Origin of the sequence: Actinomadura sp. NPDC000600 (genome assembly GCF_040492135.1) — a bacterium.
Classification (GTDB): Bacteria; Actinomycetota; Actinomycetes; order Streptosporangiales; family Streptosporangiaceae; genus Spirillospora.
This window is the reverse complement of record NZ_JBEUPD010000044.1, coordinates 1-55,155: the sequence shown is the minus strand read 5'-3', so window position 1 is coordinate 55,155 and position 55,155 is coordinate 1. Positions and strand designations below refer to the sequence as shown.

Genomic DNA, 55,155 nt, shown 5'->3' with positions numbered 1-55,155 from the left:
CGCGGTGCGCATCAGGTCGGCGACGCTGGTGACGCCCTGGTCGGTGTGGAGGGTGAGGTCAGGGGCGAAGGCGCCGGCCAGCGGATGGTCGGCGCCCGGCATCGGGTAGCGGATGTCGGCGCCGGACAGAAGCGCACTCATGCGGCGCAGCGGCTGCTCGTCGGTGAGCAGTTCCTGGAAGAGCTCCCGGAGCGCTTCGGCGGCGGGGTCGTGATCGCGCCGCAGCGCCACCTGGGCGCGGGTGTGCAGCATGGTGCGGGCGCCGGCGAAGTGGCGTTCGCGGTGGTAGGTGTCCAGCAGGCCGGACGGCGCCCAGCCCTCGACGGCGGCGGCCAGTTTCCAGGCCAGGTCGACCGCGTCCATCATGCCCGCGTTGATCGCCACGCCGGTGGCGGGGAACAGGTGCGCCGCGTCCCCGGCCAGCATGATCCGCCCGCGGCGGTAGTGCTCGGCCTGCCGGGCCTGGAAGGTGAACCGCGACAGGCGGAGCGCCTCCCCCACCGGCAGCTCCGCGCCGAGCACCCGGCGGATGCTGCCCTGGAGTTCGGCCACCGTCATCGGCGCGTCGTCGTCGTACTCGGTGGTCTCGTCCTCGGTGGTGAAGACGGAGACGGCCTCGGCGCCCGGGGACGAGCCGAGCCCGAACAGGCCGCGGTCGGTCCGGGTGAACCCCGGGCGGATCGCGCCGAAGCCGGGGACGTCGAGGCCGCCGTCGTCGAGCACGGTCACCGTGTCGGGCAGGGTGACCTGGGCCAGCCGGTTGACCTCCGGATAGGTGGTGCCGGGGAAGCCGACGCCGGCCAGGTCGCGGACGCGGCTGCGCGCGCCGTCGCACCCCACCAGGTAGCGGGCGCTCACCCGGTAGGGCCCGTCCGGGCCGTGCACCTCCGCCGTGACCGCGGCATCGTCCTGGCTCACCCCGACCACCTGGTGTCCGCGGCGGATCTCGGTCCCGAGGCCGTTAGCGCGCTCTTCGAGCAGGCGCTCCAGCCGCTGCTGCGGCAGCGGCAATGCGTGCATCGGGTTGTCCGGCAGGTGGGTGAAGTCCATATGCACCCCGCCGAACGGGAACCGGGGGGCCGGAACGGGGTCGGTGCAGGCCGCTTCGAAGCGTTCCAGCAGGCCCCGGTAGCGAAGCAGCTCCAGGATCTGCCCGCCCAGTCCCCCGGCCTTCGGAACGTCGCGGCGCCGCGGCCGGCGCTCCAGCACCAGCGGCCGTGCACCGGCCGACCGCAACTCGACGGCCAGCATCAGGCCGACCGGACCGGCGCCCACGATGATCACATCGGCGTCCATGCACTCTCCTCAGGTGAACGGCACGCTGCCGTTTCGGATATGAATCGCGGTCACGACGCGGACCGCGCTGAAGCCGGGCCGGTGGATCGGCTACGGCAGGAGCACGAGAGGGCTCCGGGACGGGTCAGCCGGAAGGCGCCCGGGAACGGGACCGGCGGGGGTCGCTACGCCTGCGATGCCGCGGCCCGCCGTTCGGTGAGCGCGGTCTCGCCGGCGGCGCTCTCGGCGCGGCGGAAGGTGCGGCGGTAGGTGTCGGGCGGGACGCCGACCGTGCGGTTGAAGTGCCGGCGCAGCGTCGTGCCGGTGCCCATGCCGGTGGCCGCCGCGATCGCCTCGATGCTCTCGCCGGTGGTCTCCAGCAGTTCCTGGGCGCGGCGGATCCGCTGGGTCAGCAGCCACTGCAAGGGGGTGGTGCCGGTCACCGACCTGAACTGGCGGCCCAGGTTGCGCGAGCTCATGGACGCCCGGCGGGCCAGGTCCTCCACGGTCAGCGGCTGGTCCAGCCGTTCGATCGCCCAGGGCAGCAGGTCGGCGAGCGGGTGGTCCTCCTGGGCGGGCATCGGGGAGGCGATGAACTGGGACTGGCCGCCCGCCCGGTGCGGCGGCACGACCAGGCGGCGCGCGACCGCGTTCGCGACCACCGAACCCCGGTCGAGGCGGACGAGGTGCAGGCACAGGTCCATCGCGGCGGCCTTGCCGGCCGAGGTGAGCACGGTGCCGTTGTCCACGTAGAGGACGTCCGGATCGACCTCGACCCGGGGGTGGCGCTCGGCCAGGACCCCGGTGTGCGCCCAGTGCGTGGTCGCGCGGCGTCCGTCCAGCAGGCCGGCGGCGGCGAGCACGAACGCGCCCGTGCAGAGGGAGGCCACGCGCGCACCGGCCTGATGGGCGGCGCGCACCGCGTCGACGAGGTCGCGGGGCGGCTCGGCGTCGACGTCGGCCCACCCCGGGACGATCACGGTGTCGGCACTCGCCAGGCGGTCGAGCCCGTGGTCGGGCTCCAGCCGGAAGCCGCCCGCCTCGACGGGGCCCGGCCCGCAGCGCAGGAGGCGGTACCAGGGCCCGGTCACGCCGGCCGGCGCGGTGCCGAACACCTCGAAGGCCACCGCCAGCTCGAAGTGCAGCATCCCGTCGGTGACGGCGACCGCGACAGTCCTCATGTCCGAAATTGTATGAGGCATGGCGTTCCAGACGCTCGTGCGGGGCGGCCGCCGCCGCCATGATCCATCCAGTGGTTCGGACGAGGACAGCGGGAGAGACGATGGGTTCGGGTCAGGCGGTCGTGGTGTTCGGCGCGTACGGGCACACCGGGCGGTTCGTGGTGGCGGAGCTGCGGGACCGCGGGTTCGTCCCGGTCCTGTCCGGCCGCGACGCCGGGAAGCTGGAAGCACTGGCGGAGTCCTTTCCGGGGCTGGAGGTGCGGACCGCGTCGGCCGGCGATCCGGCGTCGCTGGACCGCGCGCTGGCCGGCGCGGCGGCGGTGGTCAACTGCGCGGGGCCCTTCGCCGCGACGGCCGCCCCGGTGATCGAGGCGGCGCTGCGCGCCGGCGTCCCGTACGTGGACGTCGCGGCCGAGATCGAGGCGAACGCCGACACGTTCGCGCACTTCGCCGAGCGCGCCCGCGACGCCGGGGCCGTGGTCGTGCCCGCGATGGCGTTCTTCGGCGGCCTCGGCGACCTGCTGGCGACCGCGGCGATGGGCGACTGGACGGCCGCCGACGAGGTGCACGTCGCCTACGGGTTGAGCGGTTGGCGGCCCACCACGGGGACGCGCGCCTCGGGCGCGGTCTCCCACGAGCGGCGGGACGGCCGCAGGGTCCGCTTCACCGGCGGGCAGCTGGAGTACCACCACGATGCCCTCCCGTCCGTGAAGTGGGCCTTTCCCGAGCCGATGGGCGTGCGGCCCGTCATCGGGGAGTTCAGCATGGCCGACGTCGTCACGATCCCCAGCCACCTGGCCGTCCCCGAGGTGCGCTCGTACATGACGGTGGAGGCGGTCGAGGACCTGTCGGCTCCGGGCACCCCGGCGCCGGCGGCCGCCGACGAGCGCGGGCGCTCCGACCAGACGTTCCTGGTCGAGGTCGTCGTGCGCTCCGGCGGCGAGGAGCGGCGCGCGACGGCGAGCGGCCGGGACATCTACGCCGTGAGCGCGCCGCTCGCGGTGGAGGCGGTCGACCGCGTCCTCACCGGCCGGACCAGGACGACCGGGGTCGCCTCCGCCGGGCAGATCTTCGACTCCGCCGACTTCCTGCACGCGCTGTCCGCACACCTCTCGTTCGAACTGCGCCGGTGACCGGGGCTCTCCGGGCCGATCCGAGCGGACGCCTTCCGGGCGTCGGCTCGGATCGGCCCGGCGCCCGTCAGATCTCGTCGACGTTCATCGCGCCCTCGTTCGGACGGCGGGAGAGGTCGATGCCGAGCTCCTCCGCGGCGCGGAAGACGTCCTCGTCGGTGTCGCGCATCTCGATGGACATGCCGTCGCTGGAGAGCACCTCGACGTTGAGGCACAGCGACTGCATCTCCTTGATGAGCACCTTGAAGGACTCGGGAATGCCGGGCTCGGGGATGTTCTCGCCCTTGACGATGGCCTCGTAGACCTTGACGCGGCCGAGGACGTCGTCGGACTTGATGGTCAGCAGCTCCTGGAGGGCGTAGGCGGCGCCGTAGGCCTCCAGTGCCCAGACCTCCATCTCACCGAAGCGCTGGCCGCCGAACTGGGCCTTACCGCCGAGCGGCTGCTGGGTGATCATGGAGTACGGGCCGGTCGAGCGGGCGTGGATCTTGTCGTCGACCAGGTGGTGGAGCTTGAGGATGTAGATGTAGCCGACCGAGATCGGGTCCTTGTAGGGCTCGCCGGTGCGGCCGTCGAACAGCCGCGCCTTGCCGGTCGACCGGACCATGCGGTCCCCGTCGCGGTTGACCAGCGTGCTGCCCAGCAGGCCGATGATCTCCTGCTCGCCGGCGCCGTCGAAGACGGGGGTGGCGACGTTGGTGCGCGGCTCGACGCGGTCGAGGCCCTTGTCCCGCAGCCGTCCGGCCCACTCGTCCTCCACCCCGGCGATGTCCCAGCCGCGGGAGGCGATCCAGCCGAGGTGGGTCTCCAGGACCTGGCCGACGTTCATGCGGCCGGGGACGCCCAGGGGGTTCAGGACGATGTCGACGGGGGTGCCGTCCTCCAGGAACGGCATGTCCTCCACCGGCAGCACCTTGGAGATGACGCCCTTGTTGCCGTGCCGGCCCGCGAGCTTGTCCCCGTCGGTGATCTTGCGCTTCTGCGCCACATAGACCCGGACCAGCTCGTTGACGCCGGGGGGCAGCTCGTCGCCGTCGTCGCGGGAGAACACCCGCACCCCGATGACCTTGCCCTGCTCGCCGTGCGGCACCTTCAGCGAGGTGTCGCGCACCTCGCGCGCCTTCTCACCGAAGATCGCCCGCAGCAGCCGCTCCTCCGGCGTCAGCTCGGTCTCGCCCTTCGGGGTGACCTTGCCGACCAGGATGTCGCCGGGGACGACGTCGGCGCCGATCCGGATGATCCCGCGCTCGTCGAGGTCGGCCAGGACCTCCTCGGAGACGTTGGGGATGTCGCGGGTGATCTCCTCGGGGCCCAGCTTGGTGTCGCGGGCGTCGACCTCGTGCTCCTCGATGTGGATCGAGGACAGCACGTCGTCCTGCACCAGCCGCTGCGACAGGATGATGGCGTCCTCGTAGTTGTGCCCCTCCCAGGGCATGAACGCCACCAGCAGGTTCTTGCCCAGCGCCATCTCACCGTCGTCGGTGCAGGGCCCGTCGGCGATCACCTGGCCCAGCTCCACCCGCTGGCCCTCGTCCACGATCGGCTTCTGGTTGAAGCAGGTGCCCTGGTTGGACCGCTTGAACTTCGACACCCGGTACGTGGTCCGGGTCCCGTCGTCGTTCATCACGGTCACGTAGTCGGCCGAGACCTCCTCGACCACACCCGCCTTCTCCGCCGTGATCACATCACCCGCGTCGGTCGCGGCACGGTACTCCATACCGGTCCCGACCAGCGGCGCCTCACTGCGCAGCAGCGGCACCGACTGACGCTGCATGTTCGAACCCATCAGCGCACGGTTGGCGTCGTCGTGCTCCAGGAACGGGATCATCGCGGTCGCGACGGACACCATCTGGCGCGGGGAGACGTCCATGAAGTCGACCTCGTCCGGCCGGATCGCCTCGACCTCGCCACCCTTGCGGCGGACGAGCACGCGGTTCTCGGCGAAGGCGCCGTCGGGGTCGATCGGCGTGTTGGCCTGCGCGATGACGTAGCGGTCCTCGACGTCGGCCGTCAGGTACTCGATCTCGTCGGTCACGCGGCCTTCGACGACCTTGCGGTAGGGCGTCTCGATGAAGCCGAAGGGGTTGACGCGGGCGAAGGACGACAGGGACCCCATGAGGCCGATGTTCGGGCCTTCGGGCGTCTCGATCGGGCACATGCGGCCGTAGTGCGACGGGTGGACGTCGCGGACCTCCATACTCGCCCGCTCACGCGACAGGCCGCCCGGCCCCAGCGCGTTCAGGCGGCGCTTGTGGGTGAGGCCGGCCAGGGGGTTGGTCTGGTCCATGAACTGCGACAGCTGGCTGGTGCCGAAGAACTCCTTGATGGAGGCCACCACCGGCCGGATGTTGATCAGCGTCTGCGGCGTGATCGCCTCCACGTCCTGCGTGGTCATCCGCTCACGCACCACCCGCTCCATGCGGGCCAGCCCCAGACGCACCTGGTTCTGGATCAGCTCACCCACCGTGCGCAGCCGCCGGTTGCCGAAGTGGTCGATGTCATCGACCTCGATCGGCACCGCCACACTCCCGAGGGTGGCCTCCTCCTCGCCCGCGTGCAGCCGCACCAGGTACTCGATCGTGGCGACGATGTCGTCCTCGGTCAGCGTCCCCTGGTTCATGTCCAGGTCCAGACCGAGCTTCTTGTTGATCTTGTAACGGCCGACCTTCGCCACGTCGTACCGCTTGGGATTGAAGTACAGGTTCTCCAGCAGCGTCTGCGCCGACTCCCGCGTCGGCGGCTCACCCGGCCGCAGCTTGCGGTAGATGTCCAGCAGCGCGTCATCCTGACCCGAAGTGTGGTCCTTCTCCAGGGTCACATTGATCGACTCATACGAGCCGAACCGCTCCCGGATCCGCGCCTCGTCCCACCCCAGCGCCTTCAGCAGCACCGTCACCGGCTGCTTGCGCTTGCGGTCGATGCGCACACCCACGTTGTCGCGCTTGTCGACCTCGAACTCCAGCCAGGCACCCCGGCTCGGGATCACCCGGCAGCCGTAGATGTCCTTGTCCGACGCCTTGTCCAGCGCACGGTCGAAGTACACCCCGGGCGAACGCGTCAATTGCGACGTCACCACCCGCTCGGTGCCGTTGACGATGAACGTCCCCTTCGGGGTCATGAGCGGGAAGTCGCCCATGAAGACCGTCTGGCTCTTGATCTCACCGGTGGTGTTGTTGATGAACTCCGCCGTGACGAACATCGGGGCGGAGTAGGTCATGTCCTTGTCCTTGCACTCCTCCACGGAGTACTTGGGCGGCTCGAACCGGTGGTCCCGGAACGACAGGGACATGGTCCCGGAGAAGTCCTCGATCGGACTGATCTCTTCGAAGATCTCCTCCAGCCCCGACTGCATCGGGACGTCCCGGCGTCCGGCCTGGCGAGCCGCCTCGACCCGGGCCTTCCAGCGCTCGTTGCCGACCAGCCAGTCGAACGAGTTGGTCTGCAGGGCGAGCAGGTCGGGAACCTCGAGAGGCTCGCGGATGCGTGCGAAAGAGACGCGGCGGGGACCGGCGGGTACGGCGGAAGCGGTGCGCGAGGCTGCCAACAGGGTGTCCTTCCGAGGGCTCGCGGCGGACTGACGGCGCGCACGCCGGACGACATCACGGCCGATACGGAAGGAGGGGATGCCGAAGGACGAGCGCGAGAAGGCAGCATAGAGCAAAATGCAGACAGCTGTCCACGCCTATAAGAATTGTCAACCTTCGATCCCGGATCCAGGATGACATGCCCGTGTCTCCCTCGTCAACCTGGGCACCGAAAAGGCCCCAGAAGAGACATCCATCCATTTCCGAAGGAAGAAGCCGCCCCGGTCAACCCAGAGAGGAGGCATAGCCGAGAACCACCGCCCCGAGAGCGCCGACGCCGAACCAGGCCACCGACCGGCGGGCGGGACGGGGACCGTCGAGAAGGGTCGCGAGTCCGAGCGGCACGAGCGCGACGCACAGGCCCGCCGCGCCGACGATCGACAACGGCGTCGTCCCCTTCAACACTCCCAGCGGCAGAAGCGCCATGAGCGCCAGGGCGAGACAGCGGACCGGGCCGAGCACGCGGGAGCGCCAGGCCCCGGCCGCCAGGACCAGCCAGCCGGCCATGACCGCGAACGAGGCGTACTGGAAGATGTGGAACGACTGATAGGAGGCGGCGACGGCGGCGACGGCCGACCTCCGCCCCTGGGCGTCGACGAGCCCGAAGGCCAGATGGTCCACGCCTGCATGGAACGTGCGGGCGAACAGCCCCACCATGACGAGACCGCCGCCCAACGCCCCCGGCGTCGGCCGGACGGCGCCGATGCGCAGCGCCAAGGCGCTGACAGCCGGCCACAGGGCCACGGTCCCTGCCGCGAAGCAGCTTTAGGACGTCGTCATCAGCACCGGGTACTGGTCGTAGGCGGCCAGTTGGTCGGGGAAGAAGAAGTGGAACCTCGCTCTGAGGAGCACCCCGGACAGCAGGAGGACCGGTCCGAGGAGCAGGGATGTCCCGGCGAGCCACCGTCCCGGGAACGCGAAGCCGACATGTGCCGAAGGCTGGGGTGAAGACATGCCCCACAGGCTGCCCGCGCGGCCCTTTCCAGCGGATCGGCCCGCAACCGACATTCCTCGTTCAGCCCTCTAGGGACTGCGCCCACCGGAATGCCGGCGAAGTCCTCCTCAGGGATGATCCATCCTGGTCCGATGCGGCGGGTGAACTGCGCCGATAACGTGCGTTCCGTGGACGAAGCCGACTTCGAGTCCCGTCAGGCACGCCTGCTGCGCCGGGGCCACCTGCTCGCCCTCGACGTGCTCCTGGCGGTCGCCCTGGTCGCGGTGGACGTGGCGGTCGCGGGGAACATGCTCAAGGACCGGCCGGACTTCACCCCGCTCTTCCAGGTCTCCTGCCTGGTGGCGGTCGCGCTGGGCTCGGTCGTGGCCGTCCGGCGGCTGTGGCCGTTGCGCGCGTTGGCGACCGCGGTGGCCGTGTCGTCGGTCGCCGCCGCGGCCGGCGTCCTGTGGGATCCGTTCGCGGCGACCGCACTCGCGCTTGGCGCCGTCGCGTCCGTCGCGCCCCCGCAGCGGTCGGCGCGCGCGCTGGGCTGGTGCGCGGCAACCGCGACCGCCGCCGCGACGATCGCGCAGGTCGTCCACCCCCGGTACGGCCTGGCGGCCGCCGCCGGCTGGACGGTGGCCGCTTGGCTGCTGTCCGCCGGTGCCTGGCTGCTCGGCCATCTGCTGCGGCGTCGCAGGTGGAACGCCGTGTGCGCGCAGGAGCAGCGGGCGCGCCGGATCCAGACGGACGAGCGGCTGCGCATCGCCCGCGAACTGCACGACGTGGTCACGCACGGCATGGGCCTGATCGCCGTCAAGGCGGGGGTCGCCAACCACATCGCCGAGGCGCGTCCCGAGCAGGCCCGCCAGGCGCTGCAGGTCATCGAGGCGACCAGCCGCGAGTCCCTGGCCGAGATGCGGCGCCTGCTCCAGATGCTGCGCCGTGACGAAGCGCCGGGAACCGATCTCACCCGGCCGGACGTCGACGGCCTGGAGGATCTGGCCGAGCGGGTCCGGGCCGCCGGGGTGGAGGTCGAGCTGGTGGTGTCCGGTGAATACGATCTTCCCGAAGCGCTGCGGCTCACCGTCTACCGGATCGTGCAGGAGGCCCTCACCAACGTGGTCAAGCATGCGGCGCCGACCCGTTGCCGGGCCACCGTGGACGTCTCGTCCCACCAGGTGCGGATCCTGGTGGTGGACGACGGCCCTGTCCGCCCGGGCCCCGAGCCGGGCCCCGGTGGGCACGGACTGGTCGGGATGCGGGAACGCGCCGCGATGTACGGCGGCTCCTTCAGCGCCCAGCCCCGTCCCGAGGGCGGCTTCGCGGTCGCGGCCACGCTTCCGCGCTCCCAGGGCGGCGGCGGGTGACCGAACCGATCCGCGTCCTGGTCGCCGACGACCAGGCCCTGCTGCGCGGCAGCTTCCGCGCCCTCATCGAGACCACCCCCGACCTGACCGCGGTCGGCGAGGCCGCCACCGGGGCCGAGGCCGTCGAACTCGCCCGCGCCCTGCGGCCCGACGTCGTCCTGATGGACGTGCGCATGCCCCACCTGGACGGCATCGAGGCCACCCGCCGGATCCACCGGGCCGCCGGCACCGAGGAAGTCCGGGTCCTCATGCTGACGATGTTCGACCTGGACGCCCACGTCTTCGCGGCCCTGCGCGCGGGCGCCGCCGGCTTCCTGCTCAAGGACACCCCGCCCGCCGACCTGCTCAACGCCATCCGCGTCGTCGCCGGCGGCGAGGCCCTCCTGGCCCCCGCGGTGACCCGCCGCCTCATCGCCGAGTTCACCCGCCAGGCCCTGCCCGCGCACCCGCTCCCCCGCGCCCTCGACGGCGTCACCGACCGGGAGCGCGAGGTCCTCACCCTGGTCGCCCGCGGCTTGTCCAACACCGAGATCGCCGACCACCTGCACCTGAGCCTGGCCACCGTGAAGACCTACATCGGCCGCCTGCTCGCCAAGCTCCAGGCCCGCGACCGCGCCCAACTGGTGATCATCGCCTACGAGACCGGCCTGGTCGCCCCCGCGCCCTAGCCGGGGCGAACGGACTCGGGGGGCGTTCAGGCGGGGATCGAGGTCTCGCGGCGGGGTGCGGGGCGGGCGGAGCGGCCGAGGCCGGGGATCAGGACCGCGGCGACGACCAGGTGCATCCCCGCCAGGACCGCCATGGAGGCGCCGTCGGCGGCGCCGCCGAGCGGTCCGATCATCGACAGGACGAGAACGGCCGCGGCGACCGTGGTCCATGCGCGTCCCGGGCGGGCGGTCGCCCGCTCCAGCACCGCGAGCAGGCCCCAGGCCGCCAGACCCACGATCAGGCTGGCCCCGACGACCGGGCCCGCGCCGACCGGCCGCACCTCCCCGCCCGTCTCGGCGGCCAGGTCGAGCCCGGCCACCGGGCCGGCCGCCGCCCACAGCGCGAGCGCGGCGGCCGCCCCTCCCGCGACGGTCAGCGCTCGCCGTGCGGTGTTCCCTCCGGACATGTGTTTCTCCCTTCGTAGCGGCTGGTGCATGTCCGGCAGCGTCGCCGCGACGGCGGTCCCGGCGCATCGGCCGCGCGGCGAGGGCCGGTCCGCCCGCGGTACGGGCGGGCACCGACTTTGGTAGGTGTCGGCGCCGGGAGCACGCGGTTAGCCTCGGTCCGGTGAACGAGACGTTCGACCGGGCGGGGCTCGACGCACGGCGCCTGCTGCGCGGTGCGGCGATCCTCGCCGTGGTGGCGGGCGCCCTGACCGCGCTGACGGTCTGGGGCCGTGTCAGCGCGCAGGCGGCGGGCGCCGCCCTGGCCCTCGACATCGCGGTCGCCCTGGCGAGCTGGCTGCTGACGCCGCTGCTGATGTGGCGCCCGGTCGGCGCCGCTGTGGCGCTGACCGCGCTGGCGGCACTGTCCCCCACCGCCACTCCGGCGGCGAGCATGGGCGCGTTGCAGGTCGCGCACCGGCGTCCGTTCCGGACCGCGGCGCTGGTCGGCGCGGCGGGCGTCGCGGCGCACGTCGTACAGGGGCTCTGGCGGCCGAACCGGGGGATCTCCTTCAGCTGGTGGCTGCTGCTCGTCGCCGTCGGCTACGGCGCGGTGATCGGGTGGGGCGCGCTGGCGCGGGCGCGCCGGGAGCTGCTGGAGTCGCTGCGCGAGCGGGCCCGCCGCGCCGAGGCCGAGCAGGGCCGCCGGGTGGCCGAGGCCCGCATGGCGGAGCGGACCCGGATCGCCCGGGAGATGCACGACGTGCTCGCCCACCGGCTGTCGCTGCTGGCGACCTACGCGGGCGCGCTGGAGTACCGGCCGGACGCCCCGCCGGAGAAGCTGTCGCAGGCGGCGGGAGTGATCCGCGCCGGGGTGCACCAGGCGCTCGAGGAGCTGCGCGAGGTGATCCTGCTGCTGCGCGCCGAGGACGACGCGGTCGCGGAGGGCCGGCCCCAGCCCGTCCTGGGGGACGTGGTCCGGCTGGTGGAGGAGTCGCGCGACGCGGGCGGGCAGGTGGAGCTGCGGGACGAGACGGTCGAGGCGTCCGCGCTGCCGGCGGCGGCCGGGCGCACCGCGTACCGGGTCGTGCAGGAGGGGCTGACCAACGCCCGCAAGCACGCGGGGGGACGTCCCGTCCGGGTGGTGCTGGAGGGGCGGCCGGGCTCCCGGCTCGTGGTCGACATCCGCAACCCGCTGCCCGAGGACGGCGCGGAGCCGCTCGCGCCCGGCAGCGGCACGGGACTGGTCGGGCTGACCGAGCGCGTCCGGCTGGCCGGCGGGCGGCTCGACCACCAGGCCGCGGAGGGCGAGTTCCGGCTGCGCGCCTGGCTACCATGGCCCGCGTGAGCCGCCCCCTGCGCGTCCTGATCGTGGACGACGACGCACTCGTCCGCGCCGGGCTGTCGATGATGCTGGACGGGGCGGGCGGGATCACCGTCGCCGGCGAGGCGGCCGACGGCGACGAGGTGCCCGCGGCCGCCGACGCGCACGCCCCCGACGTCGTGCTGATGGACCTGCGGATGCCGCGCGTGGACGGCATCACCGCGACCCGCAGGCTGCGGGCCCGGCCGAACCCGCCGGAGGTCATCGTGCTGACGACCTTCGACTCCGACGAGAACATCCTGCACGCGCTGCGCGCGGGCGCCAGCGGGTTCCTGCTGAAGGACACCCCGCCGGACCGGATCGTCCACGCCGTCCGGCAGGTCGCCGGCGGCGACCCGATCCTGTCGCCGGGCATCACCCGCCGCCTCATGGACCGCGCGGCGGTGGAGGCCGGCGCCTACCAGCGCGCCCGCGAGGCGCTCGCCCGGCTGAGCCCCCGCGAGAACGAGGTGGTCCTCGCCGTCGCCCGCGGGCGCTCCAACGCCGACATCGCGGCGGAGCTGTTCATGAGCGTGGCCACGGTCAAGGCGCACGTCTCCAGCGTGCTGACCAAGCTCGACCTGGACAACCGCACCCAGATCGCGCTGCTGGCCCACGACGCGGGCCTCGCCTGACCCTCCCGCGCGCCCCTGCTCTTGCGCGCCGCCGCGTCCCGTGCCAATCTTGGAACGACCATTCCAAGATTGGAGGTGCGGGCGATGCCGGACGTCAGGCATTTCGATCCCGACGCCGTCCTGGACCAGGCGGTGCGGCTGTTCTGGCGGCGCGGCGCGGCCGCGACGGGCATCGCCGAGGTGGTGTCCGAGACCGGGGTCAGCCGTTCCAGCCTGTACGGGACGTTCGGCGGCAAGCGGGACCTGTACCTGGCGGCGCTGCGCCGCTACGTCGACCGGCAGTCGCGTCCGGTGTTCGACCGGCTCGCCGCCGACGGGCGGGGCCTGCCGGGCATCGCCGCGTTCTTCGACGGGCTCATCACCGCGCGGTGCTCCGGCGAGTACGCGCGCTGGGGCTGCATGGTGTCCAACGCCCACGCCGCGCAGGACGCGGGCGACGCCGACGAACGCGAGGTGCTGGACGCCCACCACGAGGCCCTATGCGACGCCATGCGCGCCGCCCTCCTCGCTGCACGCGACCACGGGCAGCTGCGCGGCGACCTGGACGTGCCCTCCACCGCGCGGATGCTGGCGCTGCTCGCCTACGGGGTGAACGTGCGCTCGCGCGCCGGCGCCGACCCCGGCGAGCTGTCGGCCACGGTCGACGCCGCCCTCCGCCCCCTCTCGCCCGCTCCCCCGCCCCTCTGAGGAGATGACCATGGCCGAGTTCACCGTCTACGACGAGACCGACGCCCCCGCCGAGGCCCGCCCGCAGCTGGAGGCCGCCAAGAAGCGCATGGGGTTCGTCACCACGCTGAACGGCGTGATGGCCGAGTCGCCGGAGCTGCTCGCCGGATACAACGCCCTGTCGGAGCAGTTCACCCGGTCCTCGCTGCCGCGGAACGCCAAGCACGTCGTGCTGATCACCGCCAGCGTGCTGAACGGCTGCGAGTACTGCGTGGCCGCCCATTCCACGATGGCGCTGCGGACCCGCGTCCCCGCCGAGGTCGTGGACGCGCTGCGCGCCGGCCAGGCGTTGGACGACCCCGCGCTGGAGGCCGTCCGCCGCCTCACCAGCGCCGTGGTCGTGCGGCGCGGCTGGGTGGACGAGGCGGAGGTGGAGGCGTTCCTGGCCGCCGGCCACACCCGCCGCCACGTCCTGGACATCGTCCTCGGCGTCGGCATGAAGACCCTGTCCAACTACACCAACCACCTCGCCCACACGCCGCTCGACCCGGCCTGGAAGGAGCAGGAGTGGACGGCTCCCTCCTGACCCCTCACACCGCGGCGTGCCGGGGCTCCGCTTCCCCGGCAGCCGCGGGCGCGGCCGTCCGGGCCGTGCCGCGCGCCGAGGCCGCCACCAGGACGGCGAGCCCGGCGAAGATCGCGGCGGCGATGGCACCGGTGACGTGCAGGCCCGCGGTGAACGCGGCGTGGGCGGAGCGCAGCAGCTCCTCCGCCGGACCGGACGGCAGGTCGCCGGCGGCGGCGACCGCGCCGGCCAGGGTCTTGGCCGCGGGCCCCGCGACGCTGTCCATCCGGGCCTGGTAGACGCTTGCGCCGACCACGCCGATGACCGCCAGGCCCAGCGATCCGCCGAGGTAGTTGCCCGTCTCCGACATCGACGCCGCCGAGCCCGCGCGCTCGGGCGGGACGGACCCGACCACCAGGCCGGTCCCCAGCGCGAACAGCGGACCGGTGCCGAGGGCCAGGACGGTGACGCCGGTGATGACGGCCGCGAGCCCGTCCGACACCGCCAGCGGGACGCAGCCCGCGGCCGACAACGCCAGCCCGGAGGCGATCGCGGTGGCGGGCCGGAGCCTCTTGGCCAGCGCGGGCGCCGCCATCGTCCCGGCCGCGACGCCCAGGCCCATCGGCGCGAACAGCACGGCCGAGGCCAGCGGCGAGTACCCCAGCACGCCCTGGAGGTACTGGGTCGCCATCAGGCCCGTCCCCGCCATGGCGACGCCCGCGAGAACCAGGGACACCAGGACGGCGCTGAAGGCGCGGCCGCGCAGCAGCCGCAGGTCCAGCAGCGGGTGGTCGAGCCTGAGCTGGCGCCGGACGAACACGGCCCCGACGGCCGCCCCGGCGGCGATCGCCGCGACCGGGACGACCCCGCCGCCGCCGTCGGCCAGCGCCAGCTGCTTCATCCCGTACACCATCGGCAGCACGGCGCCCAGGGAGAGCCCGACGCTGAGCTTGTCGACACGTCCGGCCGTCCGGTCCCGGAACTCCGGCAGCAGGAACGGGCCGGCCACCAGCACCAGCGCCATGACCGGCACCGCGGCCAGGAACACCGACCCCCACCAGAAGCGCTGGAGCAGCAGCCCGGCCAGCACCGGGCCGAACGCGCCGCCCGCGAACTGGCAGGTGGCCCAGATCGCGATGGCCTTCCCGCGCTCGCGCTCGTCGCGGAAGATGTTGGTGATCAGCGCCAGCGTCGAGGGCACCAGCGTCGCGCCCGCCACGCCCAGCAGCGCCCGGGCGGCGATCAGCGTGCCCGGGTCGGGGGCGTAGGCGGCGACGACCGACAGGACGGCGAACGCGCCGGCCCCGGCGAACAGCAGGCGGCGCCGGCCGATCCGGTCCCCCAGCGTCCCCATGGCGATCACGAATCCGGCGACCATGAACCCGTAGGCGTCGCTGATCCACAGCTGCTCGGTGCCGCTCGCGCCCAGGTCGGCGCTCAGCCGCGGCAGCGCCAGCAGCAGCGCCGTGATGTCCATGGCCAGCAGCAGCGACGGCAGCACCAGCACGGCCAGCGCGAGCCACCCGCGCTTCCCTGCGGGCTCTGCCACGGCGTCCTGCCCCTCGTGCTCCATATCCTTCCACCCCTCCAGTGAGACCCGATGTCACGGATGGGTCGGAGCGGGTGCGAGGTTCTCTACATCGGCCCCCGAGAAAGAATGGGAACGTGTGTCGAAAGCGGCCGAGCGGCTCCGACGTCTCCTGCACGAGGCGCCGCGGAGGCGCCGGACCGAAGGGGAGACCATCGTGAAGTACATGCTCATGCTGTACGCGTCGCAGCGGGACTACGACGAGATGGCGGGCAAGGTGCCCCAGGAGGAGGCCGTCTGGTCCGCCGAGGACCTCGCCGCGATGCACGCGTTCATGGAGAAGTTCAACCAGGACCTGGTCGAGTCCGGGGAGTTCGTGGACGCCCAGGGCCTGGACGCGCCCGTCCACGCCCGCCGGTTCCACAGCGGGGAGGAAGGGGGAGCGCCGACCGTGACCGACGGGCCCTTCCCCGAGACCGCGGAGGTGCTCGCCGGGTACACCGTCATCGAGTGCGACGGCTTCGACCGCGCCTCGGAGATCGCCGCCCGGCTCGCGCGCTGCCCGGTCCCGGAGGCGGCGCGGGCCCGGTCGTACGCGGACCTGCGGCCGATCGTCGACGGGCGCGCCGACCTGGAGCCGTGACCGCGCCGCCGGAGGGGGCCTGGGACCTGCTGCGCCCGCTGGCGCCGCAGGTCCTCGGCGCGCTGGTCCGCCGGTACGGGCACTTCGACACCGCTGAGGACGCCGTCCAGGAGGCGTTGATGGCCGCGGCGTCGCAGTGGCCGGAGCAGGGGGTCCCGGCCGATCCGCGCGCCTGGCTGATCACGGTGGCGGCCCGCCGCCTGACCGACCTGCTGCGCGCCGAGCAGGCGCGCCGCCGCCGTGAGGACGCCCTGGCCGCCTGGACGCCGCCGGACGCCTGGCTCGCCCCCGCCGCCGACCGCCCGCCGCCGGGCGGCGACGACACCCTGATCCTGCTGTTCATGTGCTGCCACCCGGTCCTGTCGCCGGACCTGCGGATCGCGCTCACCCTCCGCTCGGTCGGCGGCCTGACCACGGCCGAGATCGCCCGCGCGTTCTTCGTCCCCGAGTCGACCATGGGGCAGCGCGTCAGCCGCGCGAAGCGGCGCGTGCGCGACAGCGGCGTCCCGTTCCGGATGCCCGCCGCGGACGAGCGTCCCGGACGGGTCGCCGCAGTCCTGCGCGTCCTCTACCTGATCTTCACCGAGGGGTACGCGAGCACGGCCGGGCGGCACCTGTACCGGGGCGAACTGGCGACCGAGGCGATCCGGCTGGCCAGGATCGCGCACCGGCTGCTGCCCGGCGACGCCGAGGCGGCGGGGCTGCTCGCGCTCATGCTGCTCACCGACGCGCGCCGGCCCGCCCGCACGGACCCGGCCGGCGACCTCGTCCCGCTCGCCGAGCAGGACCGGAACCTGTGGAACGCCGGGTACATCGCCGAGGGCACCGCGCTGCTCGCGGAGACGCTGCCGCGCGGGCCCGCCGGCCCCTACCAGGTGCAGGCCGCGATCGCCGCACTGCACGACGAGGCCCCGACCGCGCGGGAGACCGACTGGCCGCAGATCGCCGCCCTCTACGAGGTGCTGCTGGAGCTGGAGCCCAACCCGATGGCGGCGCTCAACCACGCCGTGGCCGTGGCGATGGCCCGCGGGCCGGCCGCCGGGCTCGCCCTGCTGGAGGACCTGCGGGCCGACAAGCGGATCGCCGGGCATCACCGCCTGCACGCCGTCCGCGCCCATCTGCTGGAGATGTCGGGCGACACCGCCGCCGCGCGTGCGTGCTACCTCGCGGCGGCCGAGGCCACCCGCAGCCTCACCGAGCGCCGCTACCTCAACGCCCGCGCCGCCCGCCTGACGGACACACCCGGCTGACGGGCGCGGTGCGGGTCCTGCCGAGCGCGGCGCGGGAGAGGCCCTCGACGCAGCGCGTGATCGGCGTCCCGGGGCTTCAGGCAGGTGACGAGCCCCGAAGGCGGGTCACCACCTGCGGGGGCAGGTGCCGCGCGAGCTCTTCGAGGAGGCTCACGGTCTCGGCGACCCGCTGCGGGTCGTCGGTGTCCAGGGCCACCGCGAGCGCCGCGGCGATGGAGCCGGCCCTGACCTCCTCCACCCTGGCGGAGGGCCGGGACGCGGGGTGGATGCGGACCCGCCGCCGGTCGTCGGGATCGGGCTCGGTGTCGACGGCGCCCACGCCGCGAAGCCGGGCGACCGCCGCCGACACCGCGCTCTGCGGAAGACCGGTACGCGCGGCGATCTCTCCGACGGCGCTGCCGGGGTGTGCGCGCACGTCGCTCGCGACGATCAGGACGGTGCGGACGCTGGTGGAGTGCCGGCCGATGCCCTCGGTGGGCAGGGCCTCCTCGCCGATCTTCATCAGGGTCCGCCCCAGCAGGAAAAGCTCGACTCCGTCCATGCGGCCAACTTACATCGAACCTGATACATCAATCTTGATGTATCAAGTTTGATGCTTTATGGTTGGCCTCACCCGGGCGGAGACGCCCGCCCGACCGAGAGGACTCCCGATGGCCACCGCCACGACACCGCCCGCCGCGACGGGCATGCTCCGGACCGACGGCGCCCGGATCCACTACGAGGTGCGCGGCACCGGCCCGATGCTGCTGATCTCCCAGAGCGGCGAGGGGGACGCCGGGCGCAGCGCGGACCTGGTCGACCGGCTCGTCGCCGACTACACCGTGGTGACCTACGACCGCCGCGGCCTGTCGCGCAGCGTGCTGGACGACCCGTCCCGGGGAGCGAGCCTGGCCGACCACGCCGACGACGTCCACCGCCTGCTGGCCGGACTGACGGACGAACCGGCGCTCATGCTGGGGTGCAGCCTGGGCGCATCCATCGGGTTCCACGTGGCCGTGGACCACCCCGGCCAGATCGGCACGCTCGTCGCCCACGAACCCGTCACCCCGCGGCTGCTGCCCGCCGACCAGCGGGCATGCCATGAGCGGGAACTGGCGCACATCCAGGAGGTCCACCGCCGCGACGGGCTGGCCGCCACGTTCGAGCTGATCGCCGGTGTGCTGGGCATCGACCCCGCCGCGCCCGACGCCGAGCCCGGCGTCACCCGCGCGCCCATGACGCCCCAGCGGGCGCGCAACTTCGACTTCTTCGTCGAGCACGACTTCACCGCGGTCATCGACGACACCCTCGACGTCGCCGCGCTGGCCGGCGTCTCGACCCGGATCGTCCCGGCCGTGGGGCGCACGACTCCGCGCACCGTCTTCGACAACGAGTGCGCCTTCGCGCTGGCCGCCCTGCTCGGCACGGAGCCGCACGAGTTCCCCGGCGGCCACAACGGCAACACCACCCACCCCCGCGCTTATGCCGCGGCCCTGCGTGCGGCCCTCAACGTCCGCTGATGGGCGGGACGGGGTCAGGGTGCCGGTGCGGCCGTCAGGGCGCCTGCTCGGGCGGCGGCGCAGGCGGCCGCGGCGGCACGGTCGGCGGCCTGCCCGCCGATCGGCTCGCCGGTGATGAACAGCCGGTAGTACAGCGGCGCGACGGCCGACCGGACGACCTCGACCGGGTCCGTGGCCGCGGGGACCTCGCCGCGCTCGACGGCCCGCCGGACGATGACGGCGGCCTGCTCGTGGCGGTGCGCGAAGAACGCGTGCAGGGAGCGGGCGGCGTCGCCGCTCTGCGCGGCGGCCAGCACGAACGCGCGGGCGATCGGACCCTCGACGGGGTCGGCGAAGTTCTCCGCGACGAGCCGGACGAGGCCCCGCAGATCACCCGCGAGGGACCCGGTGTCGGGGATCGGCCAGGGCTCGGCGGCGGCGAGGTCGAGGGCGTCGGCGATGAGGCCGTCGGCGCTCCCCCAGCGCCGGTAGACGGTGGTCTTGTGCACGCCGGAGCGGGCCGCCACCCCTTCGACGGTGAGCCCCTGGTAGCCGCGCTCGGACAGCTCGGCGAGCGTCGCCCCGCGGACGGCGTCGCGCACCCGCGCGGTGCGTCCGCCGGGGCGGACGGTCCCGGGTCCGGGCGCGGTCACCGCGCGGTCCGGCGGTCCCGGCTGGTCTCCATGATCCCGATCGTAACGCAACTCATGTTGCGTTAACTTCGTCTCCGGACGGAAACAGCAGTGGAGGGACGAGGGGGGACCATTCATGTCAGAGGGTTCACACACCACGATGAAGCAGTTCACGGTGTCCGGCCCGGACGCGGGACCGTACGGCGTCACCGCGGGACCGGACGGCGCGCTGTGGTGCACGCTCGTCCACGAGGGCCGGATCGCCCGGATGACGCCGGACGGGGACCTCACCGTCCACGGGCCCGTCCCCGCCGGACCGATGATCATCACGGCGGGCCCGGACGGCGCGCTGTGGTTCACCGCGTTCCACGGCCACGCGATCGGCCGGATCACCACCGCGGGCGAGGTCACGCGGTTCGCCGTGCCCGAGGGTTGGGGGCCGTGCGGCATCGCGGCCGGGCCGGACGGCGCGCTGTGGTTCACCCGCATGCACGCCGGCGGCATCGGCCGGATCACCGTGGACGGCCAGGTCAGTGCCTTTCCGGTGCCGGGAGAGGGCACGATGCCCTCGATGATCGCGGCGGGCCCGGACGAGGCCCTGTGGTTCACCCTCAACCAGGGCAACGCCATCGGACGGATCACACTGGACGGGGAGGTCGCCGTCCACCCGCTGCCCACCGAGGGCTCCGCACCGGTCGGCATCACCGCCGGGCCGGACGGCGCGCTCTGGTTCACCGGCATCGGCGCCGGGCACATCGGGCAGATCACCACGGACGGGAAGGTGACCGAGTACCCGCTGCCCGACCGGGCCGCACGCCCGCACGCCATCGTCGCCGGGCCGGACGACGCCCTGTGGTTCACCGAGTGGGGCACCGCCCACGTCGGCCGCATCGGCTCCGACGGCCGCGTCGACGAGCACCCGCTGCCGACGCCCGGATCCGAGCCGCACGGCATCGCGGTCGGCCCCGACGGCGCCCTGTGGGTGGCGCTGGAGACCGGCGCGCTCGCCCGCGTCGCCGTCGCCTGACGCGCCCCTCGGGAACGGCACGGTTCGAGCCGCGCCGAAACGTCCGGGGGCGACCGTGGCGGTATGGATTCCACCACGCAAGCGACCGGGGTCCCCTGCGCCGCGGAGGCCGGCCCCGAGCCCCGGCGCGGCGCGATGCTCGCGATCCTGTGCGCCGGGATGTTCCTGGTGCTGCTGGACGTGACGATCGTCAACGTCGCGCTCCCCGGCATCGGCCGGGCGCTCGGCACCGGGCTGCCCGGGCTGCAGGGGGTCGTGGACGGGTACGCGGTCGCGATCGCCGGGCTGCTGCTGGGCGGCGGCGCCCTCGGCGACCGGATCGGGCACCGCCGGCTGACGCTCACCGGATTCGCGCTGTTCGGGCTGGCCTCGCTGGCCTGCGGGGCCGCGCCCGCCGCCGGCCCGCTCATCGCCGCACGCGTCGCGCAGGGAGCGGGCGCCGCGCTGCTGCTGCCCGGCAGCCTCGCCCTGATCACCGCGCTCTACCCGGGACGCGCCGAGCAGGCGCGCGCCCTCGGGGTGTGGGCGGGCATCTCGTCCACGGCGCTGCCGGCGGGGCCGCTGCTGGGCGGGCTGCTGGTCGACACGATCGGCTGGCGGTGGATCTTCCTGCTGAACGTGCCGATCACCGCGGCCGCGATCACCGGCGTCCTGGCGCTGGTCCGCGAGCCCGGGCGGCGGCGGGCGGCGGCCGCGCTGGACCGCGCCGGGATGGCGCTCGCACCGCTCACCCTGGGCGGACTGGTCTGGACGGTCATCGCCGCGGGCCACGGCCACCGGGACGGCGCCGCCGTCGCCGCCGTCCTCACCCTGGCCGCGGGAGCGGCGTTCGTCCTGGCCGAGCGGCGCGCGGCGGCGCCGATGGTGCCGGGCGGGCTGCTGCGGGCCCCGGCGTTCCTGGGCGCCGGCGGGATCGCGCTCATCATGAACCTGGTCACCAACGGGGTGCTGTTCGTGGCGACGCTGCGGCTGCAGCAGGCCGGGCACCGCTCCGCGCTGCTGGCCGGGGCGATGCTGCTGCCGATGGCCGCGCCGCTGGCGGTCCTGGCGCCGGTGAGCGGGCGCCTCACCGCCCGGTTCGGGACGCGGGTGCCGCTCGCCGCGGGCGCCGCCGTCGCGGCGGCCGGGTGCCTGTCCCTGGTCGGCGCCGGCCCCGGCGGCGGCTACGCGGCGCTGCTCCCGGCGCTGCTCGGCATCGGGATCGGGGACGGCCTGGTCGTCACCGCCGTGGTCGCCGCCGCGATGCGCGCCGTCCCCCCGGCGCACGCCGGGCTGGCGGGCGGGTTCAACAACACCGCCCGGCAGGTCGGGACGGCGCTCGGCGTCGCGGTGTACGGGGCGGTCGCGGGGCCCGCGACCCATCCGGCGTTCGCCTCCGGCCTGCACGTCCTGGCCTGGGCGAGCGTGGCGCTGTGGCTCGCCGCGCTGGCCCTCACCCGCGTCGTCCCGGCCCGCTGACGGACCGAAAACCGGTTGGCAGGACCGGCCGCCCGGCCCTAGAACGGTCGGCATGCTTCGCAAGTACCCCCGGACCCGGCACATCGCGGGATCCCGGCTCCAACCGGGCGACCACGATCTGGCCGCCGTGCCGTTCGAGTCGATCGCCGGGCGGTACCTGGTGGTGGAGGAGAAGCTCGACGGCGCCAACGCCGGCATCAGCTTCACCTCCGCCGGCGAGCTGCGGTTGCAGAGCCGCGGCCACTACCTGACCGGCGGGCCGCGCGAGCGCCAGTTCGGGCCGCTGAAGGCGTGGGCGGCGTCGGTCCAGCACGTCCTGCGCGAGCGCCTGCGGGACCGCTACGTCCTGTACGGCGAGTGGCTGTACGCCAAGCACACCGTCTTCTACGACGCGCTCCCCCACTACTTCTGCGAGTTCGACGTCCTCGACCAGGAGGACGGGACGTTCCTGTCGACCGAGGCGCGCCGCGAGCTGCTCGCCGGGACGCCGGTGGTGTCGGTGCCCGTCCTGCACGAGGGCCCGCTGCCGGATCTGGCCGCGCTGACGAGCCTCACCGGCCCCTCCACCTGCCGCACCCCGCGGTGGCGGGACGCGCTGCGCGCGGCGGCCGAGGCCGGCGGCGCCGACCCCGACCGCGTCGCCGCGGAGACCGACGCCTCTGAGGAGATGGAGGGCCTGTACATCAAGGTGGAGGAGGACGGGAGGACCGTCGACCGCTACAAGTGGGTCCGGCCGAGCTTCCTGAACGCGATCCTCGACTCCGGCACCCACTGGCAGGACCGCCCCATCGTCGCCAACGGCCTGGCCGACCCGGAGGTGCTGTATGCAGGTGTTTGAGGAGCTCTGCCCGGCGCCGCCGCACTGGACCGTCCCGTGGGACCGGATCCGGGAGGCCTTCTCCTGGGTGCGCGACATGGCGGACGTCCCGCAGGACGCCGTCTACCACGGCGAAGGCGACGTCGAGACCCACACCCGGATGGCGTGCGAGGCGCTGGCTTCGCTGCCGCAGTGGCGCGCACGCCCGCCGCAGGAGCGGGTCCGGCTGTTCACCGCCGTGTTGATGCACGACATCGCCAAGCCGCACTGCACCGCCCTCGACGACGACGGCCGCATCACCGCGCGCGGCCACTCCCGCCGCGGCGACCTCATGGTGCGGCGCATCCTGTGGGAGCTGGGCGCGCCGGTCGCCTGGCGCGAGCACGTCGCGGCGCTGATCCGCCACCACCAGGTCCCGTTCTGGGCGCTGGAGCGCCCCGACCTGCGGCAGATCGCGTTCCGCGTCAGCCTGCTGGCCCGCAACGACGACCTGGTGCTGCTGGCCTGCGCCGACATCCTCGGCCGGATCTGCCCCGACACCGAGGAGCTGCTGGACAACGTCGCCCTGTACGGGGAGTACTGCGCCGAGCAGGGCTGCCTGGACGGACCGCGCGCGTTCCCCTCAGACCACGCGCGGTTCTGGTACTTCCGCAAGCCCGACCGCGATCCCGCCTACGCCGCCTACGACGACACGCGCTGCACCGTGACCGTCCTGTCCGGGCTGCCGGGCGCCGGAAAAGACCACTGGATCGCCGCCCACCGCCCGGACGTGCCCGTCGTCAGCCTCGACCGGCTCCGCGCCGAGATGGGCGTCGACCCGGCCGGCGACCAGCGCGCCGTGGCGGCCGCCGCGCACGAGCTGGCCCGCGGGCACCTGCGCGCCGGGCGGTCGTTCGTGTGGAACGCCACCAACGTGTCCCGGCAGCAGCGCGAGCTGTGCACCGGCCTCATCGCCGGCTACCGGGGGCGGGTCGAGGTCGTCGCGCTGGAGGCGCCGCCGCGGGTGCTGCGGGACCGCAACCGGGCCCGCACCTCCCCCGTCCCGGACCCGGTCATCGACCGGCTCGTGCGCCGGTGGGAGACCCCCGATCCGACCGAGGCGCACCGCGTCGACTGGCTCACCACGGCGTGAGCCGCTGACCGGGCACGTCGGTCAGGCCCGGACCCCGCCCGCTCACCGCGTGTCGGGACGCGGCCACGTTTAGCCCATGCGCACAGGGAACGCCCATTTCCAGGGTTCGAACACGTGGAGGGGGCCTGGAGGCATGAGCATCGTGCGGCAGCAACACGACGGCGACGGCCAGGCCGGGACGATGGGCGCGCACCGGCAGGACATGGGACGCGCCCCGGAGTTCCGCGCCGAGCGCCACGAGGCGGGAACGGGCGAGCTGGTCCGGCAGGCCGCACAGCAGGTCTCGGATCTGATGCGGGCCGAGCTGCGCCTGGCCGTGGCCGAGCTGAAGGACAAGGGCCGGCACGCCGGCACCGGCGCCGGGCTGTTCGGCGGCGCCGCGCTTGTCGCGCTCTACGGCGTGGCCGTGCTGCTGGCGGCGGCGGTGGCCGCGATCGCGCTGGCGCTGCCGGTGTGGGCGGCCGCGCTGATCATCGGCGGTTTCCTGCTGGTGGTGGCGGGCGTGCTGGCGCTGATGGGCCGGGCGCAGGCGAGGCGGGCCACACCGGCCAAGCCCGAGCAGGCCATGAACGAGGCCAAGCAGGCCGTGGCCGAACTGAAGGAGAGGGCGACGCACCGATGACGATGCAGGGCAAGCACGGCGCCGCGGCAGGCACCGAGGAACTGCGTCAGGAGGTCGACCGGGCTCGGCACGAGCTCGGGGAGACGGTGGAGCAGCTCGCCGCCAAGGCCGACGTGAAGGCCATGGCGCGGGAGAAGGTCGAGCAGGCGCGCGACCGGGCCCGCGACGCCGCGGCGTCGGCGTGGGAGGCCGCGGGCTCGGAGAAGAACAAGGCCAGGGCGCGCCAGGGCGGCGTGATCGTGGTGTCGGCCGGGGCGCTCGCCCTCGGCGCGGTGTGGATGCGCCGCCGCCGCGGGTCGTCGCAGGCGCGGCTGGGACGCGGCCGGAAAACGTCGATGCTGATGAAGGCCCCGACGCGGAGGAAAAGCCCGGTACGGATGAAGGCCCCGGTGCGGGTGCGGATGCGCGCCGGGCAGAAGCACGCCGTCATGGTGCGCCGGCACGGTCGGCGCTGAGTGGCCGGGAAGAAGGGAGTCATGCGCAGACGACCCGGCGCCCCCACCGATCTGCCCGCGCGGTCGTGGTGGGAGACGCTCAAGCGCACCCTCAAGGAGTTCCAGAACGACAACCTGGGCGACCTGGCCGCCGCGCTCACCTACTACTCCATCCTGTCGATCTTCCCGGCGATCCTGGTGGTGGTGTCGCTGGTGGGGCTGGCCGGGCAGTCGGCCACCGAGTCCCTCGTCCAGAACGTCGGGAGCCTGGCGCCGGGCGCCGTCCGCGACCTGCTCGTCAGCTCGATCAGGCAGCTCGAGGGCAACGCCGGAGGCGCGAGCATCGCGGCGGTGCTCGGCCTCGCGGCCGCGGTGTGGTCGTCGTCGGGCTACGTCGGGGCGTTCATGCGCGCCTCCAACGTCGTCTACGACATCCCCGAGGGGCGCCCGTTCTGGAAGACCGTGCCGCTCCGGATCGCGGTCACGCTGGTGACGCTGGTGCTGCTGTCGGGGTCGGTGATCGCGGTGGTGGTGTCCGGGCCGCTGGCGCGCAAGGTCGGGGACATGCTCGGCTTCGGCTCCCAGGCGGTGACCATCTGGGGCATCGTCAAGTGGCCGGTGCTGGTGGTGGTGGTCGGCTTCCTGATCTCGCTGCTGTACTGGGCGTCCCCCAACGCCAAGCGGGGCTTCCGCTGGGTCACGCCGGGGGGCGGGCTGGCGATCGTGCTGTGGCTGGCGGCGTCCGGGCTGTTCGCGCTGTACGTGGCGAACTTCGCCTCGTACAACAAGACCTACGGCAGCCTCGCCGCGATCATCATCTTCCTGGTGTGGCTCTGGATCACCAATCTGGCGATCCTGCTGGGCGCCGAGCTGGACGCCGAGCTCGAACGCAGCCGCGCGATCGCCGCCGGTCAGCAGCCCGAGGAGGAGCCGTACGTGGAGTTCCGCGACACCCGCGCCTTCGACGAGGAGGAGCGCCGCGAGACGGGCGTCGCGGACGACCGCGGCGGCGGAGCGTCGACCCCCAAGGCCCGGCGGAGGTAGCGGGGTCGCCGGGCGGCCCCGCCACCGGGGAATTACGGGTCGCACAAGACCTGACCCCCTGAATAGGATCTTTCGCATGCTCCAACCCGCCTATCCCATCGAGACCGAGCGGCTGACCCTGCGGCCGTTCCGCGAGACCGACCTGGAGGGTCTGTACGCCTACCAGTCCCTGCCCGAGGTGGCGCGCTTCCTGTACTGGGAACCCCGCTCCCTTGAGGAGTCGCGCTCCTTCCTGAAGCAGAAGATGAGCGCCTCCGTCGTGGAGAAGGAGGGCGACTGGCTGGTCCTGGCGGTGGAATGGCGCGAGACCGGCGAGCTGATCGGCGAGGTCAACCTCCAGTGGCGCAGCCGCGAGCACCGGCAGGGCGAGATCGGCTACATCTTCAACCCCGCCTACCACGGCAAGGGCTTCGCCACCGAGGCCGCCGAGGTGGTGCTGCGGCTGGGCTTCGAGGGACTGGACCTGCACCGCGTCTGCGGGCGGCTGGACGGGCGCAACGCCGCGTCCGCCCGCGTCCTGGAGCGCCTCGGGATGCGCCGCGAGGCGCACCTGGTGCAGAACGAGATGGTCAAGGGCGAGTGGAGCGACGAGGTCATCTACGCGATGCTCCGCCAGGAGTGGGACGCCCGCTCCGGGTCCTGACGCGAGCGTGGTCGGGGCGGTGGCCGGGGTCCCGGTCACCGCCCCGCCTGCTCCTCCAGGCTGCGCGCCAGGTCGCGGACGTGGCCGCGCAGCTCCTCGGGCCGCCGGATGGCGAAGGGGAAGCCCAGGCCGGCCAGCATCTGCGCCATCCCGTCCAGCCGCTCGGCGCGCGTGGTCATCACCACTCCCCCCGGGGCCTCGGCCAGCGTCGCCGTCGTGGCGGGGATCCGGCGCCGCGCCTCGGCGAGGGTCGTCTCCAGCAGCACCTCGACCTCGTGGGCGTAGGGCACCCGGGCCAGCGACCGGGTGACGTGCTGGACCGGGTCGACGTCGCCGGGGGGCTCGAAGCGGGCGCTGCCGGGCTCGGCGGCGGCGACGCGGTCGACGCGGAACGTGCGGATCTCCCCGCTGCGGTGGTCGTGGCCCGTGACGTACCAGCGTCCCGAGTGGAAGACGAGGCCGTAGGGGTCCAGGTCGCGCTCGGTCTCGGCGCCCTGCCAGGACCGGTAGCGCAGGCGGACGCGGCGCCGCTCCCTCGCCGCCGCCGCGAGGGTCAGCACGGCGCCGGTGTCGGGCGCGGCGGAGTCCCGGGCGGCGAGGGTGAACCCGAGCGTCTCGCGCAGCGCCTGGACGCGGTCGCGCAGGGCGGCGGGCAGGACGCGCTGCACCTTGGCCAGCGCGCTCTCGGTCGCCTGCCCGGGCAGCCCCACCCGCCGGCCGGCCAGCAGCCCCAGCACCACGGCGGCGGCCTCGTCGTCGGTGAGCATGAGCGGCGGCAGCTTGTAGCCGGGCATGAGCCGGTAGCCGCCGTACCGGCCGCGCTCGGCGACGACGGGGACGCCCAGGTCCTCCAGCCGGGAGGCGTAGCGGCGGACGGTCCGCTCGTCCACGCCGAGCCGCCGCGCCAGCTCCGGGCCGCCCATGCGGGGGTTGGCCTGGAGCAGTTCGAGCATGGCCAGTACGCGGGTCGTCGGATGGGACGACGCAGGTTGTGACACGGGTCACTCGCTTAATCCGGGCGGTTTCTGTCCTGTATTGACCCTAGCGTGGGGTCACACCCACCGAGAGAGGACGGCCCACCATGGCAGATGGCAAGACGGCGACCGGCAAGACAGGGACCGGCAAGGCGACGTTCGTACTGGTCCCCGGGTACTGGCTCGGCGCGTGGGCGTGGGACGAGGTGGCGGCCGACCTGCGGGCCGCGGGCCACGAGGTGCACGCGGTGACGCCGGCCGGGCAGGCCGAGCGGGCCGCCGAGACCCCGCCCGGCGCCGACGTCGAGGCCCAGATCGCCGACCTGCTGCGTCTCGTCGAGGGCCGCGACCTGACGGGGGTCGTGCTCGTCGCGCACAGCGGCGCGAACATGGCCGTCACCGGCGCCGCCGACCGGGCGCCCGAGCGGATCGCCCGGGTCGTCTACGTCGACAGCGGCCCGATGCCGTCCGGGCTGGCCGGCATCGACTTCCGCGACCCCGCCTCGCGCGCGGAGCTGGAGAAGGCCGTCGCCGAGCACGGCGACGGCTGGCGGATCCCGGTGCCGGCGTTCGACCCGCAGGACGACCCGGTCAACCTCGCCGGCCTGAGCGGCGAGGCGCTGGCCGCCATGCGCGAGCGCGGCACGCCGCAGCCGTTCGGCACCGCGACGCAGGCGCTCACCCGGCCCGACCCGCTGCCGGCCGTTCCCCGCACGCTCATCGCGACCACGATCCCGCTGGCCGCGGTGAGGGAGATGGGCGAGAGCGGGCACCCGGTCTTCTCGATGATGACCGGGCCCGGCTGGACCTACCACGAGCTGCCGACCGGGCACTGGCCGATGTTCTCCAGGCCCCGCGATCTCGCCGCGCTGCTGGCCGGGACCGCCTCCGGCGGCGCCTGAAGGACTCACTTCTCCACAGCCACTCGAAGAAATCTTGTAACCCGGCCATGTAGATCATTTCGGCGGAGGCGAGGACACTCTGCGGAAGTCGCGCGGCCACGGGGGTCGGGCCTATCGGCGAGGTGAGCCTTGCACACGACACCGACCGTCCGCCGCCGACCGCACCGGGTGACCTGGCGGCGCTCGCTGGCGTCCGGGGCGATCACGGCCGTCCTGGCGGCCGGCCTCGGCGCGGTCGGCACCGGCCCGGCGCAGGCGCTCGCGGGACCGGCCAGGGCGGACGACGGGGCCCGCATCACCGCGGAGAAGAAGATCGCCTCGAACGAGGTCGACATCGCCATCGCTTCGCCGGCCCTGGGCAAGACGGTCAAGACCCGCATCCTGCTGCCGAAGAACTGGACGCGGAACGCGACCGCGACGTGGCCGGTGCTGTACGCCTACCACGGCGGCCAGGACGACTACACGTCCTGGACGCGCAACACCGACATCGAGGCGTGGGCGGCCAAGTACAACGTCATCGTCGTCATGCCGGAGGGCGACAACGGCTCCTACACGGACTGGTACAACTACGGCAAGGGCGGGACTCCCAAGTGGGAGACCTTCCACACCGCCGAGGTCCGCCAGCTGATGGAGCGCAACTACCACGCGGGGGCGGTGCGCGCGGCGATCGGCAACTCCTCCGGCGGCGCGGGGGCGATGTCCTACGCCGCCCGGCACCCGGGGATGTTCAAGTACGCGGCGTCGCTGAGCGGGATCCTGTCGATGCGCTCGATCGGGATCCCGGCGCTGCTGATGTTCACCAACGCGGGCAACGGGCAGGACCCGTTCGCGATCTGGGGCGTCCCGTGGTCCGACGACGCCAACTGGGCCGCGCACGACCCGTACTCCCTGGCCTCCAAGCTGCGCGGCACCGGCCTGTTCTTCTCCGCCGGCACGACCGGGCGGCCCGGCCCCGGCGACCCCGACGTGGCGCCGTGGGACATCGGCCTGCTCAGCGAGATCGCGGTCGGCGCGAACAACAAGGACTTCCAGCGGCGGCTGGACGAGCTGAAGATCCCCTACACCGCGCACATCTACGGCGACGGCCGGCACAACTGGCCGGCGTGGGTGCGCGAGGCGAGCGGGGTGTGGCCGACGCTGATGAAGTCGATCGGCGCGCGGAGGGTGTGACGCGCGGGGCCGGTCCCTGAGCGGAACCCGGCCCGGTTCCGGTGCGGCGGCGGCTGCCGTGCCGGGACCGGGCCGCCGCGTGTGCGGCCCGGTCCGGCGGGTCAGTAGCCCAGGCCGTGCCCGAACGGGTACAGGACGGTGCCCGGCTGGTCGCGGGCGGGGATCGCGACGGGCAGCCGACCCCGCGGGTCCAGCTCTCCGAACAGGACCTTGGCGGCCGACCGCAGCGCCTCGGCGGTGTAGGAGTAGGTGGCCACGTAGGTGGTCGCCTCGGGGAACCAGGCGATGTCGTAGGGGTCGCGGACGGCGATGACGACGACGGGCTTGCCGGTGGCGACGAGTGCCTTGACCAGGTTCATCTGCCCGGGCCCGTTGTGGTTGGGCTCCTCCTTGATGTCCCAGGCGCGGTTGGTGACGGCGACGACGAGGTCCTGGTCCCGCGCGGCGGCCACCGCCTCGTCGATCTGGGCCTGGCCGGGGCTGATGCCGGTCTGCTTGATCGTGGTGACGGCGCCGCGCCGGGCGATCTCGGTTCCCAGGGTCGCGGTGGTGGACACGCCCCATCCGGTGACCAGGACCTTGCGCGCGCCGGGGCGCAGCGGCAGGATCCCGGCGCCGTTCTTGACCAGGGTGGTGGTGCGGTCGGCGGCGCGCTGGGCGGCGGCCAGGTGCGCGGGTGTCCCGACGACCTGGTCGATCTTCGACTCGTCGGCGTAGGGGTCGCGGAACAGGCCGCGCCGCTGCTTGAGCTCCAGGATCCGGTAGACGGACTCGTCGATGCGCTTCTCGGTCAGCTCGCCGGACTTCACGGCGTTGACGACGGCCGCGAGCTGGCGGGGGAACACGCCGTTGCCCTGGGCGTCCGCGGGCGGTTTCAGCAGGACGTCCACGCCGGCCTTGAGGGCGAGGACGGGGATGTTCTCGTCGCCGTACTTGTCGCGGACGCCCTGCATGTCGAGGGCGTCGGTGACGACGACGCCCCGGTAGTGGAGCCGGTCGCGCAGGATGCCGGTGAGGATGGGCCGCGACAGGGTCGCGGGGTCGCCGGACGGGTCCAGCGACGGCACGACGATGTGCGCGGTCATGATGGAGTCGACGCCGTGCCTGATCGCGGCGCGGAACGGGGGCAGGTCGAGCCGCTCCCATTCGGCGCGGGTGTGGTCGATGCGCGGGACCCCGGTGTGGCTGTCGGTGGTGGTGTCGCCGTGCCCGGGGAAGTGCTTGGCGGTCGGGGTCACTCCCCCGTCCCGGTACCCGCCGATCTGCGCGGTCACCATGTCCGACACCAGCCGGGGGTCGGACCCGAAGGACCGGACGCCGATGACGGGGTTGGCCGGGTTGACGTTGACGTCGGCGTCGGGCGCGTAGTCCTGGTTGACGCCGATGGCGCGCAGCTCGGTCCCGGTGATGCGGGCGAGCGCGCGGGCGTCGCCGGTGCGGCGCCCGGCGGCCAGGGCCATGCTGCCCGGCGACTGCGTCGCGGGCGGCTGGACGCGGGCGACGATGCCGCCCTCCTGGTCGATGGCGATCGTGGCGGGGACGCGCAGCGGCTGCGCCGCGGCGGCGCGCTGGATGCCGTTGGAGAACGCGGCGAGCTGCTTCGGGTCGGCGACGTTGTCGCCGTAGTAGATGAAGCCGCCGGGGTGGTAGCGGGCGACGACCTGCGCGGCGTTGTCGACCCCGTACAGCCTGCGGTTGGCGGCGACGTCGGCCGGCTCGGCGGTGGTCGCGCTCTTGCCGTAGATCTGCAGGACGAACAGCTGCGCGGCCTTGTCCTGCAGCGACATCGACCGCAGGATCCGCATCAGCCGGGGGTCCCTGCCGGCGTCCGGCGCGGTCTGCGCGGACGCGTCCACGCCGCTGAGGCCGGTCACCGCGAGCGCTCCCGCCGCGAGGCCGGCGAGCCACCGGCGGCGGCGCGTTCGAGGACGGTGCATGACGGCCCCCTCCCTCCCCCGAGCTGCCTGATGATCAAGGTTCTTCCGGCACGTTAACCGCGGCGGTCGGCGCCCGTCCACGGCAATGGTCGACGATCCGGCCCGGAACCGTCCCCGATCCGGTAAAGCCCCGGCGCGGCGGCGTCAGCGGCGCAGCCACCGCCACCAGCGGCCCGGGGGCACGTCGGGCTTGGTCAGCGGGTGCTCCTCGACCTCGTAGCGGCGCACGTAGGCGGCGGCGAACGCCTGGAGGCTGGCGCCGAGCGGGATCGCCAGCAGCACCCCGATGGGCCCGGCGACGGCGGCGCCGGCCAGGATCAGCCCGAACGCGACCGCGGGGTGCATGTCCAGGGTCCGCGCGGTGATGCGCGGTTGCAGCAGGTAGTTCTCGAACTGCTGGTAGGCGACGATGAACAGCAGGATCCACAGCGCCGTGCTCGGCGACTTGGTCAGCGCGATGAGCACGGGCACGGCGCCGGCGAGGTAGGTGCCGACGGCCGGGATGAACTGCGACACCACCCCCACCCACAGTGCCAGGGCGGCCGCGTACGGGACGCCGAGCAAGGCCATGGCGGCGAAGTGGGCGATGCCGGAGATGAGGGCGAGCAGCCCTCGCGAGTAGATGTAGCCGCCGGTCTTGTCGACGGCGATCTCCCAGGCGCGCAGGACCTCGCGCTGGCGTCGCGGCGGCAGCAGGGAGCAGACCGTACGGCGGAACCGGGGGCCCTCGGCGGACAGGTAGAAGGTGAACAGCAGGACGCCGAGGGCGTTGAAGACCACGCCGAAGGCGGTGGTGCCGAAGCCCCACACGTTCGCGGCGAGGCTCGACAGGTGCCGTGACAGGGTGTCGGTGATGGTGGGGAGCCGCTGGAAGATCGTCCGCTGGGACAGGTGCGTCCCGAACGTGGAGTTCACCCATCCGACGAACTGGCGGACGTAGCCGGGGAACCCGCCGATCAGGTTGGTGGCCTGGGCGGCCAGCAGCGAACCGATGCCGCCGAGGAACGCGGCCAGGAGCAGCCCCACGACCACGAACATCGCCGCGGTGGCCGCGCCGCGCCGCCAGCCGCGCGCGGCCAGCCAGTTCACCGCCGGCTCGATCGCGAAGGCCAGGAACAGCGAGATCAGCAGGAGCAGCAGCAGGTCGCGCAGCCGCTCCAGCAGCCAGACGCCCGCCAGGAACGCCAGCACGCTCGCGCCCGCGAGCGCGAACGCCTTGGGCAGCCACGGGGGCATCCGCTGCGCACGCTCGGGGGCCCGCTCGGCGGCGGGGGCCTCGGGCGGGACGTCGGCGGGACCCTCGGCGCGTTCGCCGGCGGGACCCTCGGGGCGTTCGCCGGCGGGACCCTCGGCGGGTTCGTCGACAGGCCCCTCGGCGGGTTCGTCGGCGGGCGTGTCGCCGGGCTTGTCGCCGGGGGTCGGGCCGGGCGGCTGCGGCATTCCCGCACGTTAACGGCGCCCGGACCGGCATTCCGGGCGTCCCGCACCGCGGCAGGGGCAAGCTTTGCCGGGATTTCAGCCCCGCCGCGGCCGGCGCCGCCTCACGGTCAGTCCTCGGTCGCGGCGGTCAGTTCGGCGAGCAGTTCGCTGGCGTGGACCGCGTCGAGCTCGCCGGTCACGTGGACGCCGCCGATCGTGAAGATCTCGGCGGGGTCGCGATCGCCGATCGCGACGCCCGGCCCGAAGCCGAGCCCGACGGTGGCGCCGCCGGGGAGCCGGCGCGACATGCCGGAGACGATGCCGGCGTCGGCGGGCGCATCGTGCTCCCAGCCGTCGCGTTCCAGGCGCAGCAGCCGCCGGAGCGGGACCTGCGCGCCCTCGAAGCGGGCGAGGACGCCGGTCCGGCGCTCCTCGTCGGTGAGGGCGTGGACGGGCCGGTCCAGCTGCGGGAACGGCTGGGCGATCTCGTAGTCGGCGAACACCCGGGCCCAGGCGGCCAGGTCCTCCTCGGTGAGGTTGAGGCGGTGCGCGACCCGGACCCGGACCGCGCCGTCCAGGACGAGGGCGTCGTCGGCGAGGTCGGCGAGGGTGCCGTCCTCGGCGACCCGGAAGGTGGTGCCGTCGCCGGTGACCCACACCAGCCGCCGGACGATGTGGCGCAGCAGGGGGTGGCCGGCGAGGAGCCGCTGGAAGTCGGTCAAGGGCCAGGAGCGCCGCCCGACCATGGCGGTCTCCAGCCTGCGCACCTGGCCGGCGGCCACGGCGCGGGCGTCCTTGCGCAGCGCCGCGAACCGCTTGTGTGCGGCGGGGGCCAGGTCGGGGTCGTCCTTGGCACCCGGTTTGGGCAGCGCCTTGCGCGGTTTGCCGGCCTGGTCCCGGACGTAGGGGGTGAGCCGCTCGTCGAAGCCGACGGTGAAGCGGCGGGGCCCGTAGTCCAGGACGAGGGTGCCGGCGGCGTCGAGGCCGAGGTCGGGCACGAGGCGGTCGGCGAGTTCGTCCTGGGTGAGCCCGAGTCCTTCCGCGATCTCGTCGATCTTGCGGCGGGCCAAGTCCTTGAGTGTCTTGAACCGCAGCTTCTGGGAGATGCCGTGCAGGTGCATGAGCGCGACGTCGGTGCCGATCGCGGCGAGGACGTCCAGGCCCGCGGCGGCGTTCTTGTGGCGGCTCTGGCCGGGCCACGCCCGGATCAGCGGGGTGAGGCGGCGGGCGGCCTCGTCGCCGCCGAGCAGGCCGAGCTGGGTGAGGGCCCAGCCGTCCCTGGCCGGGTGCCCGGCCGCCTCCCACCGTTCGAACACCGCCCAGGAGAACGCGGCGAGCGACTCGGGGTCGCAGGCCCGCCTGACGTCGGAGAGGTCGGGGCGGGCGCCGCCGGGCCGCTCCAGCGCGAGCGTCAGCAGCAGGTCGCGCGTCGCGGCGGGCGGCAGGGCCCGGTCGCGCCCGGTCGTGAGGATCTGCGGCAGCAGCGCCGGGTCGGCCCAGTCGCCGATCGCCGGGGCGCGGACCGGGACCAGGTCGAGCGGGTCGAGGGTCGTCAGGTCGGCGATCGCGGCCGCGGCGGCGTCGCCGTGGACGCGGGCGGCCTCGACGACCGCCTCCGCGCCCTCGCGCCCGGCGATGTGCAGCAGCGCGGCCTCCGCGGCGAGGCGCTCCCGTCCGGCCGGGCCGAGAGCCGCCGGGACGAGCAGCCGGGCGGCGGCGGTCCCGTGGCGGGCGAACCACGCGTGCGCGACGGGCCGCGCCGACTTCAGCCGCAGCGACCAGTCGGCCATGAGCGCGGCGACGCGCCGGGTGAGGAAGGGCAGCAGCACCTCGCCGTCGGAGGCCGGCGACTTCGACGCGGCCCTGGCCAGCAGCGCGGCGGCGTCGAGCTCGAAGCGGGCCGCCAGCTCCTTCTGGGCCCAGGCGAGGGGGACGTCACCGGCGGCCCACTCGACGAACAGCGGCCGGACCAGGGCCTCGGGGCCCTGGGTGAACAGCCGCAGCGTGTCCCAGTAGGGCAGCCGCCCGGCCTTGTGGTCCTGGACCTTGGCGATCCAGCCGTCCCCGTCCCACCACCGGGCGGACGGGTCGGGGTACCAGGCCTCGCGCTCGCCGGGCGCCCAGCGGACGGCGTCGGCGTCCGGGGGCGCCAGCCCGTCGATCACCACGGCTCGGCGTTCCCGGCGGCGGCGCCTCCAGGGCGGGTTCGCCAGCGACGCGGGCACCTCACGCGCCGGGGCGTCGGGAACGCGGGCCCGGCCCGCCTCTCCCCCGCCCAGTTCGGGGTGGGTGAGCAGATGCTCCTCCAGCAGCTCGCCGGCGACCCCGGCGGCCTTGCCGGCGCCGGCCGCCGCGTCCGCGAGCAGCCGCGCGGCCCGCGCGGGGAACCGCTTCATCGCCGCGGACAGCGCGGGCCTGACGCGCTCCCGGTCGGCGCGGTCCACTAGGGCCTGGAACGCCTCGTCGGTCGGCAGGACCGCCAGCGCCTCGGCGGTGTTCTTGCGGGCCTTGGCGCTGCGCGCGGTGTCGTAGGCGTGGGCCAGCAGCGGGGCGAGCGGCGCGCCGACCCCGTCCACGGCGGTGGTCACCAGGTCGGCTCTCGCCGCCTGCCACCCCAGGACGCCCAGGCGGGGCAACTGGGCCGGTGCGGTGACGGAGCACCACAGCATCCAGGAGTACAGGAACTCCTGCGGCCCGGGGAGTTCGGCCAGCGATTCCTCGACCCAGTCCTGGCGCGTCGGCACGAGGTAGGCGGTGACGAGGTGGAGCAGGACGTCGCCGCGGCACTCCTCCAGCCGCGCGACGGCCCGTTCGTACTCGGCGTCGTCGGCCGCGGCGAGGACGGCCCGCATCCGGGTCAGGGCGGACCGCGCCGCCCACCAGTGGCCGTGCTGCTGGTCCGGGTCGCGGAGCCGGACCCACCACTCGGTCCGGTCGCCCTGGCCGGTCCATCTCGAGGTGGGCCCGGCCTTGCTGATGCACGCGACCGCGGCGGCGGCGAACGCGGGGCCGCGGTCGGCGCACCAGGCGTCGACGAGCCGGGCGTGCGGGTCGTCCCGCTGGTTCTCCTGGCGTATGACGAGCTGCCCGACGACCGCCGCGCCGAGCGGGTCGTCCTCCCCGCCGAGGTGGCGGCGGGCCGCCGCGACGAGGCCGGGGTCGCTGCGCGGGTGGGCGAGCGCGTCCTCGACACCGGCCGACCGCGCCCGGACCTTCTCGGCGAGCGCGTCGCCCGCCGCCGGGTCGAGCTTGAGCGCGGCCCCGGGCGTGCCGCCCCGCCGCGGATGCAGCCGGCGCCGCCACGCCGCCGGAACGACCAAGGTCTCCTCGTCGGTCTCCTCGTCCATGGCGCATCACCGTAGGACCCGGCTCTGACAGCGCTCAGGGGGCGAACGCGCGGAGGGTGACGTCCACGAGCGCGTCGGCGTACTCGGGGGTGAGCGGCCCCGAACGGTGCAGCCAGCGCTGGAAGAGCGGGGCGTACAGCACCTCGAGCACCAGGTCGAGGTCGGCGTCCGCGCGCAGCTGCCCCGCCCGCTGGGCGCTGCGCAGCCGCTCCTTCTTCGCCCGGTCGAGCGGGCCGGCCAGCTTCTCGCGGTACAGGGCGGCCAGGTCGGGGTCGTCGACGATCTGGGTGTTGAGCGCCCTGAGCGGCGCCTCGAACGCCGGGTCGGCGAACTCGGCGACGGTCGCCCGCATGACCGTCCTGAGGTCGGCCTCGAGGTCGCCGGTGTCGGGCAGCCGGACGCCCTCCTCCCCCTCGCTGAGCGCCAGGAACGCGTCGAAGACCACCGCGCCCTTGGACGGCCACCAGCGGTAGATGGTCTGCTTGCCTACGCCCGCCCGCGCGGCGATGGCCTCGATCGTCATCTTGGGGTACCCGATCTCGGAGACCAGCTCGCGCGCGGCGGTGAGGACGGCCCGCCGGGACCGCTCGCTGCGCCGCGCCGGGTTCGGGGTTCTGTTGCCGGACACGGCCGGGGAGCCTACCACTTAACGAGACGATACGTCTCGTCTTGACGATGGACCGGCCGCCTTCCATACTCATCCTCGGCGAGACGAACCGTCTCGTCTTGAATGAGTGGAGGAGACTGCATGGCGACCGCCCGCGTCTGGTTCATCACCGGCGCTTCCAGGGGCCTGGGCAGGGCCTACGCCGAGGCGGCGCTCGCCGCCGGAGACCGGGTCGTGGCGGCCGCGCGCGACCTCGGCCCGCTGGACGACCTTGCCGCCGCCCACCCCGACCACCTCGTCCGGCTGGCGCTGGACGTCCGCGACCGCGCGGCCGTGCACGCGGCGGTGGACCGGGCGGCGGCCGCGTTCGGGCGGCTTGACGTCGTGGTCAACAACGCCGGCACGATGCTGCTCGGCATGGTGGAGGAGGCGACCGAGGAGGAGATCCGCGCCCAGTTCGACGTCAACTTCTTCGGCGCGGTCTGGGTGGCCCAGGCCGTGGTGCCGCATCTGCGGGCGCAGGGCTCCGGCCGCATCCTGCAGGTCACCACGATGGGGACCGGGGGCGGGGTCGCGTCCGCCGGGTTCTACGCCGCGAGCAAGAGCGCGCTCGACTCGCTGAGCCAGGCGCTGGCGATGGAGGTGGCGCCGTTCGGGATCAAGGTGACGATCGTGCAGCCGGGCGGGTACGGCACGGACCTGTTCACGCGGGGCATCACGCAGACCCGGCCGCGCCCGGAGTACGAGACGCTGCGCGCCCGGCTGGCCGAGATGTGGGGCGAGGACGCCGGCCCCGACCCGAGCACCGCGGCCCCGGTGGTCATGGAGCTGGCCGGCCTGGACGACCCGCCGCTGCGGCTGATCGTCGGCGCCGCCTCCTACGACATGGTCCAGGAGATGGACCGGGCGCGCACCGAGGAGTACCGGGCCTGGGAGCACCTCAGCCGCAAGGCCCCGGGCTGACCCCCATCCCCACCCGCACCGAGTCCGCACCGACGATAAGGAGGTGGCGCTCTGCGCGCCCCTGCCCAACTCGCACTCGACCAGATCTCCAAGCGCTACGGGACCCGCGCCGTCCTGGACCGGGTCTCGCTCACCGTCAAGCCCGGCGAGCGGCTCGGCGTGATCGGCGACAACGGGTCCGGCAAGTCCACGCTGCTCAAGCTCATGGCGGGCGTCGAGCGTCCGGACAACGGCGAGGTCGTGACCGTCGCGCCCGGCGGGATCGGCTACCTGCCGCAGTCGCTCGCGCTTCCGCCGGACGCCACCGTCGCCGACGCCGTCGACCTGGCACTAGCCGACCTGCGCGACCTCGAAGCCCGGATGCGCGCCGCCGAACGCTCGCTCGGCGCGCCCGGCCGTGCGGTCCTGGACGCCTACGCGGAGCTGGTGGCGGAGTTCGAGGCGCGGGGCGGCTACGAGGCCGACGTCCGCGTGGAACTCGCGCTGCACGGGCTCGGGCTGCCCGGACTCGACCGGAGCCGCCCGCTGGGCACGCTGTCCGGCGGCGAGCGCTCCAGGCTCGCCCTCGCCGCCACGCTGGCGTCCTCCCCCGAGCTGCTGCTGCTCGACGAGCCGACCAACGACCTGGACGACCAGGCCACGGCCTGGCTCGAACGGCGGCTGCGCGCCCACCGGGGCACGGTCGTGGCGATCACGCACGACCGCATGTTCCTGGAGCGGGTGACCACCGCCGTCGTGGAGGTGGACGGCGGGCAGGTGCGCCGCTACGGCGACGGGTACCCGGGCTTCCTCGCCGCCAAGGCCGCCGAACGCGCCGCGCAGGCGCGGGCCCACGAGGAATGGAGGACGGAGCTGGACCGGCATGCCGCGCTGGTGGCCGCGAACGCGGGCCGGCTCGCCGCGATCCCGCGCAAGACGGCCAAGGCAGGCATGGGCACCGGCGCCTGGCGGGCGCGCTCGCGCACCCACGGGGCGGCCGGGCGCATCCGGCAGTCCCGGCAGCGGCTGCGGCAACTCGTCGATCACCCCGCGGCGCCACCGCCCGAGCCGCTGCGCTTCACCGCCGTCCCCGCGGCCCCGGGCGCCGCCGGGGACGAGGTGCTCACGATCGGCGGCGTGGTGGTGCACGGACGGCTCCGCCTGGAGTCCCTGACCGTCCGCGCCGGTGAGCGGCTTCTCGTCACCGGCCCGAACGGAGCGGGCAAGACCACCCTGATGCGGCTCATCGCCGGAGAACTCCACCCGGACGCGGGCGAGGTACGCCGGACCGGACGGGTCGGGTACCTCCGGCAGGACGGGCCGGTCGGCGCGGGTCACCGGACCGTGCTCCAGGCCTATTCGCGCGGACGTCCGGGCACTCCCGGCGAGCACGCGGACGCCCTGCTCGCCCTGGGCCTGTTCCGGCCGTCTGACCTGGGCCTCCGCCTCAGGGAGCTGTCCCCTGGGCAGCGGCGCCGGGTCGAGCTGGCGCGGCTGGTGAGCGAGCCCCGGGACCTGCTTCTGCTCGACGAGCCGACCAACCACCTGTCGCCCATGCTCACGGAGCAGCTGGAGGAGGCTCTGGCCTCCTACCAGGGCGCGCTGGTGGTGGTCACGCACGACCGGCGCCTGCGCGCCGCGTTCACCGGCGCCCGCCTCGAACTGGCCGCAGGGCGCCCGGCCTCACCGGTCGGTTAGGCCGTGCCGGACGATCGCGAGCAGGCGGCGGACCTGGGCGGGGTCGGTGCAGGAGGTGGCGACGGCGTGGGCCAGCGTCAGCACCTCGGCCACGGTGAGGTCCCCCCGGACGGCGCCCTCCTGCTGTGCTCGCGTCAGGAGCGTCTCCGCGGCGGAGGTCAGGGCGGCGTGCCAGCGCGCGAACAGCTCGGTGCGCCGTGCGTCGCCGCCGCCCGCGCCGGCGAAGGCCGGGGCCCGGCCGGTCGCGACGTGGACGGCGAAGGCCTCCAGCCAGGCGTGGAGCGCCTCCCCCGCGTCGGCTTCGGCCGCCAGGGCGGCGCCCTGGGCGCACAGGGCGGCGACCTCGTCTGCGTAGACCGCGGCGAGCAGGTCGTCGCGGGTCGGGAAGTGCCGGTAGAGGGTCGCGTTGCCGACGCCCGCGCGCCGGGCGATCTCGTCGAGGGGTGCGCCGGGCCCCCGCTCCTCGAACAGCTCCCTGGCGGCCTCGACGAGCAGCCGGGCGTTGCGCTCGGCGTCGGCGCGGCGCCCCCGTCCCGAGGCGGCGGTCATTCCGGCTCCCTGGTCGTCCGACGGGGACCTGCTCGGCTAGGGTAGCGGAGCACTAAACGGGGACTTCCCCGTTTATCGTTCGCCCCGAGGAGGAGCGATGGCGTTCACCGCCGACGATCGCACCGAGATCACCGAGCTGATCTCCCTGCACGGCCACCTGTGCGACAGCGGGGAGCTGGACCGGCTGGAGGAGCTGTTCACCCCCGACGTCGTCTACGACCTCTCCGACTTCGGGCAGGAGCCCCTGCTGGGCGTGGCGGCGTGCGCCGCCGCCGCGCGTGCGCTGGGCGAGCTGAACCCGGTCGGGCACCACGTCACCAACACCGTCCTCACCGAGGCCCCGGGCGGCCGGGTGCACGCGCTCTCCAAGGGGCTCGGGGTCAACGCCGACGGCACCGTCGGGAGCGTGACCTACGAGGACACCTTCGTCCGCACCCCGGGCGGCTGGCGGATCAGCCACCGGAAGATCCGCGCGCACCGCGCACCTCTGGGCGGACGCGCCTGAGCGGCGCCCGTCGGCGCCGCCGGTCGTCAGGGTCCTGCGCGGCCGTCCATCCGAGGACATGGCGGCCCAGGGCCGCATCAACTCGGGGCGTCCCGCAGGGTTCCCGCCGTCTCCTGCCGGCCCGGGCGCCACCGCAGGGCGACGATGACGGCCGCGGCCGCCTGCATCCCGCCGTTGAGGAGCGCGGGGGCGGCGTACTCGGTGTACCCGGGGATCACCGACTCGGTGACGTTCACCAGGGCGTGGACGACCAGCGCCGTGAGCATGACCCCGCCGGATCTCTCGAAGATCCAGACGATGATGACCCGCAGCGCGACCGTGCTGAGGGACTGGCCCGCGATCCACAGCGCGGAGCGGTCGCCCTGGGCCCAGCCGACGACGTGCCAGACCGCCCAGACCACTCCGATGAGCGCCCCGGCTCCGAGCGGTCCCCATCGCTCGCGCAGCGGGGCCAGAAGGTAGCCGGTCCACCCCGCCTCCTCGCCGAGCGCGGTGACGAGGTAGACGGCGAACAGCACCGGGACGGCCGCCGGCGGCGAGTGCGACCCGTCGAGCGGCGTCCCGGTGAGCGGCATCAGCACGTAGACCAGCAGCGCGATCGCGGGGACCAGCAGCCAGGCCGCCGGCCACGACGGCCTGCCCCCGGAGCCCCGGGGGGACAGGGTCCTCTTCAGCAGCGCTCCGACTCCGCGGCGCCCCTCCTCCCGCGCGGTGAGCACCACGGCCACCACGAGGGGCAGGACGAACTGGAACGCGCTCACGGGCATGCCCATGGGCAGCGCGTCCGGGCGCTCGATCAGCGCTCCCGCCGCCCAGAACGGGAGCGAGAGGGCGAACAGCAGCACCAGGAACGCCAGCGGCGACCTCGCGGTCGGCGGGGCGGGACGAACGGCCATGCTCTGGATTGTCCTGAAGTGCGCCGGAAGCGGCACGGCCCGCCCCGCATCCCGTCCGGCCCTAGTGTTGGGCGGCATGACGCTGCGACTTGTTCGGGTGAACTTCAAGGCCCGGGACGACTCGGCCCTCGGCCGGGGCTGACGCGGAGCCTGCCGCCCGTCGCCGGCGCTTGCGCGGCCGGAAAACCGCTTGAGCCTTCCTTCCGCGTTCCCGTAGGTTGCCCTCGGCCCATCGCAGTGAGGACAGAGGACAGACCCGCGTGACCCCGCCTGCTCTTTAGACCTGACACCTTCTTCCGCTCACCTGTAGCCGACGACTCGTCGGTTCCGCCGGGCTGCCCTCTAGCGCGCCCGGTCGTTCAGCGTTCGAGGCCGCGCGCAATCGGCCTCGTGTCAGGTCTTGAGAGCTCATGTCTTCACAACCTCATATCGTGCTGCCCTGGGTCGTCCGCCGGACCAGGCTGCCCCTGCTGTCGCTGCGGTGCGCCGACTGCCGCTCGGAGTCGGCCACCACCGGCGAGGGCAGGTTCCGCGTCAACGCCAACGGCAAGCTGCTGGACGTGTGGCTGCTGGTCCGCTGCGTCTCGTGCGATCGGACCGCCAAGCTCACCGTGCACGAGCGGACCCCGGTCGGCTCCTTCGATCCGGCCGAGCTCCACGGCTACCGCGTCAACGATCCGCGGCTGGTGGCCTCCCGGCTGCTGGATCCGCTGCTCGCCCGGCGCAACCGGTTCACCCTGGACTGGACGGGCGCCTGGCGGCTGCACACCCCGCCGGAGCGCCTCGACGAGGCGTGGCCGGTCCGGGTGGAGGTCGCCTTCGACGATCCGGTGCCGGTGCGCCCGGACCGGCTCATCGCGCGAGGGCTCGGCCTCAGCAGGAACGAGGTGCTGCGCCGCATCAAGTGCGGCATCTCGCTGCGGCGTCCGACCAGTGCCGGGTTCGCCTTCACGGTGATGCCCGGGGACTAGCCGAGCGGGTCGGGCGGGCCGTCCGGCCCGCCCGGCCTCGCCCCGGGCCCGTGCCGACCCCCCGGTCAGGGGACGGCGAGGTCGAGGGCCTTGAGGCGGGCCGGGTCGGCGATCATCTCGTAGGCGGCGACGCGGCCGCCGCGGACGGTGACGGCCAGGGCGAGCAGGAGGCGGCCGTGCGGCGCGACCACGGCGCCGACCGTCCCGTCGACCAGGGCGGGTCCGGCGTACCGGGCGCGGCGGCCGAACAGCTGCATCTCGCGGGCGACCGGGTCGGCGCCGCGCAGGACGGCGGGGCGGCCGGGGGTGAGGGCGGCGTGGTCGGCGCGGCGGACGACGTCGGGCGCGAGGACGCCGAGGAGGGCGTCCAGGTCGCCGCTGCGGGCGGCGGCGAGGAAGGCCTCGACGACGCGGCGCTGCTCGGCGAGGTCGCGCGCCGGCGCGGCGGTGGTGCCGCGGACGCGGTGGCGGGCGCGGCTGGCGAGCTTCTTGGCGGCGGCCGGGGTGCGCTCGACGATGGGGGCGATCTGGTCGAAGGGGACGGCGAACACGTCGTGCAGGACGAAGGCGACGCGTTCGGCGGGGCCGAGGGTGTCCAGGACGACGAGCATCGCGCGCCCGACCGACTCGATGAGGACGGCCTCGGTCTCGGGGTCGCCGTCGTGCGGCTGGACGGGCGAGCGCCATCCGTAGGGCTCCTCGCGCCGGGAGGCGCGGGTGCGGAGCATGTCGAGGCAGATGCGGGCCACGACGGTGCGCAGCCACGCCTCCAGGTCGTCGATGCCGGCGGGGTCGGTGCGCTGGAGCCGCAGCCACGCCTCCTGGACGGCGTCGTCGGTCTCGCCCGGTGAGCCCAGCATCCGGTAGGCGACCGCGCGCAGTACCGCGCGGTGCGCCTCGAAGCGTTCGGCGAGTCGGTCGTCCATCGGTCACCTTTCCGTGCCGCGTTCCGTCTGCTCCGTGGCATCCGAGAGACGACGACGGCGGGGAGACGGGAGACAGATGATCCGACACGACCAGGGTAGCGAGCCGGGCGCGCAGCCGCTGCTGCGGCCGGTGGCGCTCGGGGACCTGGAGCTGCCCAACCGGGTGGTGATGGCGCCGCTGACGCGGGCCCGCGCGTCCGGCCGCGGCCTGGTTCCGACGGACCTGCACGCCGCCTACTACGGGCAGCGCGCCACCGCGGGCCTGATCATCGCCGAGGCGGCGTGGGTCGGCGAGCGGGCGATCGGGGCGCCGGGCGTCCCCGGCGTCTACACCGAGCGGCAGGTGGAGGGGTGGCGGCGCGTCACCGATGTCGTGCACGCGCTGGGCGGGCGCATCGTGCTGCAGTTGTGGCACGCGGGCGCCCACTCCCATCCCGACCACCTGGGCGGGGCGCGGCCCGGCGGGCCGTCCGCGGTCGATCCGGGCGAGGAATGCTGGACCGCGGCGGGCCCCAGGGCGACGGTCACGCCCCGGGAGATGACGCGCGCGGAGATCGAGCGGACGGTCGCCGACTACGGCGCGGCGTCCGCGCGGGCGCGCCGGGCGGGGTTCGACGGGGTGGAGGTGGCGGCGAACGGGACCTACCTGCTCGCGCAGTTCCTCAACCCGCGCCTGAACCGCCGCGCCGACGCCTACGGGACCGACCGCGCCCGCCTGCTGCTGGAGGTCGTGGACGCGGTGGCGGCGGCGTGGGACGGGCGGCGCGCCGGGGTGCGGCTGTCGCCGTACTGGACCGTCCACGACGCCTCGCCCGGGGCGCGCCGCGGCGACTACCCCTACACGGCCGACGAGGGCGCCCTCGCCGCCTACGACTCCCTCGTGGCGGAGTTGGGCACGCGTCCCCTGGCCTATCTGCATCTGCGCGGACGGGCCCTGACCGAGCCGGGCGCGACGCCGGACTTCGACGAGTTCGCCCGGTACCGCAAGCTGTTCGGCGGTCCCCTGGTCGCCAACCACGGGTTCGGCCGGGAGTCGGGGAACGCGGTGGTGGAGGCGGGGATCGCCGACGCGGTGGCGTTCGGGCGGCCGTTCATCGCCAACCCCGATCTGGTCGCCCGGTTCGCGCTGGGCCAGGGCACGGCGCGCAGCGACGAGGCCACCCACTACGGCGGCGGTGCCCGCGGCTACGTCGACTACCCGATCTGGCCGGGCCCCTAGGCCCCGGCCGACGGGCTGGTCGCCCGTGGTCGTCAACGCGAAGGCGCGGCCGTCGAGCTTCTACCCTTCGCCGCTTGCCGCTCCCGCCGCGGCGAGTGACAGGGCGAGGCCGGCGAGTTCCGCGGGCCTGAGTACCCGGTCGAACCCGGGGAGCGGGACGTGCAGTGCCCTGGTCCAGCGTTCGGGTATCGCTTCCTGCCCGTAGACCGCGCCGGCCAGGGCGCCGGTCACGGCGGCGACGGTGTCGGTGTCGCCGCCGAGGTCGATGGCCGCACGCAGCGCCTCCTCGAAGGAGCCGGTGGTTCTGACGGCCCAGGCGGCGGAGGCGAGGCAGGGCCAGACGGCTCCGTTGAACTCCGTGGCGTCGTCCGGGTGCCAGCCGGTGGACAGGACCCTGGCGTACCTGTCGCGGTGGTCGGGGTGGACGTGCGGCAGCACCTCCGGGAGCGCCGCGATCGGGTCGGCGCCGTCCAGCGCGGCGCGGACCAGGTCGTGGAAGATCGCGGTGCCCTCCCACGCCGCCGGGTCGCCATGGGTCAGCGCGGCGATCCGCCGGGCCGCGTCCATGCTGGCCGCCCTGCCCGCCGGCGCGAAGTACACCGCCGAGGTCGAGGCCCGCATGAGCGAGCCGTTCCCGGCGGCGCGCCCGGTGCTCTGGAAATGACGGGCCGCGGCCAGGTCCCAGGGGTGGCCGCCGGCCAGGACGTTCTCGGTCTGGAGGCCGATGTCCTTCGGCTCCGCTGCGGCCCACCGCTGGAACCTGGCGAACATGTCGGGCAGGTCGAGCCCGCCGCGTTCCAGAAGCGACAGGGCCACCAGCACCGCCATCTGGGTGTCTTCGGTGGCCTCGCCCCGGTCCCAGCCGCCGCCTGCCCGCATCTCGTCGCCGTGACCAGGCGGGTACTTCTTGGAGAACGCCCCTGCCGGGCCGAACTCGAACGGCGCCCCGAGCGCATCCCCCACCGCCGAGCCGAGCACCGTCCCGACGACCCGTGATCGCCTATCGCTCGCAGTCACGGGGCCATGCTCCCACCCTGTGGCCGGGGTTCTAGGTCCCGGCTCCGGGCGGCGGGACGAACTCCGGCTGGTCCAGGACGCGCAGCCAGCTGCCGTCGGGCTGGCGGCGGACGACCTGCGTGCGCGCCCCCGCCCCGTCCCTGGGCGGTGTGGAGGTGAGGGCGAGGTCGCCGCTGACCAGGGTGGGGAGCGGTTCCTCGGGCTCGAAGCGGGGGCGTGCGGCCAGGACCTTCTCCCACATCTCGCGGATCGCGTCGCGCCCCACGGTCTGGGAGCCGGGCGGGTAGGCCAGCACCGCGTCCTCCTCGTAGAGGGCGGCGACGCCGGCCGCGTCGCCGGCGTTGGAGCGTTCGACGAACAGGCGGGTGATGTCCTCCGGCCGCATGGCCTTCTCGTATTCCGTCATGGCGTTCTCCCAGTTCGTTCGGGTCGGCGCCTTCCATGCTCGTCCGCCGCGCTCCAGAAGTCCAAGAGAGGGTTCTTCTCCTGTCCAGAAGCGATGCTTATGGGTCGGCCGGCGGTGCAGAATGCCGGGTATGACGGAGACCTTCGCGCATCGCCTGCGGGTCCGGTACAGCGAGTGCGACCAGCAGGGGGTGGTGTTCAACGGCCACTACCTGTTCTTCTACGACGTGGCGTTGACGGAGATGTGGCGGGAGCTGTTCGGCGACTACGCGCAGATGGTGGAGCAGGGCTACGACCTGGTGGTGGCCGAGGCGCGGATCCGGTTCCGGGAGGGCGCGCGGTTCGACGAGCTGCTGGAGGTGTCGATGCCGGTGGCGCATCTGGGGACGACGAGCATGGTGGTCCGCCCGGTGTTCCGGGTGGGTGGGCGGCTCATCGCCGACGGGGAGGTGCGGCACGTGTTCATCGACCCGGCGTCCAAGGCCAAGAAGGAGATGCCGCCGCAGGTGAGGTCGGTTCTGGAGCCTTACCTGGACGGGGCGGGACAGGCGGCCGGCGCCGCGTCGGGATCACAATCGCCTTGACGATGGTTCGAGCATCGCGCGTTTCCCGGATCTGGAATCGGGGTTCGGCCCGACGTGCCCGGCACAGTTCCCGCGGCTCCGATTCAAGTGGGTGACGCGCCCCCGGGGCAACCCCCTTTTTTTCGGGGCGGCCCGGGGCCGCGGGCGCCGCTTCAGCGGGCGAACAGGGACGCGTAGACGGTCCGGTCGCCGTCGGTGACGATCTGCCCGGCCAGCTGGGGGCCGGTGACGGTGGACAGCCGCAGGTCGAGGTGGCGCTCCTCCTCGCGGAGTTCGACGGGGCCGGCGGGGGCGGCCGCGAGCCGGTCGCCGATCTCGGCGAGGCGGGCGGAGCGGTCGCGGTCCAGCGCGCCGCGCACCCCGGCGAGCCCCGCCGCGGACGGCCCGTCCTCGAACCGTCCGTCCTCGAACCGTCCGTCCTCGAACCGTCCGTCCTCGAACCGTCCGTCCTCGCGGTGGGCGAGGTCGTAGGGCGCGGGGTCGGGCGGTGCGGGTTCGGCGTGCCAGGCGGCGACGCCGTAGGCGAAGCAGACCAGCGCGGTCCACATCTCGGCGAAGTAGCGGGGGTCGGGCGCGATCTCCAGGCCGGCGAAGCGGCCGGAGAGCAGGAACAGGGCGCCGACCTGGCCGGGCTGGAGTTCCAGGCGGGACTGGAACCGGGTCAGCACGGCCCGCCGGCGGGACAGGATCTGCTCCAGGTGGCCGCGGCGGGCGAGGCCGTGGCGGGCGTTGAGGGCGGCGATGTCGCCCCAGAGCTTGCCGTAGTCGGCGGCGCCGCGCATTTCGAGGGCGCGGGCGCGCAGTTCCAGCGGCAGGACGAAGAACCACTGGTCGCGTTCGCCGAGGTGGCCGCCCTGGCTCTGCTGGACGCAGCAGGCGTCGTCGAAGCGCAGGGTCTGCCCGGCGGACAGCAGCGCCGACCGGCACAGGGCGTGGTTCTGGGCGCGGTCCTGGATGTACCCGATGTGCAGGGGGACGATGGCGACGCCGGAGTCGGCGCGGTTGGCGAGTTCGACCTGCCCGTAGCCGACGACGCGGGACAGTTTGAGGCCGGTGCGGGGCGGCACGAAACCGCGGTGGGCGGGCCCGGAGACCGGCACCATGGTGAGCGCGCCGGCCTGCTGCGGGGTGCCCAGGCGGTGCCCGGCGAGGCTGCCGGGGCCGGGGACGAGGGTCTCGAGCTCCGTCGTCTGCGTCATGCGGTGCTCCCTTTCGGGGAGGTGGTGCGGCGGCGTGCGCGGGGTGCGGCGCGTCCGCGCACGGGCGGGTTCAGGCGGCCGGGCCTGTTCAGGCGGCCAGGCGGGCGGTGAGGGTGTCGGCCTGCCGGTCGAGGGCGTCGAGGCGGTCGTGCAGGGCGGCGCGCAGCCAGGGCTCGCCGGCGGCGCAGTGCCCGAACATCCAGGGCAGCAGTTCGGCGAAGTCGTCCTGGTGCCAGAAGCCGCGCTGGGGCAGGGACGGGGCGGGGCGCCGCAGCGTCAGGTCGTCGCTGCCGGTGAACATGGCGTGGCAGAACACCACGGGGGTGGTGACGCCGGCGCGCGGCAGGCTCGCGGCGACCCTTGCCAGGTCTCCGGGGAAGACGTTCTCGTAGCCGTCGGAGACGACGGCGACCAGGTCGGGGCCGGTGCCGAGGGCGTCCAGGACGGCGGTGGCCAGGTCGGTGGCGCCGCGCGGGGAGCGCTCGTCGCCGCCGGTCTCGATGACCTCCAGCCGGGCGCAGACCTCCGACAGCACCATCCGCAGCGCGGCGGCCTGGGACAGGGCGGCCCATTCGCGGTCGCCGTAGCCGCGCATGGACGCCGAGGCGTCCATGACCAGAGCGACGGTGCCGCCGAAGCGGGGGAAGGCCGCGGCGGCGGCGCCGACGTGGCGGGCGAGGGCGGCGTGGAGGTCCTCGGCGGGCCCGCCCCGGTACAGGTGGACGAGGGCGGCGGCGATGTCGCCGCGGTTGGTCGCGGTGATGGTGGCGGGCCGTTCGCGGACGGTGTCGACGGGCAGCACCGGTTCGCCCGGCGCCGCGGGGACGGCGGCGGGGCCGGAGGCGGCGTCTGCGGGGTGGTAGAGGGCCTGGACGCGGGCGGGCGCGGCGGCGGGGTCGGTGAGGAAGCGCAGCAGGCGCCGCTGGAGGTAGTCGGAGGCGGTGTCGCCGCCGGCGATGCGGCGGGCGCAGCCGCGGGCGGTGGCGGCGCCGAGGGCGTGCTCGAAGCAGTCGCGCAGGGCGGGGCGGCGCGCGGCGATGAGGGCGTCGGCGGCGGGGTGCTCCAGGACGAACCGCAGCGCGGTGCGGGTGGTGTGCTTGTGGTTGGCGCGCAGCCGCCGCAGGGCGAGCAGGACGGTGATGACGTGGGCGGGCGGCAGCCCGAGGGTCAGGACGCGGGCGACGCGGGCCTGCACGGCGCGGGTGCGGTCGTCGAGCCCGGCCTGGGTGGCGGCCAGGATCTGCAGCAGCACGCGGGCGCGCTGCCAGGGCCGCACGCCGGGGGCGACGCCGAGCAGGGCGTAGCCCTCGGGGTCGCCGGTGTGCGCGGCGCGGTGCAGGTCGGCGTCGTCCCAGCGCAGGGAGGCGCCCCGGGGCAGGCTCAGGGCGGTGTCGTGGTCGTGCAGGTGGTCAAGGAGTGTGGGGGTGTCCATGGTTGTCGGCCTCCGCAACCATGGAGTGTAGGAATGATCGGGAGCGCCTCGACACTCAATTTCCGGTGGGCGGGCCCGCTGCGGAGGTGTCGGCGGTCGCGGGGCCGGGCGCGGCGGCGTAGCGGCCGAGGCCGTGTTCGAGCAGGTCGAAGGCGCGGGCCGCGGCGGCGTAGACGTCCTCGGCCATCTCCTGCAGGGTCTCCCCCGCGGCCTTGCGGTCAGCGATCTGCTCGACCAGCGTGTTCTGCACGGCGAAGATCATGGCGGCGGCGGCGCGGGGGGCGATGTCGTCGGGGTCGGCGCCGGTGGCCTCGGCGATCAGGTCGGCGAGGCGGTCCTGGGCCCGGCGGCCGATCTCGCGCTGGCGGGCCAGGAGCGCGGGGCTGTCGCGGACGGTGCGGGTCCAGACCTCCGAGCCCTCGTGGAAGGCGGTGTGGTAGGAGCGGGCGTCCAGGCCCTCGAAGAAGCGGCGGCGGAACAGCGCCACGGCGCCCTCGCCGGGGCGGCGGTCGCGGAAGTCGCGCGCGGCGGCCTCGATGATCTCGTCCTGCCGGTCGAAGAACAGGTCTTCCTTGGTCCGGAAGTAGTTGAAGACGGTGTTGACCGACACGTCGGCGGTGCGGGCGACGTCGGCGATGGTGACGTTGTCGAAGCCGCGGGTCATGAACAGGCCGGTGGCGATGTCGGCGATGCGGCGCCGCGTCTCGCGCTTCTTGCGCTCCCGCAGCCCCAGTTCCGGTTCGACCTCGGGGACGTGGTCCTCAGCCATGCCCAGGAATATACCTTCACTGGTGTCACTGAAAACTTGGAGCGACTGCAAATTTGGGGTTACGCTAGCGGCGTCGTTCTCAGAGGAGGTCATCGTGATCGAGGCCCGCGGGCTCGCCCGCACCTTCACCGGCCGGAACGGGACGGTCGAGGCCGTCCGCGGCGTGGACCTGTCGGTCGCGCCCGGCGAGATCGTCGGGTTCCTCGGCCCCAACGGGGCCGGGAAGACCACGACGCTGCGGATGCTGACGACGCTGCTGGCGCCGACGTCGGGGACCGCGGCCGTCGCCGGCCGCGACCTGCGCGCCGACCCGGCGGGCGTGCGGCGGCACATCGGCTACGTCGCGCAGGGCGGCGGCACCGACCCGGGCGTCCCGGTCGCCGAGGAGCTGGACCTGCAGGCGCGCCTGTACGGGGTGCGCGACCGGTCGGCGCGGATCGCGGCGCTGTGCGCGCGCCTGGACCTGGAGGGCCTCGGGCCGCGCCCGGCCGGGTCGCTGTCGGGCGGGCAGCGCCGCCGCCTGGACATCGCGCTCGGGCTGGTGCACCGCCCGCCGCTGCTGTTCCTGGACGAGCCGACGACCGGCCTGGACCCGCAGAGCCGCGGCAACCTGTGGGACCACGTCCGCGCCATGCGCGACCGGGACGGCACGACGGTCTTCCTGACCACGCACTACCTGGACGAGGCCGACGCGCTGTGCGACCGGCTGCTGATCATCGACCGGGGGCGCATCGTCGCCGAGGGCACGCCCGCCGAGCTGCGCCGCCGCGTCGCCGGGGACGTCGTCACGGTGGAGCTGGCGGAGCCGGCCGGGGTCGAGTCCGCCCGCGGGGCGCTGTCGGCGCACCCGGCCGTCCGCGAGGCAGCCGTGACCGGCGCGACGCTGCGGCTGACCGTCGAGGACGGCGAGAAGGCGCTGATGTCCCTGATCCGCGCGCTGGACGGTGCGGGGGTGGAGCTGGCGTCGCTGAACCTGGCCCGCCCCACGCTGGACGACGTGTTCCTCACCATCACCGGCCGGTCGCTGCGCGAAGCGGCCTGAACTCAGGAGTCTCCCCCATGTCTCTCAAACCGACCGCTTCTGTCATCCCGTCCGCGCCTTCCGCGGCGCCCGGGCGGGCCGCCGCTCTCAGGCGGGTCGCGTCCGACACCCGGCTGGTCTTCCTGCGGTACATGCGGCAGACGCTGCGCAGCAAGGTCGCGGTGGTGTTCGGCGCGATCCAGCCGATGCTGTACCTGGTGCTGTTCGGACCGCTGCTGTCGGACCTGGTCGACGTGCGCGGGTTCGGCGCGCGCAGCGCCTGGCAGGTCTTCGTGCCGGGCGTGCTGATACAGCTGTCGATGTTCAGCGCCGGGTTCGCCGGGTTCGGGCTGATCGCGGACCTGCGGTCGGGGGTGGTGGACCGGCTGCGGGTCACCCCGGCCAGCCGGTCCGCGCTGCTGCTGGGGCGGGTCCTGCGCGACACGGTGGTGGTCGGGTTCCAGGCGGCGGTGGTCGTGGCGGTCGGGCTGGCGCTGGGGCTGCGGGCCCCGGCGGGCGGGATCGCCGTCGGGCTGCTGCTGGTGGTGGCGCTGGCGGTGAGCGTGGCGTCCCTGTCGTACGTGGTGGCGCTGCGCACGCGCAGCGAGGACGCGTTCGCGCCGATCCTGACGTCGGTGACGCTGCCGCTGATGCTGCTGTCGGGGCTCCTGCTGCCGATGAGCCTGGCGCCGGGCTGGCTGGACGCGGTGTCGCGGTTCACGCCGTTCCGGTACACGGTGGACGCCGCGCGGGCGGCGTTCCTGGGCGACTATGCGTCGGCGGCGGTCGCGGAGGGCGCGCTGGTCGCGGCGGTGCTGCTGGTGGCGTCGGTGGCGCTGGGCGCCCGCCGCTTCCGCCGCGAGAACGCCTGACCCGGCTCCGGAGGCGGTCCAGGGCGGGTCACGGGGGCAGGGCGGCGGTCCGGGGCCGCGTGCCCGGCCCGCCGTCCCGCGCGGCCTCCCGCCCGCCGTCCCGCGGAACGTCGGCCGGGGCGGTGGCGGCGGCGTTCAGGACCTCGGGGTGGGCGACGGCGGCGCGCTGGGCGATGTAGGCGCCGGCGAGCACGATCGCGCCGCCGGTGATCTGCGCGGCGGTGAGGCGCTCCCCGAGCGCGGCCCAGGCGATGAGGGCGGCGGCGACGGCCTCGGTGTAGCAGATGGCGCCGCCGACCTGCGCCGACAGCCGCTGCAGTCCGGCGACGCCGGTGAGGTAGGCCAGGACGGTGCTGACCAGGCCGATCCAGGCGACCAGCGCCCAGCCGGGCGCGGCGTGCCCGGCGACCGGCACGGGGGCGGGCAGCACCTGCCAGGGCAGCGTCCACGGCGCGGCCAGGGCGGTGAGGGCGAGCGCGGCGACGACGCTTCCGGCGGAGGTGATGACGAGCGGGTCGACCTGCCCGGTCAGCCGGTCGACGATGAGGAAGTAGCTGGCCTGGCAGGCGGCGGCGCCGAGCCCGGCGGCCAGGCCGACCGGGTCGAGCGACAGGCCCGTCCACACCTGCACGACCAGGGCGAGGCCGGCCATGGCGGTCGCGACGCCGGCGGCGGCGGTGCGGTGCACCGGGGCGCGGCGCACCAGCCGCAGCCACGCCAGCACGATGACCGGGCCGCTGAACTCCAGCAGGATCGCCACGCCGACCGGCAGGCGGGAGGCAGCCACGAAGTAGAACGCCTGGCAGCCGGCGACACCGGTCAGCCCGTACAGGGCCAGGGCGGGCAGGTGTGGGCGCAGGCCGCGGACGGCGGCCCGCCCGCGCAGCAGGAACGGCAGCGGCGCCAGGACCAGCGCGGCGACCGCGATGCGCAACCACACCGCCTGCAGGGGGCCGAGCCCGGCCTCGATGAGGGCCTTGCCGAACGGTCCGGACGCGCCGAAGCACACCGAGGAGAACAGCGCCAGGCCGAGGCCCCAGGCGCGGGTCCGTGCGGCGCCGTCCATCCTCACCCCCGGGTCGCGCGGTGTGCCGCCGAGCCCGCTCCCGGCGGGCTAATGAGCATCCTTCCATAACGCTCCTTACACGTCGATGGAGGGCTACCGGTCCGTAACGCGGGCGATGCCGGACGGAACGCCCGCTGCTACTACTATTCGCCGGATGAGCTGGCAGGCGGCCGGGGCGGGGCCCGGCGGAACCGGTGGGGGCCCGAGCGGCGACCTGTTCGCCTCGGTCGAGGGCAACGTGCGCGAGCTGGTGGCCTCACCGTGGTGGCAGACCGCCCAGCCGGCCGACCGCGCGGCGCAGATCGCCGCGCGGATGCTGTGGGGCGCCGGCGAGTGGTGGCTGTACGGGGCGTGGGGTCGCTGGTACCGGTGCGGCCTGGACGGCACCTGGCACCCCTGCCCGCCCCCCGCGCAGTTCGAGGACCGCCGCGTCGCCGTCCCCGCGCCCCAGGGCGCCGGGACGCCGCCCGTCCCGCCGCAGCTGTTCCCCACCGGCCCCGACCTCGCGGCCGGGCGCGTCGCGCCGCTGGGGTTCCTCGGGCCCGTCCCCGACACCGCCGTCGTCGCCCGCATCTCCCAGGCCCTCACCACCGCGCTGGCGGTGAACCCGCAGCAGTTCGCCCAGCGCGACCCGATGTTCCAGCCGGGCACGCCCAGCACCGTCGCCGCCGCGTGGGGCGCGCTGCTGTGGTGCGCGGGATCCCCCGTGGTGCTGACCGAGCACCCCCTGATCGAGTCGTTCATCCCGTTCCTGACGACCTCGGCCGAGCAGCTGCACTGGATGATGCCGCCCGACTTCGGCACCCTGGCCGGCTACTACGTCCACCGGCTCGGCGCCGGCGACGGCGGCGGCGCCGCCCACATCGCCCGCGTCATGTACGAGGTCGCCGCCGGGCTGCAGGCCGACCCCCGGTTCCGTCCCGGCGCCGACGCGCTCGCCGCGGTCACCGCGGCGTCGCTGCGGATGGTCAACCAGGACATGGCCACCGTCCGGTACGGGCCCGAGGCGATCGTGCAGGAGTGGCGGCGCCGCTGCCCCGCCGAGTTCGCCACCCCGATGGTGCGCGACACCGCGCCGGGCGAGTACCTGCGCCTGGCCCTGTACGACCTCCAGGAGATCGTCGCGGGGCTGACCGGGCCGCGCCCGGCCGCGGCGGGACGCAGCCACGACGAGGTCCGCCGCGCCGGGATCGCGGTGCTGGCCGCCGACCTGCAGGCCGCGCCGGGCGCGCTGCCGGCGCTGCAGCGCTGGCTGGACGCCGACAGCGCCCGCACCCTGCAGGCGGTGCTGACCGACCCGGCCAACCCGCTGCGGTCGCTGTGGCCGCGCGACGGCCGCCTCCCCGACGCGCTGCGCAGCGACGACTCCGACGCCCTCGCCGCGCTGCTGGCCACCACCTACACCCTGGGGCTGACGTGGTGCCGGCTGGCGCAGGTGCCGCCGCCGGCGACGGGGTTCGCGGTGCCGCAGGCGGTCGCGGCGGAGCTGACGTCCCCGGCGATGCACACCCCGCCGTCCACCGACGAGCTGTCGGCGTGGGACATCATCAAGGCCGCCCGCGCCCACATGGCCGCCGAGCGCGCCTCCTCCGGTGGCGACCTGCCGGTCGCGCCGGTGCCCGAGCCCGCGCAGGAGGCCCCGGGCCCGCCGCCCGCGGTCGCGCCCGCCCCTCCCCCGGCGGCCCCGCCAGTGCCGCCGCCCGCCGCGCCCGAACCGCCCGCCCCGGCGGCGCATGCCTCGCCGGGCCCGTCGGAGCCGCCCTTCCAGTACGCGCCCCCGCCCCCTCCGGTGTCGCCGCCGGTGTCGCCGCCGCAGTTCCCGGGCCCGTCCTCGCCGCCGCCCGAGCCGAGCGCCCACCACGAGCAGGGGCGGCCCGAGCCGCCCCGGTACGAGCAGCGGCCCGCCGCGCCCGCGCCGGCGCCGGACCCGTTCGGCTCGGACGTGCCGCCGCCGCGGATCGCGCCTCCCCCGGCGCCCGAGCCCCCCGCCCCGGCGCCGCCGACCCGGCAGGCCCCCGAGCCGGCGCCGGAGCCGGTGTGGCCGTCGGAGCCGCAGAGGACGCAGCTGGACACCGACGCGTTCCGCACCCAGCTCGATCCGGGCCCGGCGTGGCCCGGCGCGGACGCCCCGCCCTAGCTGAGGTCGGTGTCCTGGTTGTCGTCCTTGGAGCGGGAGACCGTCCCGTCGGCGTTGAGGACGTAGGAGGCGTGCATGTCGACGTG

At 74.5% G+C, this 55,155-nt stretch carries 52 protein-coding genes (1 of these 52 only partly in view); 29 read left to right on the top strand and 23 right to left on the bottom strand.

Features of this window, described 5'->3' with window-relative positions:
* Window positions 1-1,296 carry the 5' portion of an FAD-dependent monooxygenase gene (locus tag ABWI07_RS38425; protein WP_353821547.1) on the bottom strand. The gene continues 243 nt to the left of window position 1, outside the view, so 1,296 of the gene's 1,539 nt are visible here — the first part of the coding sequence; the start codon lies at window positions 1,294-1,296; its stop codon lies off the left edge, out of view.
* 164 nt (window positions 1,297-1,460) lie between these two features.
* Window positions 1,461-2,456: a helix-turn-helix domain-containing protein gene (locus ABWI07_RS38420; RefSeq protein WP_353821546.1), complete on the bottom strand. Its 996-nt coding sequence runs from the start codon at window positions 2,454-2,456 to the stop codon at window positions 1,461-1,463.
* A gap of 101 nt (window positions 2,457-2,557) precedes the next feature.
* Here ABWI07_RS38420 and ABWI07_RS38415 point away from each other — a divergent pair, with 101 nt between their 5' ends.
* The gene (locus ABWI07_RS38415) at window positions 2,558-3,589 is read left to right on the top strand and encodes a saccharopine dehydrogenase family protein (protein ID WP_353821545.1); all 1,032 of its coding nucleotides are present in this window, start codon (window positions 2,558-2,560) and stop codon (window positions 3,587-3,589) included.
* Window positions 3,590-3,656: 67 nt separating this feature from the next.
* On the opposite strand, the gene rpoB is transcribed toward ABWI07_RS38415, so the two are convergent.
* The 3 genes from rpoB to ABWI07_RS38400 form a co-directional block, all read right to left on the bottom strand.
* Window positions 3,657-7,133 (bottom strand): DNA-directed RNA polymerase subunit beta, encoded by a 3,477-nt coding sequence (gene rpoB, locus ABWI07_RS38410; protein WP_353821544.1) that lies wholly within the window; start codon window positions 7,131-7,133, stop codon window positions 3,657-3,659.
* A gap of 265 nt (window positions 7,134-7,398) precedes the next feature.
* Window positions 7,399-7,917, bottom strand: coding sequence for a hypothetical protein (locus ABWI07_RS38405; protein WP_353821543.1), 519 nt, complete (start codon window positions 7,915-7,917; stop codon window positions 7,399-7,401).
* 21 nt (window positions 7,918-7,938) lie between these two features.
* The gene (locus ABWI07_RS38400) at window positions 7,939-8,127 is read right to left on the bottom strand and encodes a hypothetical protein (protein ID WP_353821542.1); all 189 of its coding nucleotides are present in this window, start codon (window positions 8,125-8,127) and stop codon (window positions 7,939-7,941) included.
* 168 nt (window positions 8,128-8,295) lie between these two features.
* Here ABWI07_RS38400 and ABWI07_RS38395 point away from each other — a divergent pair, with 168 nt between their 5' ends.
* Both ABWI07_RS38395 and ABWI07_RS38390 read left to right on the top strand, forming a co-directional pair.
* A complete protein-coding gene (locus ABWI07_RS38395) occupies window positions 8,296-9,477 on the top strand; it encodes a sensor histidine kinase (protein ID WP_353821541.1) in 1,182 nt (393 codons plus the stop codon).
* On the top strand, window positions 9,474-10,145 hold the full coding sequence (locus tag ABWI07_RS38390; RefSeq protein ID WP_353821540.1) for a response regulator: 672 nt from the start codon (window positions 9,474-9,476) through the stop codon (window positions 10,143-10,145). The genes ABWI07_RS38395 and ABWI07_RS38390 overlap by 4 nt, the downstream gene beginning before the upstream one ends.
* Before the next feature lie 26 nt (window positions 10,146-10,171).
* Here ABWI07_RS38390 and ABWI07_RS38385 read toward each other — a convergent pair whose 3' ends face one another.
* Window positions 10,172-10,591 carry a DUF6069 family protein gene (locus tag ABWI07_RS38385; protein ID WP_353821539.1) on the bottom strand — a complete coding sequence of 140 codons (420 nt, stop codon included), beginning with the start codon at window positions 10,589-10,591 and terminating at the stop codon, window positions 10,172-10,174.
* A gap of 161 nt (window positions 10,592-10,752) precedes the next feature.
* Here ABWI07_RS38385 and ABWI07_RS38380 point away from each other — a divergent pair, with 161 nt between their 5' ends.
* The 4 genes from ABWI07_RS38380 (at window position 10,753) to ABWI07_RS38365 (ending at window position 13,818) form a co-directional block, all read left to right on the top strand.
* Window positions 10,753-11,916, top strand: coding sequence for a sensor histidine kinase (locus ABWI07_RS38380; protein ID WP_353821538.1), 1,164 nt, complete (start codon window positions 10,753-10,755; stop codon window positions 11,914-11,916).
* On the top strand, window positions 11,904-12,566 hold the full coding sequence (locus tag ABWI07_RS38375; protein ID WP_353821537.1) for a response regulator transcription factor: 663 nt from the start codon (window positions 11,904-11,906) through the stop codon (window positions 12,564-12,566). The genes ABWI07_RS38380 and ABWI07_RS38375 overlap by 13 nt, the downstream gene beginning before the upstream one ends.
* Window positions 12,567-12,650: 84 nt before the next feature.
* Window positions 12,651-13,253, top strand: coding sequence for a TetR/AcrR family transcriptional regulator (locus ABWI07_RS38370; protein WP_353821536.1), 603 nt, complete (start codon window positions 12,651-12,653; stop codon window positions 13,251-13,253).
* 10 nt (window positions 13,254-13,263) lie between these two features.
* The gene (locus ABWI07_RS38365; RefSeq protein ID WP_149258460.1) at window positions 13,264-13,818 is read left to right on the top strand and encodes a carboxymuconolactone decarboxylase family protein; all 555 of its coding nucleotides are present in this window, start codon (window positions 13,264-13,266) and stop codon (window positions 13,816-13,818) included.
* Between the two features lie 4 nt (window positions 13,819-13,822).
* Here the strand turns inward: ABWI07_RS38365 and ABWI07_RS38360 are convergent, their stop codons facing one another.
* The gene (locus ABWI07_RS38360) at window positions 13,823-15,370 is read right to left on the bottom strand and encodes an MFS transporter (RefSeq protein WP_353821535.1); all 1,548 of its coding nucleotides are present in this window, start codon (window positions 15,368-15,370) and stop codon (window positions 13,823-13,825) included.
* A gap of 181 nt (window positions 15,371-15,551) precedes the next feature.
* Between ABWI07_RS38360 and ABWI07_RS38355 the strand changes: the two genes are divergently transcribed.
* Window positions 15,552-15,968 carry a YciI family protein gene (locus ABWI07_RS38355; RefSeq protein WP_235036725.1) on the top strand — a complete coding sequence of 139 codons (417 nt, stop codon included), beginning with the start codon at window positions 15,552-15,554 and terminating at the stop codon, window positions 15,966-15,968.
* Window positions 15,965-17,218 (top strand): RNA polymerase sigma factor, encoded by a 1,254-nt coding sequence (locus ABWI07_RS38350; RefSeq protein WP_149258462.1) that lies wholly within the window; start codon window positions 15,965-15,967, stop codon window positions 17,216-17,218. The genes ABWI07_RS38355 and ABWI07_RS38350 overlap by 4 nt, the downstream gene beginning before the upstream one ends.
* Before the next feature lie 76 nt (window positions 17,219-17,294).
* On the opposite strand, the gene ABWI07_RS38345 is transcribed toward ABWI07_RS38350, so the two are convergent.
* Window positions 17,295-17,759 carry a MarR family winged helix-turn-helix transcriptional regulator gene (locus tag ABWI07_RS38345; RefSeq protein ID WP_200841768.1) on the bottom strand — a complete coding sequence of 155 codons (465 nt, stop codon included), beginning with the start codon at window positions 17,757-17,759 and terminating at the stop codon, window positions 17,295-17,297.
* A 109-nt stretch (window positions 17,760-17,868) separates the two neighbouring features.
* Between ABWI07_RS38345 and ABWI07_RS38340 the strand changes: the two genes are divergently transcribed.
* A complete protein-coding gene (locus ABWI07_RS38340; RefSeq protein ID WP_149258463.1) occupies window positions 17,869-18,717 on the top strand; it encodes an alpha/beta fold hydrolase in 849 nt (282 codons plus the stop codon).
* Between the two features lie 14 nt (window positions 18,718-18,731).
* Here ABWI07_RS38340 and ABWI07_RS38335 read toward each other — a convergent pair whose 3' ends face one another.
* On the bottom strand, window positions 18,732-19,349 hold the full coding sequence (locus ABWI07_RS38335; protein ID WP_235036674.1) for a TetR/AcrR family transcriptional regulator: 618 nt from the start codon (window positions 19,347-19,349) through the stop codon (window positions 18,732-18,734).
* Window positions 19,350-19,464: 115 nt separating this feature from the next.
* Here ABWI07_RS38335 and ABWI07_RS38330 point away from each other — a divergent pair, with 115 nt between their 5' ends.
* From ABWI07_RS38330 to ABWI07_RS38295, 8 genes are all read left to right on the top strand, one after another.
* Window positions 19,465-20,355: a Vgb family protein gene (locus tag ABWI07_RS38330; protein ID WP_353821534.1), complete on the top strand. Its 891-nt coding sequence runs from the start codon at window positions 19,465-19,467 to the stop codon at window positions 20,353-20,355.
* Between the two features lie 63 nt (window positions 20,356-20,418).
* Complete coding sequence (locus ABWI07_RS38325) at window positions 20,419-21,813, top strand: MFS transporter (RefSeq protein WP_353821533.1); 1,395 nt, start codon at window positions 20,419-20,421, stop codon at window positions 21,811-21,813.
* A 52-nt stretch (window positions 21,814-21,865) separates the two neighbouring features.
* Entirely contained in the window at window positions 21,866-22,651 is a 786-nt protein-coding gene (locus ABWI07_RS38320) for an RNA ligase family protein (protein WP_149258466.1), read from the top strand.
* On the top strand, window positions 22,638-23,762 hold the full coding sequence (locus tag ABWI07_RS38315; protein WP_149258467.1) for an AAA family ATPase: 1,125 nt from the start codon (window positions 22,638-22,640) through the stop codon (window positions 23,760-23,762). The genes ABWI07_RS38320 and ABWI07_RS38315 overlap by 14 nt, the downstream gene beginning before the upstream one ends.
* A 133-nt stretch (window positions 23,763-23,895) precedes the next feature.
* Window positions 23,896-24,384, top strand: a complete 489-nt coding sequence (locus tag ABWI07_RS38310; protein ID WP_235036676.1) for a phage holin family protein — start codon at window positions 23,896-23,898, stop codon at window positions 24,382-24,384.
* A complete protein-coding gene (locus ABWI07_RS38305; RefSeq protein ID WP_149258468.1) occupies window positions 24,381-24,839 on the top strand; it encodes a DUF3618 domain-containing protein in 459 nt (152 codons plus the stop codon). Before ABWI07_RS38310 ends, ABWI07_RS38305 begins: the two co-directional genes overlap by 4 nt.
* Before the next feature lie 21 nt (window positions 24,840-24,860).
* The gene (locus tag ABWI07_RS38300) at window positions 24,861-25,862 is read left to right on the top strand and encodes a YihY/virulence factor BrkB family protein (protein ID WP_353821532.1); all 1,002 of its coding nucleotides are present in this window, start codon (window positions 24,861-24,863) and stop codon (window positions 25,860-25,862) included.
* A gap of 76 nt (window positions 25,863-25,938) precedes the next feature.
* On the top strand, window positions 25,939-26,505 hold the full coding sequence (locus tag ABWI07_RS38295; protein ID WP_149258470.1) for a GNAT family N-acetyltransferase: 567 nt from the start codon (window positions 25,939-25,941) through the stop codon (window positions 26,503-26,505).
* Between the two features lie 35 nt (window positions 26,506-26,540).
* On the opposite strand, the gene ABWI07_RS38290 is transcribed toward ABWI07_RS38295, so the two are convergent.
* A complete protein-coding gene (locus tag ABWI07_RS38290) occupies window positions 26,541-27,503 on the bottom strand; it encodes a helix-turn-helix transcriptional regulator (protein ID WP_353821531.1) in 963 nt (320 codons plus the stop codon).
* Between the two features lie 83 nt (window positions 27,504-27,586).
* Between ABWI07_RS38290 and ABWI07_RS38285 the strand changes: the two genes are divergently transcribed.
* Complete coding sequence (locus tag ABWI07_RS38285) at window positions 27,587-28,381, top strand: alpha/beta fold hydrolase (protein ID WP_149258471.1); 795 nt, start codon at window positions 27,587-27,589, stop codon at window positions 28,379-28,381.
* A gap of 129 nt (window positions 28,382-28,510) precedes the next feature.
* Complete coding sequence (locus ABWI07_RS38280) at window positions 28,511-29,551, top strand: alpha/beta hydrolase (protein WP_353821530.1); 1,041 nt, start codon at window positions 28,511-28,513, stop codon at window positions 29,549-29,551.
* Window positions 29,552-29,652: 101 nt separating this feature from the next.
* Here the strand turns inward: ABWI07_RS38280 and ABWI07_RS38275 are convergent, their stop codons facing one another.
* From ABWI07_RS38275 to ABWI07_RS38260, 4 genes are all read right to left on the bottom strand, one after another.
* Complete coding sequence (locus tag ABWI07_RS38275; RefSeq protein ID WP_353821529.1) at window positions 29,653-31,488, bottom strand: glycoside hydrolase family 3 protein; 1,836 nt, start codon at window positions 31,486-31,488, stop codon at window positions 29,653-29,655.
* Between the two features lie 144 nt (window positions 31,489-31,632).
* Window positions 31,633-32,928 (bottom strand): AI-2E family transporter, encoded by a 1,296-nt coding sequence (locus ABWI07_RS38270; protein ID WP_353821528.1) that lies wholly within the window; start codon window positions 32,926-32,928, stop codon window positions 31,633-31,635.
* Between the two features lie 107 nt (window positions 32,929-33,035).
* Window positions 33,036-36,254 (bottom strand): DUF4132 domain-containing protein, encoded by a 3,219-nt coding sequence (locus ABWI07_RS38265; RefSeq protein WP_353821527.1) that lies wholly within the window; start codon window positions 36,252-36,254, stop codon window positions 33,036-33,038.
* Window positions 36,255-36,288: 34 nt separating this feature from the next.
* Window positions 36,289-36,882: a TetR/AcrR family transcriptional regulator gene (locus tag ABWI07_RS38260; protein ID WP_353821526.1), complete on the bottom strand. Its 594-nt coding sequence runs from the start codon at window positions 36,880-36,882 to the stop codon at window positions 36,289-36,291.
* Window positions 36,883-37,002: 120 nt separating this feature from the next.
* Between ABWI07_RS38260 and ABWI07_RS38255 the strand changes: the two genes are divergently transcribed.
* Window positions 37,003-37,824 (top strand): SDR family NAD(P)-dependent oxidoreductase, encoded by an 822-nt coding sequence (locus ABWI07_RS38255; protein WP_353821525.1) that lies wholly within the window; start codon window positions 37,003-37,005, stop codon window positions 37,822-37,824.
* 51 nt (window positions 37,825-37,875) lie between these two features.
* Window positions 37,876-39,501: a ribosomal protection-like ABC-F family protein gene (abc-f, locus tag ABWI07_RS38250; RefSeq protein WP_353821556.1), complete on the top strand. Its 1,626-nt coding sequence runs from the start codon at window positions 37,876-37,878 to the stop codon at window positions 39,499-39,501.
* Here abc-f and ABWI07_RS38245 read toward each other — a convergent pair.
* A complete protein-coding gene (locus ABWI07_RS38245) occupies window positions 39,487-40,050 on the bottom strand; it encodes a TetR/AcrR family transcriptional regulator (protein WP_353821524.1) in 564 nt (187 codons plus the stop codon). The two genes, abc-f and ABWI07_RS38245, sit on opposite strands and share 15 nt — an antisense overlap.
* 97 nt (window positions 40,051-40,147) lie before the next feature.
* Between ABWI07_RS38245 and ABWI07_RS38240 the strand changes: the two genes are divergently transcribed.
* Window positions 40,148-40,555 carry a nuclear transport factor 2 family protein gene (locus ABWI07_RS38240; RefSeq protein ID WP_353821523.1) on the top strand — a complete coding sequence of 136 codons (408 nt, stop codon included), beginning with the start codon at window positions 40,148-40,150 and terminating at the stop codon, window positions 40,553-40,555.
* 77 nt (window positions 40,556-40,632) lie between these two features.
* On the opposite strand, the gene ABWI07_RS38235 is transcribed toward ABWI07_RS38240, so the two are convergent.
* Window positions 40,633-41,451: a CPBP family intramembrane glutamic endopeptidase gene (locus ABWI07_RS38235; protein ID WP_353821522.1), complete on the bottom strand. Its 819-nt coding sequence runs from the start codon at window positions 41,449-41,451 to the stop codon at window positions 40,633-40,635.
* A 431-nt stretch (window positions 41,452-41,882) separates the two neighbouring features.
* On the opposite strand from ABWI07_RS38235, the gene ABWI07_RS38230 reads away from it, so the two are divergent.
* A complete protein-coding gene (locus ABWI07_RS38230; protein WP_353821521.1) occupies window positions 41,883-42,422 on the top strand; it encodes a DUF1062 domain-containing protein in 540 nt (179 codons plus the stop codon).
* A gap of 65 nt (window positions 42,423-42,487) precedes the next feature.
* Here the strand turns inward: ABWI07_RS38230 and ABWI07_RS38225 are convergent, their stop codons facing one another.
* A complete protein-coding gene (locus ABWI07_RS38225; protein WP_353821520.1) occupies window positions 42,488-43,348 on the bottom strand; it encodes a sigma-70 family RNA polymerase sigma factor in 861 nt (286 codons plus the stop codon).
* A 76-nt stretch (window positions 43,349-43,424) separates the two neighbouring features.
* On the opposite strand from ABWI07_RS38225, the gene ABWI07_RS38220 reads away from it, so the two are divergent.
* On the top strand, window positions 43,425-44,567 hold the full coding sequence (locus ABWI07_RS38220) for an alkene reductase (protein ID WP_353821519.1): 1,143 nt from the start codon (window positions 43,425-43,427) through the stop codon (window positions 44,565-44,567).
* Between the two features lie 60 nt (window positions 44,568-44,627).
* Here the strand turns inward: ABWI07_RS38220 and ABWI07_RS38215 are convergent, their stop codons facing one another.
* Window positions 44,628-45,584, bottom strand: a complete 957-nt coding sequence (locus ABWI07_RS38215; RefSeq protein WP_353821518.1) for an ADP-ribosylglycohydrolase family protein — start codon at window positions 45,582-45,584, stop codon at window positions 44,628-44,630.
* A gap of 31 nt (window positions 45,585-45,615) precedes the next feature.
* The gene (locus ABWI07_RS38210; RefSeq protein ID WP_353821517.1) at window positions 45,616-45,990 is read right to left on the bottom strand and encodes a YybH family protein; all 375 of its coding nucleotides are present in this window, start codon (window positions 45,988-45,990) and stop codon (window positions 45,616-45,618) included.
* A gap of 130 nt (window positions 45,991-46,120) precedes the next feature.
* On the opposite strand from ABWI07_RS38210, the gene ABWI07_RS38205 reads away from it, so the two are divergent.
* Window positions 46,121-46,573, top strand: a complete 453-nt coding sequence (locus ABWI07_RS38205; protein ID WP_160160872.1) for an acyl-CoA thioesterase — start codon at window positions 46,121-46,123, stop codon at window positions 46,571-46,573.
* A gap of 152 nt (window positions 46,574-46,725) precedes the next feature.
* On the opposite strand, the gene ABWI07_RS38200 is transcribed toward ABWI07_RS38205, so the two are convergent.
* The 3 genes from ABWI07_RS38200 to ABWI07_RS38190 form a co-directional block, all read right to left on the bottom strand.
* Window positions 46,726-47,772 (bottom strand): ARPP-1 family domain-containing protein, encoded by a 1,047-nt coding sequence (locus ABWI07_RS38200; protein WP_353821516.1) that lies wholly within the window; start codon window positions 47,770-47,772, stop codon window positions 46,726-46,728.
* Window positions 47,773-47,860: 88 nt separating this feature from the next.
* Window positions 47,861-49,204 carry a hypothetical protein gene (locus ABWI07_RS38195; RefSeq protein ID WP_353821515.1) on the bottom strand — a complete coding sequence of 448 codons (1,344 nt, stop codon included), beginning with the start codon at window positions 49,202-49,204 and terminating at the stop codon, window positions 47,861-47,863.
* A 55-nt stretch (window positions 49,205-49,259) separates the two neighbouring features.
* Complete coding sequence (locus ABWI07_RS38190; RefSeq protein ID WP_149258489.1) at window positions 49,260-49,973, bottom strand: TetR/AcrR family transcriptional regulator; 714 nt, start codon at window positions 49,971-49,973, stop codon at window positions 49,260-49,262.
* 94 nt (window positions 49,974-50,067) lie between these two features.
* On the opposite strand from ABWI07_RS38190, the gene ABWI07_RS38185 reads away from it, so the two are divergent.
* Window positions 50,068-51,015: an ATP-binding cassette domain-containing protein gene (locus tag ABWI07_RS38185; protein WP_353821514.1), complete on the top strand. Its 948-nt coding sequence runs from the start codon at window positions 50,068-50,070 to the stop codon at window positions 51,013-51,015.
* 17 nt (window positions 51,016-51,032) lie between these two features.
* A complete protein-coding gene (locus ABWI07_RS38180; protein WP_353821513.1) occupies window positions 51,033-51,866 on the top strand; it encodes an ABC transporter permease in 834 nt (277 codons plus the stop codon).
* Window positions 51,867-51,894: 28 nt separating this feature from the next.
* Here ABWI07_RS38180 and ABWI07_RS38175 read toward each other — a convergent pair whose 3' ends face one another.
* Entirely contained in the window at window positions 51,895-52,932 is a 1,038-nt protein-coding gene (locus tag ABWI07_RS38175) for an EamA family transporter (RefSeq protein WP_149258492.1), read from the bottom strand.
* A 154-nt stretch (window positions 52,933-53,086) separates the two neighbouring features.
* Here ABWI07_RS38175 and ABWI07_RS38170 point away from each other — a divergent pair, with 154 nt between their 5' ends.
* The gene (locus ABWI07_RS38170; protein WP_353821512.1) at window positions 53,087-55,069 is read left to right on the top strand and encodes a hypothetical protein; all 1,983 of its coding nucleotides are present in this window, start codon (window positions 53,087-53,089) and stop codon (window positions 55,067-55,069) included.
* Window positions 55,070-55,155: the final 86 nt, after the last annotated feature.

Excerpts from the sequence above, each read along its gene's own strand:
- ABWI07_RS38320 (WP_149258466.1), top strand. The coding sequence starts at position 21,866 with ATGCTTCGCAAGTACCCCCGGACCCGGCACATCGCGGGATCCCGGCTC.
- ABWI07_RS38245 (WP_353821524.1), bottom strand. The coding sequence starts at position 40,050 with ATGACCGCCGCCTCGGGACGGGGGCGCCGCGCCGACGCCGAGCGCAAC.
- ABWI07_RS38285 (WP_149258471.1), top strand. The coding sequence starts at position 27,587 with ATGGCAGATGGCAAGACGGCGACCGGCAAGACAGGGACCGGCAAGGCG.
- ABWI07_RS38315 (WP_149258467.1), top strand. The coding sequence starts at position 22,638 with ATGCAGGTGTTTGAGGAGCTCTGCCCGGCGCCGCCGCACTGGACCGTC.
- ABWI07_RS38190 (WP_149258489.1), bottom strand. The coding sequence starts at position 49,973 with ATGGCTGAGGACCACGTCCCCGAGGTCGAACCGGAACTGGGGCTGCGG.
- ABWI07_RS38295 (WP_149258470.1), top strand. The coding sequence starts at position 25,939 with ATGCTCCAACCCGCCTATCCCATCGAGACCGAGCGGCTGACCCTGCGG.
- ABWI07_RS38270 (WP_353821528.1), bottom strand. The coding sequence starts at position 32,928 with ATGCCGCAGCCGCCCGGCCCGACCCCCGGCGACAAGCCCGGCGACACG.
- ABWI07_RS38180 (WP_353821513.1), top strand. The coding sequence starts at position 51,033 with ATGTCTCTCAAACCGACCGCTTCTGTCATCCCGTCCGCGCCTTCCGCG.
- ABWI07_RS38255 (WP_353821525.1), top strand. The coding sequence starts at position 37,003 with ATGGCGACCGCCCGCGTCTGGTTCATCACCGGCGCTTCCAGGGGCCTG.
- ABWI07_RS38325 (WP_353821533.1), top strand. The coding sequence starts at position 20,419 with ATGGATTCCACCACGCAAGCGACCGGGGTCCCCTGCGCCGCGGAGGCC.
- ABWI07_RS38195 (WP_353821515.1), bottom strand. The coding sequence starts at position 49,204 with ATGGACACCCCCACACTCCTTGACCACCTGCACGACCACGACACCGCC.
- ABWI07_RS38310 (WP_235036676.1), top strand. The coding sequence starts at position 23,896 with ATGAGCATCGTGCGGCAGCAACACGACGGCGACGGCCAGGCCGGGACG.
- ABWI07_RS38305 (WP_149258468.1), top strand. The coding sequence starts at position 24,381 with ATGACGATGCAGGGCAAGCACGGCGCCGCGGCAGGCACCGAGGAACTG.
- ABWI07_RS38365 (WP_149258460.1), top strand. The coding sequence starts at position 13,264 with ATGGCCGAGTTCACCGTCTACGACGAGACCGACGCCCCCGCCGAGGCC.
- ABWI07_RS38300 (WP_353821532.1), top strand. The coding sequence starts at position 24,861 with ATGCGCAGACGACCCGGCGCCCCCACCGATCTGCCCGCGCGGTCGTGG.
- ABWI07_RS38360 (WP_353821535.1), bottom strand. The coding sequence starts at position 15,370 with ATGGAGCACGAGGGGCAGGACGCCGTGGCAGAGCCCGCAGGGAAGCGC.
- ABWI07_RS38330 (WP_353821534.1), top strand. The coding sequence starts at position 19,465 with ATGTCAGAGGGTTCACACACCACGATGAAGCAGTTCACGGTGTCCGGC.
- ABWI07_RS38400 (WP_353821542.1), bottom strand. The coding sequence starts at position 8,127 with ATGTCTTCACCCCAGCCTTCGGCACATGTCGGCTTCGCGTTCCCGGGA.
- ABWI07_RS38415 (WP_353821545.1), top strand. The coding sequence starts at position 2,558 with ATGGGTTCGGGTCAGGCGGTCGTGGTGTTCGGCGCGTACGGGCACACC.
- ABWI07_RS38370 (WP_353821536.1), top strand. The coding sequence starts at position 12,651 with ATGCCGGACGTCAGGCATTTCGATCCCGACGCCGTCCTGGACCAGGCG.
- ABWI07_RS38275 (WP_353821529.1), bottom strand. The coding sequence starts at position 31,488 with ATGCACCGTCCTCGAACGCGCCGCCGCCGGTGGCTCGCCGGCCTCGCG.
- ABWI07_RS38340 (WP_149258463.1), top strand. The coding sequence starts at position 17,869 with ATGGCCACCGCCACGACACCGCCCGCCGCGACGGGCATGCTCCGGACC.
- ABWI07_RS38240 (WP_353821523.1), top strand. The coding sequence starts at position 40,148 with ATGGCGTTCACCGCCGACGATCGCACCGAGATCACCGAGCTGATCTCC.
- ABWI07_RS38265 (WP_353821527.1), bottom strand. The coding sequence starts at position 36,254 with ATGGACGAGGAGACCGACGAGGAGACCTTGGTCGTTCCGGCGGCGTGG.
- ABWI07_RS38170 (WP_353821512.1), top strand. The coding sequence starts at position 53,087 with ATGAGCTGGCAGGCGGCCGGGGCGGGGCCCGGCGGAACCGGTGGGGGC.
- ABWI07_RS38220 (WP_353821519.1), top strand. The coding sequence starts at position 43,425 with ATGATCCGACACGACCAGGGTAGCGAGCCGGGCGCGCAGCCGCTGCTG.
- ABWI07_RS38385 (WP_353821539.1), bottom strand. The coding sequence starts at position 10,591 with ATGTCCGGAGGGAACACCGCACGGCGAGCGCTGACCGTCGCGGGAGGG.
- ABWI07_RS38235 (WP_353821522.1), bottom strand. The coding sequence starts at position 41,451 with ATGGCCGTTCGTCCCGCCCCGCCGACCGCGAGGTCGCCGCTGGCGTTC.
- ABWI07_RS38345 (WP_200841768.1), bottom strand. The coding sequence starts at position 17,759 with ATGGACGGAGTCGAGCTTTTCCTGCTGGGGCGGACCCTGATGAAGATC.
- ABWI07_RS38205 (WP_160160872.1), top strand. The coding sequence starts at position 46,121 with ATGACGGAGACCTTCGCGCATCGCCTGCGGGTCCGGTACAGCGAGTGC.
- ABWI07_RS38175 (WP_149258492.1), bottom strand. The coding sequence starts at position 52,932 with ATGGACGGCGCCGCACGGACCCGCGCCTGGGGCCTCGGCCTGGCGCTG.
- ABWI07_RS38355 (WP_235036725.1), top strand. The coding sequence starts at position 15,552 with ATGCTCATGCTGTACGCGTCGCAGCGGGACTACGACGAGATGGCGGGC.
- ABWI07_RS38225 (WP_353821520.1), bottom strand. The coding sequence starts at position 43,348 with ATGGACGACCGACTCGCCGAACGCTTCGAGGCGCACCGCGCGGTACTG.
- ABWI07_RS38210 (WP_353821517.1), bottom strand. The coding sequence starts at position 45,990 with ATGACGGAATACGAGAAGGCCATGCGGCCGGAGGACATCACCCGCCTG.
- ABWI07_RS38200 (WP_353821516.1), bottom strand. The coding sequence starts at position 47,772 with ATGACGCAGACGACGGAGCTCGAGACCCTCGTCCCCGGCCCCGGCAGC.
- ABWI07_RS38420 (WP_353821546.1), bottom strand. The coding sequence starts at position 2,456 with ATGAGGACTGTCGCGGTCGCCGTCACCGACGGGATGCTGCACTTCGAG.
- ABWI07_RS38375 (WP_353821537.1), top strand. The coding sequence starts at position 11,904 with ATGGCCCGCGTGAGCCGCCCCCTGCGCGTCCTGATCGTGGACGACGAC.